General features: G+C 44.2%; 48 protein-coding genes and 2 tRNA genes (2 of these 50 only partly in view). 20 read left to right on the forward strand and 30 right to left on the reverse strand.

The genetic code is table 11. From position 1 onward, the window contains the following. The 8 genes from HMPREF9447_RS09135 to HMPREF9447_RS09170 form a co-directional block, all read right to left on the reverse strand. Window positions 1–74 carry the 5' end (the start) of a glycoside hydrolase family 88/105 protein gene (locus HMPREF9447_RS09135; RefSeq protein WP_009129428.1) on the reverse strand. 1225 nt of this gene lie to the left of the window's left edge, so 74 of the gene's 1299 nt are visible here — the first part of the coding sequence; it begins with the start codon at window positions 72–74; the stop codon falls past the left edge of the window. Between the two features lie 26 nt (window positions 75–100). Next, on the reverse strand, window positions 101–910 hold the full coding sequence (gene rhaD, locus HMPREF9447_RS09140) for a rhamnulose-1-phosphate aldolase (protein WP_009129429.1): 810 nt from the start codon (window positions 908–910) through the stop codon (window positions 101–103). Between the two features lie 26 nt (window positions 911–936). Next, window positions 937–1968, reverse strand: a complete 1032-nt coding sequence (gene rhaT, locus HMPREF9447_RS09145) for an L-rhamnose/proton symporter RhaT (protein WP_009129430.1) — start codon at window positions 1966–1968, stop codon at window positions 937–939. Window positions 1969–2066: 98 nt separating this feature from the next. After that, entirely contained in the window at window positions 2067–3320 is a 1254-nt protein-coding gene (locus HMPREF9447_RS09150) for an L-rhamnose isomerase (protein ID WP_009129431.1), read from the reverse strand. Between the two features lie 72 nt (window positions 3321–3392). After that, window positions 3393–4850: a rhamnulokinase gene (locus HMPREF9447_RS09155; protein ID WP_009129432.1), complete on the reverse strand. Its 1458-nt coding sequence runs from the start codon at window positions 4848–4850 to the stop codon at window positions 3393–3395. 109 nt (window positions 4851–4959) lie between these two features. After that, window positions 4960–6480, reverse strand: coding sequence for a glycoside hydrolase family 28 protein (locus HMPREF9447_RS09160; protein ID WP_009129433.1), 1521 nt, complete (start codon window positions 6478–6480; stop codon window positions 4960–4962). Window positions 6481–6535: 55 nt separating this feature from the next. After that, on the reverse strand, window positions 6536–9313 hold the full coding sequence (locus HMPREF9447_RS09165; protein ID WP_085938316.1) for an alpha-L-rhamnosidase: 2778 nt from the start codon (window positions 9311–9313) through the stop codon (window positions 6536–6538). A 29-nt stretch (window positions 9314–9342) separates the two neighbouring features. Beyond that, on the reverse strand, window positions 9343–11865 hold the full coding sequence (locus tag HMPREF9447_RS09170; RefSeq protein ID WP_009129435.1) for a glycoside hydrolase family 88 protein: 2523 nt from the start codon (window positions 11863–11865) through the stop codon (window positions 9343–9345). 540 nt (window positions 11866–12405) lie between these two features. Between HMPREF9447_RS09170 and argR the strand changes: the two genes are divergently transcribed. Genes argR through HMPREF9447_RS09200 form a run of 6 tightly spaced genes read left to right on the forward strand, consistent with a single transcriptional unit; the run spans window position 12406 to window position 17041 of the window. Further along, complete coding sequence (argR, locus tag HMPREF9447_RS09175; RefSeq protein WP_009129436.1) at window positions 12406–12879, forward strand: arginine repressor; 474 nt, start codon at window positions 12406–12408, stop codon at window positions 12877–12879. Between the two features lie 32 nt (window positions 12880–12911). Next, window positions 12912–13469: a GNAT family N-acetyltransferase gene (locus HMPREF9447_RS09180; RefSeq protein ID WP_009129437.1), complete on the forward strand. Its 558-nt coding sequence runs from the start codon at window positions 12912–12914 to the stop codon at window positions 13467–13469. Between the two features lie 11 nt (window positions 13470–13480). Further along, window positions 13481–14686, forward strand: a complete 1206-nt coding sequence (locus HMPREF9447_RS09185; protein ID WP_009129438.1) for an argininosuccinate synthase — start codon at window positions 13481–13483, stop codon at window positions 14684–14686. A gap of 5 nt (window positions 14687–14691) precedes the next feature. Further along, complete coding sequence (locus HMPREF9447_RS09190) at window positions 14692–14907, forward strand: PspC domain-containing protein (RefSeq protein WP_009129439.1); 216 nt, start codon at window positions 14692–14694, stop codon at window positions 14905–14907. Window positions 14908–14917: 10 nt separating this feature from the next. After that, window positions 14918–15886: an N-acetyl-gamma-glutamyl-phosphate reductase gene (argC, locus tag HMPREF9447_RS09195; protein ID WP_009129440.1), complete on the forward strand. Its 969-nt coding sequence runs from the start codon at window positions 14918–14920 to the stop codon at window positions 15884–15886. Window positions 15887–15919: 33 nt separating this feature from the next. Beyond that, on the forward strand, window positions 15920–17041 hold the full coding sequence (locus HMPREF9447_RS09200; RefSeq protein WP_009129441.1) for an aspartate aminotransferase family protein: 1122 nt from the start codon (window positions 15920–15922) through the stop codon (window positions 17039–17041). Between the two features lie 69 nt (window positions 17042–17110). On the opposite strand, the gene HMPREF9447_RS09205 is transcribed toward HMPREF9447_RS09200, so the two are convergent. Together HMPREF9447_RS09205 and HMPREF9447_RS09210 are read right to left on the reverse strand one after the other, a co-directional pair. Then, the gene (locus HMPREF9447_RS09205; RefSeq protein ID WP_222861263.1) at window positions 17111–17611 is read right to left on the reverse strand and encodes a zeta toxin family protein; all 501 of its coding nucleotides are present in this window, start codon (window positions 17609–17611) and stop codon (window positions 17111–17113) included. Window positions 17612–17634: 23 nt separating this feature from the next. Further along, a complete protein-coding gene (locus HMPREF9447_RS09210) occupies window positions 17635–17874 on the reverse strand; it encodes a hypothetical protein (protein WP_009129443.1) in 240 nt (79 codons plus the stop codon). 164 nt (window positions 17875–18038) lie between these two features. On the opposite strand from HMPREF9447_RS09210, the gene proC reads away from it, so the two are divergent. From proC to HMPREF9447_RS09230, 4 genes are all read left to right on the forward strand, one after another. Next, window positions 18039–18812: a pyrroline-5-carboxylate reductase gene (gene proC, locus HMPREF9447_RS09215; protein ID WP_009129444.1), complete on the forward strand. Its 774-nt coding sequence runs from the start codon at window positions 18039–18041 to the stop codon at window positions 18810–18812. Window positions 18813–18868: 56 nt separating this feature from the next. Next, window positions 18869–19423 carry a helix-turn-helix domain-containing protein gene (locus HMPREF9447_RS09220; protein ID WP_009129445.1) on the forward strand — a complete coding sequence of 185 codons (555 nt, stop codon included), beginning with the start codon at window positions 18869–18871 and terminating at the stop codon, window positions 19421–19423. Between the two features lie 2 nt (window positions 19424–19425). Continuing rightward, a complete protein-coding gene (locus HMPREF9447_RS09225; RefSeq protein ID WP_009129446.1) occupies window positions 19426–21081 on the forward strand; it encodes an AMP-binding protein in 1656 nt (551 codons plus the stop codon). A 138-nt stretch (window positions 21082–21219) separates the two neighbouring features. After that, entirely contained in the window at window positions 21220–21417 is a 198-nt protein-coding gene (locus HMPREF9447_RS09230) for a DUF2007-related protein (protein ID WP_009129447.1), read from the forward strand. Window positions 21418–21485: 68 nt separating this feature from the next. Here HMPREF9447_RS09230 and HMPREF9447_RS09235 read toward each other — a convergent pair whose 3' ends face one another. The 12 genes from HMPREF9447_RS09235 to prmC all read right to left on the reverse strand — a co-directional run bounded on the left by HMPREF9447_RS09235 (window position 21486) and on the right by prmC (window position 32387). Next, window positions 21486–21935 carry a hypothetical protein gene (locus tag HMPREF9447_RS09235; RefSeq protein ID WP_009129448.1) on the reverse strand — a complete coding sequence of 150 codons (450 nt, stop codon included), beginning with the start codon at window positions 21933–21935 and terminating at the stop codon, window positions 21486–21488. Window positions 21936–21940: 5 nt separating this feature from the next. Continuing rightward, entirely contained in the window at window positions 21941–22585 is a 645-nt protein-coding gene (locus HMPREF9447_RS09240; RefSeq protein ID WP_009129449.1) for a hypothetical protein, read from the reverse strand. A 72-nt stretch (window positions 22586–22657) separates the two neighbouring features. Beyond that, window positions 22658–24337: a beta-N-acetylhexosaminidase gene (locus HMPREF9447_RS09245; protein WP_009129450.1), complete on the reverse strand. Its 1680-nt coding sequence runs from the start codon at window positions 24335–24337 to the stop codon at window positions 22658–22660. 478 nt (window positions 24338–24815) lie between these two features. Continuing rightward, window positions 24816–27572, reverse strand: coding sequence for a leucine-rich repeat protein (locus HMPREF9447_RS27445; RefSeq protein ID WP_009129451.1), 2757 nt, complete (start codon window positions 27570–27572; stop codon window positions 24816–24818). Window positions 27573–27700: 128 nt separating this feature from the next. Further along, window positions 27701–27784, reverse strand: a tRNA-Leu gene (locus HMPREF9447_RS09260). 11 nt (window positions 27785–27795) lie between these two features. Next, window positions 27796–27868, reverse strand: a tRNA-Gly gene (locus tag HMPREF9447_RS09265). A gap of 84 nt (window positions 27869–27952) precedes the next feature. Then, window positions 27953–28402, reverse strand: a complete 450-nt coding sequence (locus HMPREF9447_RS09270; protein ID WP_009129452.1) for a Rieske (2Fe-2S) protein — start codon at window positions 28400–28402, stop codon at window positions 27953–27955. A 12-nt stretch (window positions 28403–28414) separates the two neighbouring features. Further along, window positions 28415–29755, reverse strand: a complete 1341-nt coding sequence (gene argH, locus HMPREF9447_RS09275; RefSeq protein ID WP_009129453.1) for an argininosuccinate lyase — start codon at window positions 29753–29755, stop codon at window positions 28415–28417. Between the two features lie 92 nt (window positions 29756–29847). Then, window positions 29848–30258 (reverse strand): SRPBCC family protein, encoded by a 411-nt coding sequence (locus HMPREF9447_RS09280; protein WP_009129454.1) that lies wholly within the window; start codon window positions 30256–30258, stop codon window positions 29848–29850. 96 nt (window positions 30259–30354) lie between these two features. Beyond that, window positions 30355–30993 (reverse strand): orotate phosphoribosyltransferase, encoded by a 639-nt coding sequence (pyrE, locus tag HMPREF9447_RS09285; protein ID WP_009129455.1) that lies wholly within the window; start codon window positions 30991–30993, stop codon window positions 30355–30357. An 81-nt stretch (window positions 30994–31074) separates the two neighbouring features. Then, a complete protein-coding gene (locus tag HMPREF9447_RS09290; protein WP_009129456.1) occupies window positions 31075–31554 on the reverse strand; it encodes a regulatory protein RecX in 480 nt (159 codons plus the stop codon). Then, window positions 31551–32387 (reverse strand): peptide chain release factor N(5)-glutamine methyltransferase, encoded by an 837-nt coding sequence (gene prmC / locus HMPREF9447_RS09295; protein WP_009129457.1) that lies wholly within the window; start codon window positions 32385–32387, stop codon window positions 31551–31553. Before prmC ends, HMPREF9447_RS09290 begins: the two co-directional genes overlap by 4 nt. A 53-nt stretch (window positions 32388–32440) precedes the next feature. On the opposite strand from prmC, the gene ribD reads away from it, so the two are divergent. The 10 genes from ribD to proB all read left to right on the forward strand — a co-directional run bounded on the left by ribD (window position 32441) and on the right by proB (window position 42653). Beyond that, complete coding sequence (ribD, locus tag HMPREF9447_RS09300; RefSeq protein ID WP_044138107.1) at window positions 32441–33478, forward strand: bifunctional diaminohydroxyphosphoribosylaminopyrimidine deaminase/5-amino-6-(5-phosphoribosylamino)uracil reductase RibD; 1038 nt, start codon at window positions 32441–32443, stop codon at window positions 33476–33478. 144 nt (window positions 33479–33622) lie between these two features. Continuing rightward, complete coding sequence (locus tag HMPREF9447_RS09305; RefSeq protein WP_009129459.1) at window positions 33623–34987, forward strand: DUF6242 domain-containing protein; 1365 nt, start codon at window positions 33623–33625, stop codon at window positions 34985–34987. A 56-nt stretch (window positions 34988–35043) separates the two neighbouring features. Continuing rightward, window positions 35044–35739 (forward strand): type IX secretion system protein PorG, encoded by a 696-nt coding sequence (gene porG, locus HMPREF9447_RS09310; protein ID WP_009129460.1) that lies wholly within the window; start codon window positions 35044–35046, stop codon window positions 35737–35739. A 5-nt stretch (window positions 35740–35744) separates the two neighbouring features. After that, the gene (locus tag HMPREF9447_RS09315) at window positions 35745–36479 is read left to right on the forward strand and encodes an isoprenyl transferase (RefSeq protein WP_009129461.1); all 735 of its coding nucleotides are present in this window, start codon (window positions 35745–35747) and stop codon (window positions 36477–36479) included. Window positions 36480–36507: 28 nt separating this feature from the next. Next, entirely contained in the window at window positions 36508–39147 is a 2640-nt protein-coding gene (gene bamA / locus HMPREF9447_RS09320) for an outer membrane protein assembly factor BamA (RefSeq protein WP_009129462.1), read from the forward strand. A gap of 23 nt (window positions 39148–39170) precedes the next feature. Continuing rightward, window positions 39171–39686, forward strand: coding sequence for an OmpH family outer membrane protein (locus HMPREF9447_RS09325; protein WP_009129463.1), 516 nt, complete (start codon window positions 39171–39173; stop codon window positions 39684–39686). Window positions 39687–39773: 87 nt separating this feature from the next. Then, entirely contained in the window at window positions 39774–40277 is a 504-nt protein-coding gene (locus HMPREF9447_RS09330) for an OmpH family outer membrane protein (RefSeq protein ID WP_009129464.1), read from the forward strand. Between the two features lie 89 nt (window positions 40278–40366). Further along, a complete protein-coding gene (gene murI, locus HMPREF9447_RS09335; RefSeq protein ID WP_044138108.1) occupies window positions 40367–41206 on the forward strand; it encodes a glutamate racemase in 840 nt (279 codons plus the stop codon). Between the two features lie 86 nt (window positions 41207–41292). Next, window positions 41293–41529 carry a DUF2007-related protein gene (locus HMPREF9447_RS09340; protein WP_009129466.1) on the forward strand — a complete coding sequence of 79 codons (237 nt, stop codon included), beginning with the start codon at window positions 41293–41295 and terminating at the stop codon, window positions 41527–41529. Between the two features lie 41 nt (window positions 41530–41570). Beyond that, window positions 41571–42653, forward strand: a complete 1083-nt coding sequence (gene proB / locus HMPREF9447_RS09345; RefSeq protein WP_009129467.1) for a glutamate 5-kinase — start codon at window positions 41571–41573, stop codon at window positions 42651–42653. An 85-nt stretch (window positions 42654–42738) separates the two neighbouring features. Here proB and HMPREF9447_RS09350 read toward each other — a convergent pair whose 3' ends face one another. The 8 genes from HMPREF9447_RS09350 to HMPREF9447_RS09390 form a co-directional block, all read right to left on the reverse strand. Continuing rightward, window positions 42739–43218 carry a hypothetical protein gene (locus HMPREF9447_RS09350; protein WP_044137950.1) on the reverse strand — a complete coding sequence of 160 codons (480 nt, stop codon included), beginning with the start codon at window positions 43216–43218 and terminating at the stop codon, window positions 42739–42741. A gap of 379 nt (window positions 43219–43597) precedes the next feature. Continuing rightward, window positions 43598–43975, reverse strand: a complete 378-nt coding sequence (locus HMPREF9447_RS29430) for an RDD family protein (protein ID WP_009129470.1) — start codon at window positions 43973–43975, stop codon at window positions 43598–43600. 296 nt (window positions 43976–44271) lie between these two features. After that, window positions 44272–47535 (reverse strand): DUF6443 domain-containing protein, encoded by a 3264-nt coding sequence (locus HMPREF9447_RS09365; RefSeq protein ID WP_009129471.1) that lies wholly within the window; start codon window positions 47533–47535, stop codon window positions 44272–44274. Between the two features lie 14 nt (window positions 47536–47549). After that, window positions 47550–50408, reverse strand: a complete 2859-nt coding sequence (locus HMPREF9447_RS09370) for an RHS repeat domain-containing protein (RefSeq protein WP_009129472.1) — start codon at window positions 50406–50408, stop codon at window positions 47550–47552. Window positions 50409–51012: 604 nt separating this feature from the next. Next, complete coding sequence (locus HMPREF9447_RS09375; RefSeq protein WP_009129473.1) at window positions 51013–52425, reverse strand: glycoside hydrolase family 30 protein; 1413 nt, start codon at window positions 52423–52425, stop codon at window positions 51013–51015. 8 nt (window positions 52426–52433) lie between these two features. Next, a complete protein-coding gene (locus HMPREF9447_RS09380) occupies window positions 52434–53420 on the reverse strand; it encodes a family 43 glycosylhydrolase (protein ID WP_009129474.1) in 987 nt (328 codons plus the stop codon). 40 nt (window positions 53421–53460) lie between these two features. Continuing rightward, a complete protein-coding gene (locus tag HMPREF9447_RS09385) occupies window positions 53461–55833 on the reverse strand; it encodes a glycosyl hydrolase family 95 catalytic domain-containing protein (RefSeq protein ID WP_009129475.1) in 2373 nt (790 codons plus the stop codon). Between the two features lie 12 nt (window positions 55834–55845). Continuing rightward, window positions 55846–57671, reverse strand: partial view of a glycoside hydrolase family 2 protein gene (locus tag HMPREF9447_RS09390; protein WP_009129476.1) — the 3' portion only. 1015 nt of this gene lie beyond the right edge of the window; only the last 1826 of its 2841 coding nucleotides appear in the window; its start codon lies beyond the right edge, outside the window; it ends in the stop codon at window positions 55846–55848.

Here is a 57671-nt window from a genome sequence, read left to right on the forward strand (position 1 = left end):
GCCGTCATTTGAGTTTGGGCGGTAAGGGTTGCCGCTGCCAACAGCAGGGCGAGGGAAAAGAATGTTCGCTTCATCATCTATTTTCTAAATACTAGTAAAATCATTTAGGCAGGTTGAACGCACGAGTCATCTCCTGCATTTGTTCCAGACTCATGCCATCAGGTTCAAAACCCATATTCTTAGCAGCAATATAAATCAGAGCAGACTTATTCAATACATCCACTTGGTCAAAAGCCGACATGACATCCACATCTACAGCAAAGACTCCATGCTTTTCCCACATAGCTACATCATAGTCTTCAAGTTGCTCAATGGTAGCCTCTGCCAGCTTCACAGAACTTGGCAATTCGTAAGGGATGATACCCAAACCACGCGGACAGAAAGCCTTCGTTTCAGGAATCATACTCCAGAGTAAATTAGTAGCCACGTCTTTCTCAAGGAACTTCTTGCAATGAGTCATAGCAATCAGTTCGATAGGATGAGTATGCAAGGAAGCCTTGTAAGGGGAGCCTTTCTCTATCAAGCGATTGTGCACACTGAGGTGGGCAGGCAACTCGGAGGTAGGCATCACTGGATGATCTGCAATGATGACATAGCTGGCGCAGTCGTCCTGAATACGGATGACAGAACCATGATCCATCGGCCAACGGGCCAAATCGCGCATACGTTTATTAGTACCTTTGCAATAGAAGTAACAACCTTTCAAATAAGGAAGAGTAGCGCCTATTTGTTTTACTTCGCTGATGGCAGGCAATGCCTTTATTTCATCGTCCACAAACTCAGTGATGTTCAGGGTGATGTTACCGCCATTACGTTCAGCCCACCCTTTTTGCCAGAGATATCCGGCTACTTCTGCCACTTGATTGACTGCACAAGTCAATGCCGGGCGATTTTCGAGAATTGATTTCATATATAATATAATTTAATTACAAGCTATTATGCCTGTGCCATAGCTACCACGATGATAGAAGATATCAGTGCTACCAAACCAAGCACAAGCACTGTGATTGTAGTATTGCTAACCCCTTTCCACTCTTTCAGCAAAATGCCCCAAACATTACTGAACGTAACATTCAACGACATCAGAATGCTCCAGGAAAAAGCCAACAGTACAGGACTATCTGTCAGAAAGCTCTTGCCCATCTCAAGACCGAAGAATTGTGAATACCACAATACACCAGCAAGAGCACAAAACAACAGGTTATTTGTCAATACCGAACCTTTCACAGAAAGATATTCTTTACCTGTCTTATTCTTTATATTCTGCCAAATGCAGTAAACAGCATTTGTGAGAAAACCACCGAGAGTCACCAGGAAGATAACGGGCAGTCCAGCATACAGAGCCTCTACTCCACCATCAAGTGCAGCCTGCTTAATCGGTGTTCCAGCATCCAATCCGAGAGCAAAACAAGCACTCATCACACCTGCCAGCAGAGCCACGAGCAAACCTTTGGTCAATGCGAAATCTTTAACAGCTGCACGTTTTTCTTCTTCCGTCATATTCTTGGAGCGAAGACTACCCGCATATCCGATAATAGCAATACCCGCCAACGTGATACACACGCCGATGAGCAACATCAGCCCCTCACCATGCAGTAAGTCTTTTCCGGCAAACAAAGCCGGGAAGAGTGTTCCGAAACCCGCGCATGTGCCGAGAGCGATACTCTGTCCGAGTGCCACACCCAGATAGCGCATACTCAACCCGAAAGTTAGTCCGCCCACGCCCCACAGAACGCCGTAGACCATAGCAGGTAAAGCCCCACCTGCACCCCAAAGTTCCAGTAAGGAACTTCCTGCCGGAATGGCAAGCAGTGCACCCAACAATGGAAATATCAACCAGGCAAAGATACCCTGCACCAACCAAAAACTTTCCCACGACCAGTTTTTCACCTTGTTGATAGGTACATACGAACTACTCTGTCCAAAGCTTCCGATAGCTATAATCAACAATCCTATCAGTGTATTCATGATAATAACGTTTAGTGATTAATGATGAGTGTTTAGCACAAGAAAACGCACAAAGATACCGTTTTCCCGCTAAACACTTACCACTAACCGTTAATCACTTAGTTACGTTTTGAAGTAACGTCCGTTTCGTATTTCTGTATCTCAGCGATAAACTCTTCACCTACAGGTACACCATTTTTCAGGCAGAACATATCCCAAACGGCATTCCAAGGCAGAGATTTACCTTCTTCGAGCAGGGCAAGACGTTCGAACAACTGGTCGTTTGCTTCATATTTGCGCAATGTATCCAGCGGCTCCAGCAGGGCTTGCAGCACACACTTCTGAGTGGCACGGCTGCCAATCACATAAGCACCGATACGGTTAATAGAAGCATCAAAATAGTCCAGACCGATATGTACACGATCAAGAGCATTGCAACGTACGATTTCTTTGCAGAGATCCATTGTTTCATCGTTCATAATCGTTACGTGATCAGAATCCCAACGCACCGGACGGCTCACGTGCAACATGATTTCAGGAATAAACAACAGCAGTGAAGACAACTTGTCGGCAACACTTTCCGTCGGATGGAAGTGACCGGTATCCAACGTAACAATCTTGTTGCGGCTTACACCATAACCGATATAAAAATCATTAGAACCTACTGTATAGCTCTCCAGACCGATACCGAATACTTTAGACTCAACGCAATCTTTCATATTCTTATATTCTACTTCGAAGATACGATCGAGAGAATCCTTCAATAAGTCGCGATACAACATACGGTTCACGGTAATATCCTTGCTACCGTCATGCACCCACAAGTTCATAATACAAGGATCACCCTGACGACGTCCCATCTCTTCGGCAATGGCACGGCAACGCTTGGTGTGTTCTACCCAGAAATCGCGGATACCCTTATCCGGGTTTGAGAGAGAGAGGTTACCACTCTTCGGATGAGAGAAAGAAGTAGAGTTAAAGTCCAGCTTCATATTATTTTCGGTTGCCCACTGCATCCAGCTTTCAAAATGAGCCGGTTCCACCTGGTCGCGGTCAACGAACTTACCACCGAAATCACCATAGATTTCATGCAAGTTCAGGCGATGGGTTCCAGGAATATAGCTGGCTGCTTTCAACACATCTTGTCTCAGTTCTTCCATATTGCGAGCTTTGCCAGGATAGTTTCCCGTAGCCTGGATACCTCCGGTTAACGCACCCTGTGCTTCAAATCCGGCTACATCATCTGCCTGCCAGCAGTGCAGGGAGAGGGAAATCTTTTGCAAAGCGTCCATTGCTTTTTCTACATCTACGCCAATAGCTGCGTAACGTTCTTTTGCCACTTCATAGGCTTTCTGGATTAATTCTTCTTTCATGATGGTACTAAATTTAAATATAAAATATAAATTATTAATTATAAATTATTAATTACGAGGCGAGACAGGGGGCTATGCCAACTGCAAAAATTGCTGATAGGCATTATTCCATACTTTCACGTCTTCCGGCTTGAAGGTTTTCAATGGTATAGAGCGATTGATGAGCTGACGCATGGAAACGACATCGCTTGCCGTGCCTGCCGCCAGGGCTTGTATCATTACATTGCCGATGGCTGTCGCTTCCGACGGTCCGGCAACCACAGGTACGCCCACTGCATTGGCAGTCCATTGATTCAACAGATCATTGCGACTTCCACCACCAATGACGTGCAGCACTTCCACCGGACGAGGAGAAAGAACGCGAAGATTCTCTAACACCTGACGGTAGCGCAGTGCCAGACTTTCAAAGATGCAACGTACCACTTGACCACGAGTTTCCGGTACCGGTTGACTATGGTCAGCACAATAGGTACGGATGGCTTGCTCCATGTTCGCAGGATTATTAAACAAAGCATCATCCGGATTTATCAAACTACGGAATGGTTCGCACATCTGTGCCTCGGCAATCAATTCGGGATAAGAGATTTCCTCCCAGCTGCAACGGCAACGTTCCAGCAGCCACATTCCACAAATATTCTTCAATAAGCGAATCGTTCCGTCTATTCCTCCTTCGTTGGTGAAGTTCAACGCTTCGGTTTCCTCATTGATGACCGGTGCATCTGTCTCTACTCCCATCAGCGACCATGTGCCGCTACTCAGATAAGCAAAGTTACGGTCCAAAGCAGGTACAGCGGCAACGGCCGAAGCGGTATCATGTCCGGCAACAGCAATCACTGGTATAGCACCCAGTCCGGTAATGTTTTGCATTTCTTTGGTCAGTACACCCACTTTCTCACCCGGATACACGAAACGGCCAAAATTATCTTCTGTCAGTCCGAGTGCTGCGAGTAAAGCAGGTTCCAAACGGCGCGTTTCAGCATTCACCAGTTGCGCAGTGCTGGCAATGGTATATTCCGTCACCATCTCACCCGTCAGCAGATAGCTGAGTGCATCCGGCATAAAAAGCAACTTATCAGCAGCAGCCAGTGCACTGTCATTATTACGACGCAATGTATCTAATTGGAAAAGTGAATTAAAATTCATGACCTGAATGCCTGTCCATTCATAAACCTGTTTACGGGGAATACGGGCGAAGAATGCCTCAGGGGCTCCCATTGTATGAGGATCGCGATAGGAATAGGGCTGGCGAAGCAATCCTCCGTCTTTGCCCACACATACGAAATCCACCCCCCAGGTATCAATTCCAATAGAAGTTATCTGTACATCCTCCATGCGGGCAGCCAGTTTCAAGCCTTCCACAATATGACGGTACAACTCATAAATATCCCAGTAGTAATGTCCTCCGACTTCAATCAGATGATTAGGGAAACGGTTCACATCCTGCAATTCCAACCCTTGCGAAGTGAATGTTCCTAAGATAGTACGACCGCTGGTAGCTCCCAAATCGACCGCAAAAAAGCAATGTTTCATGATATTAAATAGATTTTTGACGATACAAAAATAGGGGATTGCTCCCCTATACTCTATATCAGTTTTGACTGAAAAGATATTGTTTCTGACAGATTTCAAAAATATTGAATCATTTCACATTCTCACAATCACGAGTCACAATCTTCTCACCTTCTTCATGACGGATATTCACATTCTCCATTACAATATTTTTGCTATATACAAATTCCGCTCCCAGCTTCGAGGAGATATCCACATTCTTCAATGTAATGCCGTCAATTGGCATTTCCGGAATGCCATTGAAGAATAAAGCACGACGGGCACCGGCACAAACCAGATTCTCAACATGGATATTTCGGAAACAAGGCGTCGTTTCGTCCACCGGCATCGGTTCTACCTTGGCAGGCACCACTTCGCCGCTTTCCAGTACCTCAACTGCCGACTTTCCTCCATAATAAAGATTGAATGTTATCGGCTCTGTCGGAATATCTATCATAGAGATATTGCGTATCCAGATATTCTCTACTACTCCGCCGCGCCCGCGTTTGCTCTTGAAACGCAAACCTACATCTGTACCGAGGAACTGGCAATTGCTGACAGATACATTACGCACACCACCGCTCATTTCACTGCCTACCACAAAACCTCCGTGTCCTTTAAACACCGTGCAGCCATCAACCACCACATTCTCACAAACCCGGCCACGGATACGACCATCCTCATCCTTACCACTCTTCAGGCAAATGCCGTCATCACCCACATCAAAGGTAGAGTTCACTATCAGCGTATTCTTACAAGATTCCAGATCCAGTCCATCACCATTCTGTGCATAACTCGGATTGCGTACCTGTACTTCTTCTATCAATACATTCTCGCACATCAACGGATGCAGATTCCATGCCGGTGAATTCTGAAAGATAACACCTTGCAACCATACATTTTTGCACTCTATCAGGCTCACCATCACCGGACGGAGGAAATGGCGGACGCTTTGCCATTCTTCTTCACTTTTCAGATTCTGAGGTACATTCATATTACTGATGGTATCCCCTTTCAGTGTCTGTGGATAAGGGAACCAGTAAGTAGGACGTTTATAAACCCCACCGCGGGCAATGGTCTGTTTCCAGACACTTTCTGTCACTTTCTCCCGCTTCAGAGGACGCCAATAATGTCCGTTACCGTCGATAGCGCCTTCACCGGTAATTGCCACATTCTCCAAATTACGCCCTGAAACAGGCGACTGGCAACGACGGGTATCCAATCCTTCAAAAACAGTTTCTACCAACGGGTATAAATCCACATTTGGCGAAAAGAGAATGATAGCACCTTTTTCCAGATGTAAGTCTATGTTACTTTTCAACACGATAGGTCCGGTAAACCAGACTCCGGCAGGAACAATCAAATGTCCGCCACCCTTTTCAGCCAGTGCATCAATAGCTTTGGCAAAGGCTTCGGTACAGAGTTCCTCACCATTACCCACCGCACCGAAGTCAGCAAGATTCACTTTACGGTCGGGAAACTTCGGCGCTTCCACTCGTGGCATGTCAAAAGGCAGGTCACGATATATAGCTTCATACTTATATGTTGAAGATTGGCAGGCACTGAGCACCCATAAACAAATGGCCACAGCCATATACAATTGTTTCGTCATTCTTATGTTATTTTTAATCAGTAGCAATAGTTGGCTCATTTCTGTACGAGGATTTTCACTTTAAAGCTTCCATTGGAATAAGACTCACAGGGCCCAGCAAACCACTTGGAACAGGCTCCCACTTTCCATAATTATCTTTTTTATAATGGATATTCACAATATTGGCATCTTTATAGATACGCCAAGGAACATTATTACGATCCATATCAGCAATACGATTAGCAGGCAGATTGGTGACTTCCACTTCAAGGGTATTCGATCCTGCACGAAGATACTCACCTATCAGGCAACGATAAGGCACAGCAAAAAGCGTAACCACCTCCTGACCGTTGATACGGACACGGGCACTTTCACGAACATCGCCGAGATCCAACATCCACTCTTCAGCTTCAGCAGGGTTCTTCACAGTAAACGTAGTGGTGTAGCAAGCGGCACCCATTGTATTCTTCACACCTTCGGCGGCAAGTTCCGTCCAAGAGCCAAGAGATACACTATCCGGAGTGGCACCTACTGCCGGAGTGGATTCAACAAAGCGGAAAGCCCACTGACCTTCAATAGTAACGGAAAGCGGACTCTCCTCTGTTGCAGGTTTCCAATATCCATATTCCGGCGCAACGACATCCTGATTATCGAATGTCTTCAATATCACAGATTCACCGGATGCCAGTTGCAGGAACACTTCTGTCTTATCATTATTCTGACGCAAACGCGCTTTGCCTGATGTACCATTCATTGGATTATAAAGCATCGCAGAACGTGCCTGCACTGCCAATGAAACCCAACCTTCAGTATCTTCCGCTTTCAGAGCGGAAATGAAATAATGATGTCCTTCAGAATGTGAACGACGAATACTGCTTAAGCCGAAAGTTGTTTTCATGTCTTCAGGCACAGCGGCAGTAGCAGCCAGTGTGCGAGCATAGTCTGTCCCGAAAATCACATTTCCTTTTCCTTCACGCTCCTTTATTTGTGCAAGAGCTTTATTAAACTCCGCACGGCGTCCGGACAAAGAAGTAAGTCCCGGCACATCTTCCGGATATTGTTCCAGAAAAACAATCATAGCACCTTCATCCGCCAGACGAAGCAATTTTTCCAACACATCAGCAGGCATCAGGCGGGCACCGGGAACTACCAGAGCTTTATAGGAAACACCACCGGAAGTCAAAATCTTGCCATTCTGGCACATAGCGTTACGAATGAAATTATCAGAGATGTAATCCATATCATAGCCTGCACCATAGATGCGGTGCACCGCTTCGATAAAACGCGGCGCACGTTGTGCCATCTTATGGATGTCAAACAGTAACAAACGCCCATCCTGTTCATCCCACATGTCATACACAGGCAGATATACCAAAAAATCGTTGTCCGGTTGCCCCATTTGCAGAAAACTCTGGCAACGGGTGATATAATCGAAGAACGCAGGTGCATCCCGCCAGATATTGTTCGTAGGGCTCATATCAATGGAAGCATAGAACTTCCATCCCGGCCATGCAGCCTCAACAGGAGAATAAGTAGTACCGTGGAAATAGGTATGGTTTACGCCCGAAATGAACATCAAGTCTATATCAGGCTTGCATTGCGAAAGCGAAGTGCGGAAATGCTCCGTCAACCATGTAAAGGTTTCCGAAGTAGTGAAAGGTTTCCCGGCTATGTGCGCTGCCGAAGAAGCATACTTCAACATGGAAAGATCCGAATCATTGGGACGCGTCAAGGAATCTTTACGCAATCCACGGATACCGAAATCGGATAATCCAAAGCCTTCGCATTCCGGTACGTCAACCGTTGCATAAAGATCTATCAGATTACCAGGAGAGCCATGAGCCTGGTTGCGGGTACGCGAACCATGTTTATGAGCCCAATCCGTCCATTGGCGGGTGAAGTTCTCCTGAAGCAATTCGGCAAGAGTTTCCCGGTAATCGGAAATGAGACGGCGAGTAGTCTCCGTACGTTCTTGTGAAAGGAACTCAGGAAAATATTCTTCTAATTTGTAGCCGCGGCGACGAGCGAATTGCTCTAATAAGTCGTCCGTCCAGTCGGCACCATATACTTCGTAAGAATCATTAAAGAAATTATGGGGATATCCGGTAGGAATTCCGGCAGAACCATCAGCCATCTGTCCGGCAAAAGCGCGTTCAAAACGGCCCAGATAGTTAGAGACAGCGTTTGCTGAGAAATGATTCATCACATACCCTTCTCCACCGGGGGCAGAACGCTTCACTTTCTGAAATGTTTTTCCGACAAAGGCAGCAATCAGTCGCCACTCTCCTTTGGGAGCCTTCCAGTTTAGTTTTCCATCTGTAATCTTTGAAGTCAGATCATAGCAACGCTCCCCATTGAAAGCCATCAGTCGGCACAGTTTCGCATAAGGACGCTGTTTTTCGTCCGTGACTTCTATTTTTGTTTTCAGGCGTTCGCCGCCTTTCAATGTGTATTCTTCAATCAACAACTTGCAAGCAGCATCTTTTATACTCACTTCCGGACCACCAAAAGGCCATCCAGTGCCTGTATTCATATCTATTTTCATGCCCAGACGTGCAGCCTCGCTTTCTGTATGGCGCAACATCTGCATCCACTGCGGGGAGAGAAACTGGATATCATTCGCATCATTTCCCTGCACTCCATAGATAGGAGTAATCTCCATCGTCCCCATTCCGGCTTTCGAATACGCTTCCAGATTATGAGTCAGATTCGCAGCATCCACCGCACTCCCCATCCACCACCAACGGGCGGCCGGTTTAGCCTCAGTAGTTACTTCGGGCCACGAAACACTTTGTGCGGAAAGAGTACCGGCACAAAAAGAAGCAAAAAGCATTACCAATAAATTCTTTTTCATGACAAATATTGTATCATTCTTCATTTAAATTACTTTCCCAGTTCAAGACACCCCATAATAAACGGTCCCGTCGCCTTCGCGTCGTTATCCCTCATCTTCTCACCTATATAATATTCAAAGCTGCCGTCGCGATACGGGTGTCCGCCCAAACCGCCTACCTGGCAACAACGTGTCAGCGTCAACGTACCGTCCTGACGTTCTACCATCAGTTTATTCTTCAACCCGTTGAAAGCTTTCTCGGCTACGGCACGATACTTCTCATCAATATATCCCTTATTCACCGCTTTTGCATATGCATTCATAAATTGCGTAGTCACTGAGGCTTCCGGGAAATTCCCTTTCCGCGTAGGCTGGTCGAGCACCTGATACCACAAACCATTCTTATCCTGATACTTCGGCAACACTTCCGCCAGCCCCTGTATCCAACCTATTATCCGGGCGCGTCCTTCGTGATTTTCCGGGATAAAATCCAGCACATCCACCATCGCCATGAGCCACCAACCGATGCTACGTCCCCAGAAGTTAGGAGAGTGCCCGGTTTCCGGATTTGCCCAACGTTGGCTCTTGCTTTCATCCCAGGCATGATGATAAAGTCCTGTTTTGGCATCATACGTATGCTTCTGGCAAAGTGTGAATTGTTTCACTGCTTCATCAATCCATTCGGGTTTATTGAACTCCGCACCATATTGCGCCATAAAAGGTGAAGCCATATACAGGCCATCCAGCCATATCTGATGCTGATAAATCAGTTTATGCCAATAGGCACCTTCCAATGTGCGAGGATGATTTTTGAGTTGCTTAATAAGAGCATCCATCGCTGTTTTATATTTCTCCTTACCCGTCTCACGATACAAGTCGAACAAGACTTTGCCGGAGTTTATATAATCCAGATTATAAGTCTCCACATGATACAAGTGGATTTCCCCTTTATCGTTAATCAGCGAGTCCGCCCATTGCTCCACATAGTCGAAGTAGCGGCGTTCCCCCGTTTTCTTCCACATTTGCAGCATTGCACAGCAGCCCACTCCCTGCGCATAGCCGAAGAAAAGGCGCTTGCCATGATCCAACTGATAAGCCTTGGGGAATCGCACCATTTCCGAATCGGCAAACCAGCGCGCATAGGAATCCGGCTCCCATGCGTCCGTACGGAAAGGAGTAGCAGGGAAACCAGCCTTATTATAAAGATTCACACGGAAGAAATTGCAATATGCATAGCGTACAGCCACAGGATCGGCAACCTGCGGAGCTGAAACTTCCAATGTATTGCCTTTTATCACAGCCGTAGCCGGATAGAAACGACGGTCGGCACCGGCAATAATAACTCCTTTCACCGGTTCATTATCCGGTGTCATCAACCCGTCCTCAACATAGTCGAAGCTCAGTACAGCTTTATTACCTTCCACCTTCATAGCCTTGAATAACGGACCGGAATAAGCCACATCCCTATCATATTGCTTCGCCAGTGCCCATGCTGCCAGGCGTTCGCCTGTCACGGTTTTATTGCGCGGATGGATATCGAGCGAGTCGCCTGCATCAGTAATTACCGCCATACCTACGTTCTTCAACCCGCTTTGCCACGTCTTGAGTTGCGCTTCACGAATCGTTGCCGGCTGTCCATACTGCGGAGCTATCTGCACAAAGTAGAACGGCATATCCGGTTGCTTCCACTCCTTGCGCCAGCTATTTATCATATTAGTAAAGACCTGCTGGTATTTATCGGCACGAATGGCGTTCGATTCTCCCTGATACCAGATATTGCCTTTTATGGTATAACCCAGAATAGGATGTATCATACCATTCCATAAAGTTGCAGGTATCTTATTCTTTTGCTTTGCATCTTTCGAAGCAAAATCCTTCAGTACATCTGCATAAAGCGGATTCTTCTTCATCACCTCCAGTTTTGTCCACGACTCCGCATGTGTCCCGCCCCAGGTCGATTGAATCAGCCCCACAGGCATCTTCAGTTCCTTATGCAGTTTACGCCCGAAAACAAAGCCCACGGCCGAAAAGTCAGATAGGTTCTTCGGATTGCAAACCAGCCACTGCCCTTCACATTCATCCATTTCACCTTCAGGTGCCAACTGATGCTCTACATGAAACAAACGAATTTCGGGATAATCAGCATCCTTCATTTCCTCTGCTTCATTCAGCATTCCGGTTTTCCACTTCACATCGGGGTTGCGCGACACGGGAAATTCCATATTACTCTGTCCGGTGCAAAGCCATACTTCACCTATTAATACATTATTAATAGTAATCGTATTCTCACCACTCACCGTAATAGACTGGTTAGTCGTTGCCTCCGGCGTTTTCAATTTCACCAACCATTTACCATTGGCAGCCGCCTTTGCCGTAACCACCTTATCCATCCAAGATGCCTTAACCGTTACGCGTTCTCCTGGTGCGGCTTTACCCCACACGTTTACCTGTGTATTTTGCTGTAACACCATGTTATCTGAGAAAATAGCAGGAAGTGTCACCTTTGCTTCTGCCGTGAGAGAAGCAACCAAACCCCAAAGAAGGAAAATAGAAAACCAAAAGAGTTTTTTCATGTGCCTTTAATAGTTTATAGATTCACATAGATTAATTATAGAAACAGAATATGTCACAATCTGTACGGCACAAAAATAGGGGTTTCCTCCGAAATCCCTTCTCTATATTTTGATAGTTTTCTTATTGCTTTTGTCGTTTCAAGAAAGTTACAACCAATGCTTAACTAAGTTTCTCCGTCAGGATGCCATTCCAACTTCTTTCATTGCCTAATAAGACCTTCTTCATTGCCTACTTTTTATTCGTTCCACTATAGTGGAACGCAAGGGTAACTATAGTGTCCCTTGCGGATAACTATAGTGGAACGCAAGGATAACTATAGTGGAACGCAAAAACATTGCCTAACAAAATATATCTTGATAGGCATGCAGCAAAATAAAGAATGCCTATAGGTTATGAATATATTTTAGACAGGATTTCTCGTTTTATGCATAAAATGCAGCATTCATAGTATAAAAAGTATAAAAAGCCTCCCATTTTTGCATATTCTTTCCAAAATAATCCCTACTTTTGCACCGTTCTAAGAATAATTATACAAAAAGATGAAGAAAAAAGCCAATCGGTTAGACGCTATCAAGATGATTATCTCAAGCAAGGACGTCAGTTCACAGGAAGAACTGCTGCAAGCTTTAGGTAAGGAAGGCTTTGAATTGACACAAGCCACTCTCTCCCGCGACTTGAAACAACTGAAAGTTGCCAAAGCGGCGAATATGAACGGGAAATACGTATATGTATTGCCCAACAACATCATGTACAAACGAACCAACGACCAAAGTGCCAGCGAAATGCTGATGAATAGCGGATTCGTTTCCCTGCATTTTTCAGGTAATATCGCCGTTATCCGTACCCGACCAGGCTATGCCAGTAGTATGGCTTACGACATTGACAACCGCGAATGTCCCGCTATTTTGGGCACCATCGCCGGAGATGACACCATTATGCTGGTAGTGCACGAAGCCGCTTCGCACAGTGAAGTACGCGACTTCTTGTCACAAATCATCCCTAATTTACACTAACAACATATATAATCAGAACTGAACATAAAGAAATGGATACCAAAAAAGTGGATGTGATGGTGGCTGACGCCTCTCACGAAATTTATGTGGATAAGATTTTGGATACCATCAGAGAAGCGGCCAAAGTACGTGGAACGGGCATCGCAGAACGCACACACGAATATGTGGCGACAAAAATGAAAGAAGGAAAAGCAATCATCGCCTTGTGCGGAGATGTATTTGCAGGATTCAGCTACATCGAGAGCTGGGGAAACAAGCAATACGTCGCCACTTCCGGTTTGATTGTGCATCCCGACTTTCGCGGCATAGGACTGGCTAAGCGAATCAAAATGGCCTCTTTCCGTCTGGCACGCCTGCGATGGCCTAACGCCAAAGTATTCAGTCTCACCAGTGGAGCTGCTGTCATGAAAATGAATACGGAACTGGGATATGTCCCCGTCACCTTCAATGAACTGACTGACGACGAATCTTTCTGGAAAGGTTGCGAAGGATGTATCAACCATGATATATTAGTAGCCAAGAACCGTAAGTTCTGCATCTGCACTGCAATGCTCTATGACCCGGACTTACATGAAGAAGATAAAATTTAAAATACAAGGATATGGAAAAGAAGAAAAAAGTAGTAGTCGCATTCAGCGGCGGTCTTGATACCTCATTTACGGTAATGTACCTTGCCAAAGAAAAAGGATACGAAGTATATGCAGCTTGTGCCAATACCGGCGGTTTCAGCCCCGAACAACTGAAAACAAACGAAGAAAACGCCTACAAACTGGGTGCAAAAGAATATGTTACCATCGACGTAACACAGGAATATTACGAGAAGAGCCTGAAATACATGGTATTCGGCAACGTACTGCGTAATGGTACCTACCCTGTTTCCGTAAGTTCCGAACGTATCTTCCAGGCGCTTGCCATCGCCCGCTATGCCAACGAAATCGGTGCGGATGCCATCGCTCACGGTTCTACCGGCGCAGGCAACGACCAGATTCGTTTCGACATGACGTTCCTTGTATTGGCTCCCGGCGTAGAAATCATCACGCTGACCCGCGACATGGCTTTGAGCCGCCAGGAAGAAATAGACTACCTGAACAAACACGGTTTCTCAGCCGACTTCACCAAACTGAAATATTCTTATAACGTAGGTCTGTGGGGTACTTCTATCTGTGGCGGTGAAATTCTGGACTCTGCACAAGGTCTACCCGAAACAGCTTATCTGAAACACTGCACCAAAGAAGGTAGCGAACAATTGCGTCTCACTTTTGAGAAAGGCGAACTGAAAGCCGTAAATGATGAGACCTTCGACGACCCCATCAAGGCTATCCAGAAAGTGGAAGAAATCGGTGCTGCTTATGGTATCGGTCGCGATATGCACGTAGGTGATACGATTATCGGCATCAAAGGACGCGTAGGTTTCGAGGCTGCTGCTCCAATGCTGATTATCGGTGCACACAAGTTCTTGGAAAAATATACATTGAGCAAATGGCAGCAATACTGGAAAGACCAGGTTGCCAACTGGTACGGTATGTTCCTGCACGAAAGCCAGTATCTGGAACCGGTGATGCGTGACATCGAAGCCATGCTGGAATCTTCACAACGCAACGTGAACGGTACGGCTATCCTGGAACTCCGCCCGTTAGGTTTCTCAACCGTAGGTGTAGAAAGTAAGGACGATTTGGTAAAGACCAAGTTCGGCGAATACGGAGAAATGCAGAAAGGCTGGACAGCAGAAGATGCAAAAGGCTTTATCAAAGTGACTTCTACCCCGCTGAGAGTGTACTATAACAATCATAAGGATGAAGAGATTTAAATCTTATGGACAATAATAACAATAGGAAACTTACCCGCTCACGCAGCGACAGAATGCTTGCCGGCGTTTGCGGAGGACTGGCAAATTACTTCGGGCTCGACCCGTCTCTCGTACGCATCGGTTATGCACTGCTGACATTTTTCACCGTATTTGCCGGTATCCCTGTATACCTTATTATGTGGTTGATTGTCCCTGAAGAGAAAAACTTATATAACAGATAAAGAACATACAATGATTAAAGTAGGAATCATCGGCGGAGCAGGATATACGGCAGGTGAATTGATACGCTTGCTGATTAACCATCCGGAAGCGGAAATCGTATTCATCAACAGCTCAAGTAACGCCGGAAACAAAATTACCGACGTACATGAAGGATTGTACGGCGAAACGGACCTTGTCTTCACCGACGAGTTACCTTTGAATGAAATTGATGTATTATTCTTCTGTACTGCCCACGGCGATACGAAGAAATTTATGGAAAGCCATAATCTCCCTGAAGAATTGAAAGTTATCGACCTTTCTATGGATTATCGCATTGCCTCTCCAGAGCATGAATTCATCTACGGCCTGCCGGAACTAAATCGCCGCGCCACCTGTAAAGCGAAATATGTGGCCAATCCCGGCTGCTTTGCCACTTGCATCCAACTGGGATTATTGCCTCTCGCCAAGCATCTGATGCTGAACGATGACATCATGGTAAACGCCATTACCGGCAGCACCGGTGCAGGCGTAAAACCGGGTGCAACGAGCCATTTCAGTTGGCGCAACAACAACATGAGCGTTTACAAAGCTTTCGACCATCAACATGTACCCGAAATCAAGCAATCGCTCAAACAGTTGCAGAACAGTTTTGATTCAGAGATAGACTTTATTCCTTACCGTGGAGATTTTCCTCGTGGCATCTTCACTACCATTGTAGTAAAGACCAAGGTTGCGCTGGACGAAATCACCCGTATGTACGAAGAATATTATGCGAAAGATTCCTTTGTACATATCGTAGATAAGAACATTGACCTGAAACAAGTGGTGAACACCAACAAGTGTCTTCTACATCTGGAGAAGCACGGTGATAAGTTGCTCATCATCTCCTGCATCGACAACCTGCTGAAAGGTGCCAGCGGACAGGCGGTACATAACATGAACCTGATGTTCAATTTAGAAGAAACTGTCGGCTTACGATTGAAGCCAAGTGCTTTCTAAGTAATTCGTATTTTGTAATTTAGAATTAAAGACATGAACTTATTCGACGTATATCCTCTTTTTGACATCAACATCGTCAAAGGGAAAGGCTGCCACGTATGGGACGAAAACGGTACGGAGTATCTCGACCTTTATGGCGGTCATGCAGTTATTTCCATCGGACATGCACACCCGCATTATGTGGAGATGATAAGCAAACAAGTTGCTACGTTGGGATTCTATTCCAACTCAGTCATCAACAAGCTACAACAAGAAGTTGCCGAACGTTTGGGAAAAGCATGTGGTTATGATGACTACTCCTTATTCCTTATCAACAGTGGTGCCGAAGCTAACGAAAACGCTTTGAAGTTGGCTTCATTCTATAACGGACGTACGCGAGTGGTTTCTTTCAACAAAGCTTTCCACGGACGTACTTCACTGGCAGTAGAAGTAACCAATAACCCCAAAATCATCGCTCCTATCAACGATTGCGGACACGTAACGTATCTGCCTCTGAATGATATAGAAGCCATGAAAGCCGAACTGGCTAAGGGGGATGTCTGTGCAGTAATCATCGAAGGTATTCAAGGTGTAGGTGGTATCCAATTGCCGACGGATGAATTTATGCATGCCCTGCGTGAAGCCTGTACGGAACATAATACAGTGCTGGTTCTTGATGAAATACAAAGTGGCTACGGACGTAGCGGTAAGTTCTTTGCTCATCAACATAACGGCATCAAAGCTGACATCATCACCGTAGCCAAAGGCATCGGCAACGGTTTCCCGATGGCAGGCGCACTAATCAGTCCGATGTTCACTCCTGTTTACGGACAGCTTGGCACTACTTTCGGTGGCAACCACCTGGCATGTAGCGCAGCACTCGCCGTACTGGATGTGATAGAACAAGAGAACCTGATAGAGAATACCGCCAAGGTAGGTGACTACCTGATGACGGAACTGAAAAAGTTCCCGCAAATCAAGGAAGTTCGCGGACGCGGCCTGATGATTGGCCTTGAATTTGAAGAGCCGATCAAGGAATTACGTTTGAAACTATTGAAAGAACAGCATGTATTTACCGGTGTGAGCGGAACCAATGTCATCCGTCTGTTGCCGCCTCTCTGCCTCAGCATGGAGGAAGCGAAGGAGTTCCTCGAGCGCTTCAAGAAAGTACTTTGATATTTGAGATAATCAGCAATAAAAAAGCAACCACTTTGGAATGAAAAAACAAGTGGTTGCTTTTTTCTTTTATAACGTATCCTCACAAATCAATTGCGCCCACTCAGGAATATCATCCACATACTGCTTTGCTAAGTTCCCTTCGGTCAAACGAAACAAGAGCCTCGCATCAACATCATCTATTGAATTATCATAAATATACGCTCTATCTACCATTTTTGCAACAACATAGCAATTAAGGAGAGATTTCTGATAGCGAGAAATTATTTTAGTGATTGGTACATCATGTCCACCTTCCATAACCCGATTTGCAATGCGGGCAGCATTGATTGTGGGGGACTCTGTGCAAACAAAAAATAGCCGAACAAAGAAACCCATCTCAATCGCTTTGCTAATATAATCAACCTTATCTTGAACAGACAAGACGGTTTCAAATATCAAGCTTTTACGTTCTCTCAAACATTGCTCCCTCAAGTCTTCACAATATTTTATTGCTTGCATAACTGCCTCCTTGGAGTTCCAATCACCAAAACGCTCCTGTGCCACAATATCCGGATTGATGTAAAACAATAAGCACCGGTTTATGACACCAATCATTCATCTCCAATATCCGTTTTACTTTTTCTCAACTGTTCCATTCGTTGTTGCTTGCGGACAGCAACCCTACGTTGTGCCCGGACAGCGGTCCGGATTTCATTAAAGAAGTTTTTATGGGCCTCTTCCGATTTAGACTTCGCTTCTTCAGCCACTTCTTTCATAAGCTGGGATAACATTTCATCAGTGGGCTCCTCCATACTCGTCAAACGATAGGAATTCATTTCTCTTTCAGGCATAGCTCTATTTTTTAGTCGAACAAATATAGGTATTATCTTCTATACTAAACAATTTAGGCTTTCTTTTTGCATAAGAACAAAGAAAAAACGTTCGAACTGTTTCATATATCGACTAAAAAATATCTACCTTTGCCCATCGTCAACCCTTTTAATAACAGAATGATATGAAAACAGCAATCATCGGAGCAGGAAATATGGGTGGCTCTATCGCCCGTGGATTGGCAAAGGGAAGCATTATCCCCGCCTCGGATATTATAGTTTCTAATCCCTCGCAAGGAAAGTTGGATGCACTGAAAGCAGAATTCCCCGCTTTGCAGACTACTCATGACAATCAGGAAGCCGTCACCGGCGCCGAATTTATCATACTCGCCGTGAAGCCCTGGCTCATCAAGCCCGTGCTGCGCGAGCTGAAGTTGAAAAGTAAGCAAATACTTATATCCGTTGCCGCCGGCATCTCTTTCGAAGAATTGGCACAGAACGTTGCCGAAAAGGAAATGACCATGTTCCGCATCATCCCCAACACTGCCATCAGCGAAATGGAGAGCATGACACTCATCGCCAGCCGCAACGCCAGCAAAGAGCAGGAACAACTGATGCTGGACATCTTCAACCAGATGGGCCTTGCCTTGCTCATCCCCGAAGAAAAGTTCTCAGCCGCCACTTCCATGACGTCATGTGGCATCGCTTATGTATTGAAATACATCCAGGCAGCCATGCAAGCCGGCATCGAAATGGGTATCTATCCCCAAGATGGCATGCGCATGGTGGCACAAACCATGAAAGGAGCAGCCGAACTGATACTGAACAACGACACGCACCCCAGCGTAGAAATTGACAAAGTATGCACCCCCGGCGGCATCACCATCAAAGGCATCAACGAGCTGGAACATGGAGGCTACACCTCAACCATCATCAACGCCATAAAGAAAAGCGTGTGATGCAGACCATCACACCAGATTAAGGACTCATAATTAATTCATTAAATAACAACCACATGGACGAACAAATTAAGCAAATAGCAGAACGTCTTCGCGGACTCCGTGATGTACTTGAACTGACAGCCGAGGACATCGCCCGCGAATGCGATATCTCTCCTTACGACTACCGCCTTGCCGAAACGGGAGATTTTGATATCTCCGTAAGCATGCTGCAAAAGATTGCGCGCAGATACGGCGTGTCACTGGACGCACTGATGTTTGGCGAAGAACCCAAAATGAGCAGTTACTTCCTGACCCGTGCCGGAAAAGGAACCAGCATCGAACGTACCAAAGCCTACAAGTACCAGTCGCTCGCCGCAGGTTTCATAAACCGCAGCGTAGATCCGTTCATCGTAACCGTTGAGCCCAAACCGGACGATGAGCCGATACACTATAACAGCCACGCCGGACAAGAATTCAGCCTCGTACTGGAAGGGCGCATGATGGTCAACATCGACGGCAAAGAACTTATACTAAACGAAGGGGACAGCCTTTACTTCAACTCCAAGCTGCCACATGGCATGAAAGCGCTGGATGGAAAGACGGTACGATTCCTGGCAATAATAATGTAATCATGGTAGAAAGATTTTTATCGCAAACCTCTTTCACTTCACAAGAGGACTTTATCAAAAACCTGAAAATAAACGTACCGGAGAACTTCAACTTCGGCTACGACGTAGTAGACGCCTGGGCTGAGGAACAGCCCGACAAACGCGCTTTGTTATGGACCAATGACAAAGGAGAATTCCGACAATACACATTCGCCGATATGAAGTACTATACCGATAAGACGGCTTCTTATTTTCAAAGCCTCGGCATCGGACATGGCGACATGGTGATGTTGGTATTGAAACGCCGTTTTGAGTTCTGGTTCAGCATCATAGCGTTGCACAAACTCGGCGCAGTCGTCATTCCCGCTACACACCTGCTGACAAAGAAAGACATCGTATATCGTTGCAATGCTGCGGACATCAAAATGATTGTCTGTGCAGGCGAATCGGTCATCACCGACCACATCACCGCCGCAATGCCGGATTCTCCCAGCGTGAAGAAGCTCGTCAGCGTAGGTCCCGAAGTGGCCGAAGGTTTCGACGACTTTCATAAAGGCATCGAGAACGCCGCACCTTTCGTAAAACCGGAACACCCGAATACGAATGAAGACATCTCACTGATGTACTTCACCAGCGGAACCACCGGTCAGCCGAAAATGGTTGCCCACGACTTCACCTATCCGCTGGGACACATCGTTACCGGTAGTTTCTGGCACAACCTGACAGAAGACAGTTTACACCTCACCATCGCCGATACAGGCTGGGGGAAAGCTGTATGGGGAAAACTCTACGGACAATGGATTGCCGGAGCCAACATCTTTGTATATGACCATGAGAAGTTCACTCCTGCCGCCATTCTGGAGAAAATACAGGATTATCATGTGACTTCCCTCTGTGCACCTCCCACCATCTTCCGTTTCCTCATCCACGAAGACTTGACGAAGTACAACCTCTCTTCACTGAAATACTGCACCATTGCCGGAGAGGCTCTGAACCCTGCCGTATTTGAAACCTTCAAGAAACTGACAGGCATCAAACTGATGGAAGGCTTCGGACAAACAGAAACCACCCTGACCATCGCCACCATGCCTTGGATGGAGCCGAAACCGGGAAGCATGGGATTGCCCAATCCACAATATGATGTAGACCTGATAGACAACGACGGCCGCTCGGTAGAAGCCGGTGAACAGGGACAAATCGTAATCCGTACGGACAAAGGCAAACCACTGGGATTATTCAAGGAGTATTATCGTGACGCGGAACGTACACGCGAAGCCTGGAACAATGGTATCTATTACACCGGAGACGTCGCCTGGAAAGATGAAGACGGTTACCTTTGGTTCGTAGGTCGCGCCGACGATGTAATCAAAAGCTCCGGTTACCGCATCGGCCCGTTCGAAGTGGAAAGTGCTCTGATGACTCACCCCGCCGTAATAGAATGTGCCATTACCGGTGTGCCCGATGATATACGTGGTCAGGTAGTGAAAGCCACCATCGTGCTGGCTAAGGAATATAAAGGCAAAGAAGGCGAAGAACTCATTAAAGAGTTGCAGAACCACGTGAAGAAAGTGACTGCTCCCTACAAGTATCCGCGCGTTATCGAATTCGTGGACGAACTGCCGAAAACCATCAGCGGAAAAATCCGCCGCGTGGAAATCCGGGAGAACGACACAAAGTAAAGGAGAAATAACGCAGAATAAGCTACTTCTACATCGTTTGCACTTTTTATGTTACTTTTTGACCGATTAGAGCTATTGCTTTTCGAGCAAAGCGCTTACATTTGCGACCGGAAAGTACAACTAATAAGTTTTAAGCACATGATTACAAGTAGAAAGATTTCTCAGATTAACGTTTTCGCAGGTAGTCCCTGGGAAGTGGAAAGTGTGAAGCAGCTGTTAAAGTCAGCTTACATCAACGCTTCAACTGAAGACAAAGGCAACGGCATTCATGTGTCTGTTCCCTGTCAACAGTACACCGCTGCTGTACGGGTTATCAGTAACCGAAAGGTTTCATAAGACTAAAGAGAAGACGAAGTGAAAAAGGACTGCCCGCCGGAAGAGAATTCCGAACGGGCAGTTTTTTATTAATAGATTACTTCTCCTCCTTCGGACTCTTCACTATATCTTATATCAAAGCGTCCCTCTGTTACATTCCCGCCACTGAACGTTCCACTGATAATCGTTCCGTTCATACGGGTGATATAGGCCTCGCCATCTTCCAGTTTTACACCATCAAAACTGGCATTGATATAAGTACAGACAGCTCCCTGCCGTGGATTCACAAGCGTAAAATGCAAAGAACTGAAAACACCGGCGTCCGCACCAATCGTAACATAATGGTTACCTTCCTCATCGTAAGTACTGACATACGGCTTTCCAAATCGCCCGGAAGTATGTACCCAGCCGTCTATCAAACAACCTAACGTGTTTTGCCCCGATGTCGTAGCTTCGGGCATCAGTGTCGGGTCCACCGACTTATCTTCCTCGCAGGCACAACAAAGAACCAGCAGGAACAGAAATAATAACTTTTTCATAGTGTTCAAAAATGATAATTTAAACCGAAGACTAAAGATAACTGACCGAAATAACCGGTACCGGTTTTCGGATTTTCCACATTCCACTTCTCATCGTGATACTTCACCGAGTAAGTTTCCGTGCTGGATGCCAGCCAATTCAGGCGAGCCGAAGCTCCCCAGTGGCTCGTCAGGAAATACTCACCCGAAAGGGCCAGATTACCGGCAAGTTTATCCATCGAAACGTCCCGCGGCTTGCCATACACCTTACTCTTATCCTTATAGAACTGATAGCCTATTCCACCTGCTAACTGAAGCTGATAGTGCTTCTTCACCATCGTCAAGGATACCTGCGGAGCCATGTAGTGCATCAGAATCTTATCTGACCCGGCTTCGTGCGTATTCTTATAGGAACTTCCCTGATACAGAGCTCCCACCCCGAACTTCAACTTCCGACCGGCAACTTGTGCCAGATAGCTGACATCCCAAGCCACTCCTTTTCGTAAATCACTGCGATAGGCATCCGATCTGTCGGTGATTCCCATCAATTGTCCCAAATACCATGACGGTCCGGCATGAACTGAAAAAGAGGACCTTTTATCACCTGCACTTTGGGCGTACAGAGAGGTAGTTAACAATACCCCTACAAGGAAACAAAGCAAGTACTTCATAATGATTTGTATAGCGTTTTTTCTATTAAATGCAAAAAAATGAAAAGTACTGCACACCGACAGCTTTTTCTGTTATCTTTTTCGTTCCACATCCTGCGTACGGAAGAATGCTTCGGAATAGCGCGCGCCCCAAAGTTCATAACGCTCACACTGCGTCTCTACTTTACGAGCAAAGTTTTCCCAGTTCTTCTTCTCCAAAGGCGACCAGACATTTTCTGCCAGTGCCGACATACGTGGGAAAACGGCAAACTCCGCTTTCCAGGTAGTAGGGATGTATTCAGTCCACAAGCATCCCTGTGCTCCCCAGACAAGTTTCTGTTGTTGCGCAGTCAGCGAATCGGGCACAATCTGAAAACCATATACTTTCTCCAGAGGCAACGGACCACGCGGACCGATTTCCGCTTGGGTACGGCTTTCTTTCAGATTGAAGTACGACCAGGCAGAGCAGGTAAATATGGTACGATGGTTCGTCTTCAACGCCTTCTTTCCAAATTCCGGACGGCGCCAGTTCATCACGATGCAATCTTCCGAAATACCTCCTTCAAGGATTTCATCCCAACCGATAAGCGTCTTTCCTTTACCGTTCACCACATCTTGCACATAATGAACGAAGTAACTTTGCAATGCCTTCTCATCTTTCAGTCCATGTTCACGCATGAATTGCTGCGTTTCTTCGGACTCCTGCCACCAGCGTTTGGCACATTCGTCACCGCCCACATGGATGTATTGACCAGGGAATAAGTCACACAATTCGGAAAACACATCTTTTAGGAAGTCGAAAACTTCCGGTTTAGGTGCCAGCACGTTATTGAATTTATTGAAGATACCCCACGTCAGTGCCGCCTTCTTTGGCTCATTCGGCGTAGTACTGAATTGCGGATAGGTAGCAAGCACTGCCATGCAATGACCGGGAATATCTATTTCGGGTATCACCGTGATATAACGTTCGGCAGCATAGCGCACTATCTCGCGCACATCTTCATGGGTATAATATCCGCCATAAGGCAACGGTTGGTATTTTCCCGGATAAAGTCCGAAGATTTCCCCTTCGCGGACGGAACCTTTCTCTGTCAGTTCCGGACGGCATTTCATTTCAACACGCCAGGCTTGGTCGTCCGTCAGATGCCAGTGGAAGTAGTTGAGTTTATGCAGTGCAAGATAATCGATATACTTCTTAATGAATGATACCGGAAAGAAATGGCGCACTACATCGAGATGCATGCCCCGATAGGCAAAGCGGGGATAGTCGTTCACCTTCACAGCCGGAAGGATAGGCAACACCCCGGCACGGGTAGGCAGTAATTGTATCAGTGTCTGCACACCGTAGAAAACGCCTGCTTCGTCATTTCCTTCAATGCGTATGCCCTCCGCCGGAATAATCTCCAACTGATAGCCACCGGAAACCTCTCCGTTCTTCCGATTAATTAGAACGATACAAGCTGGTTCACCAGGTTTCAGAGTGATTGTTTCTACCGCAGGATTCCCTTTCCTCCGGGATTTACCCGTCTTGGGAATTTCCGTTTGCAGCGGTATGCCGAGATAACGGTCCATATAATCCGCCAGATACGTAGCCGAGGATGCCAATGCAGGCTCCGACACACGAATCGTCGTATTACGTTGGATTTGAAACTCTCCCTGTCCGGTCACGGTAGTTTCCACCGGTTCGGGAATGATGTTGAAAGGTTTCTCCTGTGCCTGCCCGGCAAGCGCAGTAAGGGCAAGGGTTGCAGCCATAATTTTCTTTAAATACATAGATGATGATGATTTATACTGCAAATATAAGGCTTTTACAGAAAGCTGCTTAATCATTCGCCCGGAATAAAGGAGAAAATGAAGTAATACCCAAGGCAAAACATGCTTTTGCCTGATGCATTTTCCCATTTTAGTGCCGACAAATCTTCGTCCTCCAATTGCAGGCCCGATAGTTTCCATATGGAGGCCCGGCAGCCCGCAGTTGGAAAACAGACAGCCCGCAATTGGAAAACGAAGTTTTGAATCGGGCATCCGGGCATTTTCCTTTAAGCAAATCAACAAAAAGAATAGGGCAAATGCAAGTTTATCTACGTTCTACACCTCGCATTGCTGCCTATACCACCCGGAGCACCTATCAATAAAGAGTTTAAAAAGTAGCGGTGTGGGATGTAGAGAGTAGAGAAGCAAGAAGATATCTAAAAGAATAAAGCTCCATAAACAGATAGTTCACAGAGCTTTAAGATTAATGCTTTTTTATTTATTCTTCCACTATATTTTTAAAATTCTTCCACCCATCTGCATACCTATAATCATATTCACATCCTCTAGGGACATATAGAACGCATGTTCTTTTATCTACAGAACTGAAAAGATATGGATCCATACCTGATACATATTCATATCCGAGATGAATCTCAGATATATTTGAACATTCCCAGAATACATAACCTCCCCAATACCTCACACTATTAGGAATTGTGACAGAAGTAAGATTTGTACAAGCTTCGAATGCCTGCCTTTCAATACGTGTTACACTATTAGGAATTGTGATAGAAACAAGGCCTGAACAATTCCAAAACGCACATTCCTTAATAGATATCACATTATTAGGAATAGTTAAAGTAGTAAGACTTGTACAACCGTCGAATAAATGACTCTCAATACATGTCACGCTGTTAGGGATAGTGATAGAAACAAGACTTTCACAAGTACTGAATGCATTACCACTAATATTTATCACACTACTAGGAATTACCATAGATGTAAGGTTTCGACACCCTTGAAAAGCACCTTCCCCAATACTTGTCACACTGTTAGGAATAGTAATAGAGGTAAGGTTTATACATCCAAAGAATGCACCACCTCCAATAGCTTCCACAGTGTTAGGAATAGTGATTGATGTTTTACCTCCCGGACATTGCATTAATATCGATGCATCTTTATCATATAATACTCCATCTATTGACAAGTACTTAGAATTGTCTTTATCGACATTAATAGAAGTAAGATTCTGGTTGCCAGACATCGCATTTTCACTGATATTTGTCACACTACCAGGAATAGTAATAGAAACAAGACTTTTACAAGCAGCAAATGCACCTTCGTTAATCCTTGTTACACCATCAGAGATTGTAACAGAAGAAAGTTTCCAACAACTTAAAAATGCAAATCTGCTAATACTTTTCAAATTCGTAGGTATAGTGATAGATTTCAGTTCTACGCACCATTGAAATATATAATCTCCAATACTCGTCACACTGTTAGGAATCGTAATAGAAGTTAGACTTATACAATTAGAGAATGCGCCACTGCCAATATTCGTAACACCGTTAGGAATAATCATAGAAGTCAGATTTGTACACCTCGAGAATGCAGCATCTGCAATGCTTGATACCTGTTCGGGAATAGTAATTGATGCTTTACCTTCAGGACACTGTATTAATGTCGTCCCATTTTTATCATATAGAACTCCATCTATAGATGTGTAGTTAGAATTATTTTTACTTGCGTTAATAGCAATAAGGCCTTTGCAACCATCAAAAGCATAGTTCCCAAGGCTCGTCATACTATCAGGAAGAGTAATAGAAACAAGACTCTTGCAATTCTGAAAGGCGCTTTCCCAAGGGCTTGTCATATTCACCTCGGACAAATCCAAAACCTGTATTTCCTTCATTTTACGCAAGAATTCCATATCAGTAGAGTTTAGATTTCCTGTAATCTTTAGTTTTGTGATTTCATCTTTCACAGAACTGTCAATCAATCCTGATAATGTGCCTGCTGTTTCTACATGTATAACAGGAAGTGCTCCCTGCTGAATGATTTTAATATTCTGGCTAACTCCATTACCAGAAGCAAAAGTAATATGGCTTATTCTGCTATCATCAGAAGTATTCTCTGCAATATTGAACTTAACTTTCTTGGTGGTCAAGGCTCTCGTATTCTCCACACGTGAAATCCAATCCTTCCCATCATCAGCAATAGAGATCGTATAATCAATGTTAGAACTTAACTCTACTTCTATCGTTTGTCCCTTTGCATCAATTGTATATTCATTATTTGCAATAACGATAGCATCTTTTTGTACTTGCATGATGGTTAATGTATCGGCACTTGCAGTATTATTCTTATCGAAATAGATAATTTGCGCAGAACGGCTGTCATAAGTCTCATTAGGATTGATAACATATTTCAGGGTATGGCTGGAAGCACCACGCACGGAAGCCTCATCATAAATCCAATCGACCTGTGGCATTTTTATTCCGTACTCTACATTGCTTTTTATTTCTACGGTAATGGTTTCTCCTTTATCGCTTACTTCATATTTTTCTTTTGTCAATACTATAACTGCGCCACCTGCTTGATAAACCCTTACGGTTTCTATGTGCTCTCCCTTTTTAAAGAAAATCTCACCTTCACGTTTCTCATATTCTTCATTTGCTGCAACAGAGAAAGTGTGGTTATGAGTAGTTAGAGCGCGTGTGGTAGTTTCAGTAATCCAACTTTTTGCCGATTCTGAAATTTCCATTTGATAATCAATATTTGACTTTACTTCTACAGTGATGGAACCACCTTCTTGGACGATTTCAAATTTATCTGCGGTCAGAAGTATCGCCTCTTTGCATTTTTGTGTAATAGTGAAAGTTTGGCTTGCTGTTTCTGCCTTAATGGTTACAGACACACTTCGGTCGTCATAATCCGAATTATCAAGAGTAGTAAACTCAACTGACGCCTCACCTTTTTTACCGCTCGTAACCGATGCCGTACACCATGTTGAACCGCCCGTAGTGGAGGCTATATTCAGTGTCCAATCAGTATTAGTGGTGAAGCTAACAGATTTTATACTTCCCTCTGCTGCAAAAGCCAAGCCATTTGTGATAATACTTGAATCAATAGTAATTGTAGGATTTTTATCAGGACTAAGATCATCCTGTTCATTACCGTCACTGCAAGCTGCAAAATTTATACTAACAAGCATAGTGATTAAAACCAGTCCCAATAACCTAAATGTTCTCATAGTATTCTAACTTTAAATGTATAGTAGCGAGGGGTATCTGATTCGGACTTCTATCTAGTGTAGAAAACAAAGGAGATGCCTAAAAGAAAAAAGCTCCATAAATCAATGACTCATGGAGCTTAATCAAGTACTCGAAGCGGGACTTGAACCCGCACAGCCGCAATGGCCAAAGGATTTTAAGTCCTTCGTGTCTACCATTCCACCATTCGAGCATCCTGTGGAGAGCGGAAAACGAGACTCGAACTCGCGACCCTAACCTTGGCAAGGTTATGCTCTACCAACTGAGCTATTTCCGCAGGTCTTTTTTGAGGAACGGGTGCAAAGATAAGGAGTTTCCCCGTTACAGCCAAATTTTTCACATGAAAAATATTGTTATTTTATCAGTTGCGCACTTGCAAAGTAGTGCCGGACATAGAGACTTTATAATGTTTCAGATACTCTGTACCTTCTCCTGTAGGAAATCCACCACTACTTAAATTATATTCGGTATGACACTTGGGACATTTTGCCGTCCCTAATCCATCTTCCAGCAACTCTACCGAAATACTGCGATTGGCTTCTACCGGACAAGCTGCATCATATGCAACATAAGTATTCCCGTCCGAGAAAACACTTTGCCCGATAATCAATCCCGCATAACCTACGGGTAATCCATTTACATTCTTCTCTATCTTCAGAAACTGACCGGGAGTCGTAATCTTATAATAAGGAGATTGTGAAAGACTGCATGAGAAATTAAAAGTAACGGAAGGAATGCTCGACTCGTAAGAATCACCACAACTGGTGACACACAACCAAAGCATTCCTATCATTATACAGAGTTTCCGCATACAACATTGTATTTATCGTCCGAGCAGGTCCTTTTCAGCCTCTTCCATTCCATGAAAGTTGAAACCATCCACCACTTCTTGCATCAGTGCAGAGATTTCATCATTACAGAGATTACCGATGCTTCCCTCATGCGTATGGTGCACTTGTTTGCTATGAGAGAACTTTCCGGCTTCAATATCCAGTCCGACTTTCTTATAGGCATCGCGGAAAGGCATACCTTCACGTGCCAGCCGGTTCACTTCTTCCACACTGAAAATAAGCAAATACTTATCATCATCGAGGATATGTTCGTTCACCTTGATTTCATTCATGATATAAGTCGTCATCTGCAAGCAGTCCTTCAATTCCTGGAAAGCAGGCAGAAAGACCTCCTTGATAATCTGCAAATCACGGAAATAACCGGATGGCAGGTTATTGGCAATCATCATAATCTGTTGCGGCAATGATTGCAGCTTGTTGCATTTGGCACGCGTCAGCTCGAATACATCAGGATTTTTCTTATGAGGCATGATACTGGAACCTGTTGTGCAATCGTCGGGTAATTTTACGAAATTAAAATTCTGACTGTTGAACATACAGGCATCAAAAGCCAGTTTAGAGATAGTACCGGCAATGCTCGCCAAAGCAAATGCAACGTTACGCTCCATCTTTCCACGTCCCATCTGCGCATAAACCACGTTATAATTTAAAGAGTCGAATCCTAACAGACGGGTTGTCATCGTGCGGTCCAGCGGAAACGAAGAACCATATCCGGCAGCCGAACCTAATGGATTGCGGTTACACATCTTAAATGCCGCTTGCAAGAAAAGCATATCATCTACCAGACTCTCTGCATAAGCTCCAAACCACAAACCGAAAGAAGACGGCATGGCTATCTGCAAATGAGTATAACCCGGCATCAATATATTTTTGAAACGCTCGCTCTGGCATATCAAAACATGGAACAATTGTTCCACTGCCTCAGCAATATCTCTTATCTGCGTACGTGTGAAAAGTTTCAGGTCGAGCAACACCTGATCGTTGCGGGAACGGCCACTGTGTATCTTCTTACCTACATCACCCAGTTTGCGAGTCAGCATCAGTTCTACCTGCGAATGCACATCCTCCACTCCGTCTTCTATCACAAACTCACCTTTTTCGGCAGTTGCATAAATATTCTTCAGTTCATCAAGTAAAAGGTTCAATTCGTCTTTTGTCAGCAGACCGATGCTTTCGAGCATGGTGATATGAGCCATAGAACCTAATACATCGTGCTTTGCCAGATAAAGATCCATCTCGCGATCACGTCCTACTGTGAAACGTTCTATATCTTTATTTACCTGAACGGATTTCTCCCAAAGTTTCTGAGCCATTTATTTAGTGATTAATGATTAGTGATTAGTGATTAGTGTGTAGCGGTAGTGACTTTACTTAATCCCTAATCACTAAACACTAATCACTTATATTAATATGGTATTATCGACAACATATCGGCCATCTTTTCCAATCCCTCCTGCAAAGGTTTCTGAACCATACCTTTCATGAAGGGATTCAGTTCCATGCCAATGGTTAACTTCATTTTACATTCAACCTCCGATACAGGCACTATCTGTATCCAGAGATTGAAAGGCAGGGGTGAAGTAGTTGTAGCAAACTTGATGCATTTGCACGGTTCTTTTTCTACAATACTCAACGCTATCTTACCTACTGGAGCCACTTCTATCATCATACTCTCCGAGTCAAAACTCAAGTTCTTTACTTTATCCTCCGGCAGGCTGTCCTTAAACTTTTCCAGATTATTTAAATCAGATAGTTTCTCATAAACAAGTTCCTGTGAGGCGGGTATTGTCTTTACACTACTTTCAAATTTTGTCATATTCCGATTCTCCTTAAAAGACAAAAAAGAACTATCCGGACAGAATTTATCCGAATGGCCCTTTTGTCATATAATTATTTTATAGTATAACCGCTGTTATTTTCCAGCATCCCAATGTGCAGGGTCCTTACGCCATTCGTTCAGCGTCTCGATATCTTCTTCTTCGATGTAACCCGTGCGAAGTGCAACATCCAGGACTGCCTCATAGTTAGTCAGCGTCACCAAAGGAACTTTGGCATCTTTAAATGCTTTTTCCGCAACAGGAAAACCATAGGTATACGCAGCTACCATACCGATTACCTCGCATCCGTCACGACGGATAGCTTCTACGGCTTTCAAGCTACTTCCACCAGTGGAAATCAAATCTTCAACAACCACGACTTTCATACCCGGACGAAGTTCACCTTCAATCAGATTTTCCAATCCGTGGTCTTTCGGGGTAGAACGTACATACACAAACGGCAAATTCAGCGCATCGGCAACCAAAGCTCCCTGAGGGATAGCGCCTGTTGCTACGCCGGCTATTGCATCCACCTGCCCGAAACGTTCCAATATCAAACGGGTAATTTCAATCTTTACAAAATTACGCAAAGAAGGATAAGAAAGCGTTTTGCGGTTATCACAGTAAAAAGGAGATTTCCATCCGGAAGCCCATGTAAAGGGATTTGCCGGTTGTAGTTTAATCGCTTTTATCTTCAGCAACTTCTCTGCGAATAGTTTTTCTAAAGTTCTCATAACTAAATTAGCTATTTATAGTAAATATGGCACAAAAATACGGAAACAGAACGAGAATAAAAAAAAGAATAAAGAGATTTTTCACTCAAAAGCATCATTTTCGTCAGAAAGTTGTATACAATGACGAATATCTTTCATTTCGAAACCGCGACTCAGGGCAAAACGCATCAATTTCCCATTCAACTCAAATTCATTCTCGGCATGAACACTTTTTCGCTTCGCCACCAATAGTCCGTCTAAAATAGACAGATATTCTTCCTCATCTATTTCATTCAGAAAACGCCGGCATACATTATAAGAGACCTTCTTCAATTGGAGTGCCTGGGCTATCTTTACTTTTCCCCACTTGGCAAAGCGGTACTTGTCATTGACAAAAGCACGGCAAAACCGCTCTTCATCAATATACTTTTCATCTTCCAAACGTTTGAGAATGCGATCAATAGCATCATACGGTAATCCCCAACGTTGTAGTTTCTCGGCAATTTCGGCGCGACAGTGTTCCGCCGTGGAACAATAGGCAGCAACTTTGCTCAACGCCTCCGTTTCAGTAATATTTGTCATTTTTCGGCTATTACAAATCTATCATTATGGGAAATGTCCTTTTGAAGACGGATAGCGTGATATCCCGATTCACGCAACATAGATACGATGTCCTCTCCAAAAGCACGATTAATTTCAAAATAAAGTTTTCCGCCGGGTACAAGCATTTCAAGCCCCAACATGGCAATACGACGATAAAAGCGTAAAGGATCCGTATCGGGCACAAACAATGCCAGTGAAGGTTCCCAATCCAATACATTCTGCTCCATCTCTTGTTTCTCCGCTTCAATAACATAAGGCGGATTGCTCACAATCACATCATAACGTTCTGTTGCATCGGGGGAATAAGTCAACACATCACGCTGTTCGAACCGGACAGCCACCTGCAAGGATTTACTATTAGAGGCAGCTATAGATAAAGCATCTTCGGACACATCCCAGGCTGTGACCTGAGATTCCGGCAATTCCTTTGCCAAAGAGACAGCTATGCAGCCACTCCCCGTTCCGATATCCAAAATGCGGGAAATGGGAGAAAGCTCTTTTAACATCAACTCGACTAATTCTTCCGTTTCCGGACGAGGTATAAGCACACCGGGCGCCACATAAAATGTCCTTCCCAGAAAACGAGCTTCACCTAAAATATATTGTATTGGTTCAAAATGATGCAAACGAGTGAGAATGCTTTCTAATTCCTGTTCCGCTTTTACAGATAAAGTTATATCTTTGCCCAAATAATAATCCACTGCTTTCTGCCCTAATATCTCGCAACAGATAAGTCTGGACAGATTACCGGATTCCTGCGAAGTATAATCTCCTTGCAGTCTCTGGCGAATATAAGAAGCAGTAATATTCATATATGGATATTTTGGAGTGCAAAAGTAAGAATTATCCGAGAAAAGAAGCACAGATGGAAGAAGAAAAATATATGCGTCGCTGTATTCAACTGGCTCAGAACGGGCTTTGCAATGCAGCTCCCAATCCAATGGTAGGAGCGGTCATCGTATGTGACGGAAAAATCATCGGCGAAGGCTACCACATACGCTGTGGAGAAGCACATGCTGAGGTGAATGCCATCCGTTCCGTAAAAGACACCTCTTTATTGAAACGTTCTACAATCTACGTGAGTCTGGAACCGTGTTCACACTATGGGAAAACGCCGCCTTGCGCTGATTTAATTATCGAGAAACAAATTCCCCGTATTGTTATCGGCTGCCAGGACCCCTTCGCTAAAGTTGCAGGACGAGGTATACAGAAGTTGAAAGATGCAGGCCGGGAAGTCATTGTCGGAGTGCTGGAAGATGAATGCCGGCATTTAATCAGGCGCTTCATCACTTTCCACAAATTACATCGCCCATATATCACCCTGAAATGGGCTGAGTCTGCAGACGGTTTTATTGATGTATGCCGGGATAGCGGCAATCCTATTATCCTTTCCACCCCTTTGACCTCTATGCTGGTACATAAAAAACGTGCGGAATATGCTGCCATTTTTGTAGGTACCCGCACTGCTGAATTGGACAATCCCTCTTTGACTGTACGCAATTGGTACGGGCGTCCCCCCGTGCGCCTCGTTTTGGATAGGAAGCAGCGTCTATCACCTACCCTCCACCTATTTGACGGGAGCGCACTGACATTCGTCTTCACAGAACAACCTCATGCCGACCTTCACAACGTAGAATATATTCCGATAGATTTCCAACAGGACATATTGCCTCAAATCATGCAAACTTTGTATGAGCGCGGACAACAATCCCTCCTGGTAGAAGGGGGCAGTATCTTGCTGCAATCTTTCATCGATGTCGACCTTTGGGATGAAATATTCGTTGAAGAAAGCCCTACACTGTTGGTGTCCGGTGTTAAAGCACCTAAAATGAGGGATAAAATTAGTTATGTCCGTGAACAATCTTTCGGTAGAAGTATACGGCATTACACAACGACAAAATAGTCCGAAATGCCTCATTTTGATGCTTTTTTATCGAGAAAAACGGGCTTATTATCTATAATTTTATATAAATCTTCCCTGCAATGCTGATTATAGAAAAAAATGTTCCTATTTTTGCAACTTGTAAATAAACACTATCTTTAGAAAATGAGAATAAAGTTTTTATCCGTAATCCTGAGTTTTCTTCTTATGTCAATAGCCATAAGTTCATGTCTTGACTCAGATGATAATTATGAATTAAGTTCCGATGCTACAATACGCGCCTTTGGTATTGACACTATAGGAAAAGGCATATATTATAAGTTTACGATTGACCAACTGAAAAGAGAAATTTACAACGTTGACTCCCTCCCTGTTTGGGCTGACACCATCATAGACAAGATATTGATTGATACACTAACCGTTACAGGCTGGGTGACTTCCGGGCTTGCCGACACTGTATTCATTATGAGCGATTCTGTTGACTTGAGAGAGCCTATCAAACTGAAGGTACATGCAGCTGATATGATAACAACCCGTGAATACACAATCAAGGTTAATGTTCATAAGCAAGATCCAGATTCACTAATCTGGAGAGAGATGGCAGCACTCCCTGTTTCACCTGCTGCCGGCAAGAAAAAGTCTGCCATTCTAAAGGAGAATTTATTCGTTTACACTTCTTCTACAACCGGCTATCGTAGTTCCATATCCAATCCCGGCACTCTTCAATGGAGTCCGATTACAGTCAGTGGACTTCCTGCTGATGCGAAATTGAATTCAATTGTTAGTTTCAATGACCTATTGTACATAACTACAACTAGCGGAGAAGCGCTCTATTCAGACAACGGTACAAGTTGGCAGAAAATGGATACACAAGGGATGAAGATGGTGACATTCATAGCAGGTATTCCGGCAGATGATGTTACAGGAAGTAAGAAGATACTTACCGGTATCTGTTCTTTTGAAGGTAAGAATATCTTCTGCGCAAAAAACATCGAAGAGGCAAATTGGAAAATGAATGAAGGAAAAGAAGCAATCCCCGCTGATTTCCCTCTGGAAGACATATATTCTACTGTTTTCACTAACGCAAGTGGCATCAAGCAAACAGTAATAGTAGGTAATACAGAAGCAACTGTTGAGGCTACAATGCCTTGGTTTACGATGGATGGACTCACTTGGGCCGATATGAGTACGCCATCAGATTTCTTCTGTCCAGTTATGAAGAATCCATCAATTATGTATTACGGAGGTCTGTTCCACATGATGGGTGGAGACTTCAGTATTATCCGCTCTTCCCGTGTAGGAATAGCTTGGGAGGAAGCTGCAACTAAATTCCGTTATCCATCAGAGAAAGTGGTCACTCCAGGAGAAGACGAGGATGACGAAGAGACAATTGAATACAAAAGCTTGTTCGAAGGCAAGGGAGATTACTCTCTGGCTATTGACGAGAATCATTATATTTGGATTGTATGGAACAGCGACGGTTCTGTTTGGCGTGGTCGTCTGAACAAATTGGGTTTCGCAATACAATAATAAAATAGTCTATTTTCCGTTTCCTTAATATAAATAAGGAGTAACAAGAAAACGGTATGACTATTACAAGAAGTATAAAGATAGTGTTTTGCCTGCTTGTATTCCCTTTCTGCTGTGTTACAGCACAGGAAGAATACACATGGGAATTAGGAGGAGCCATTGGAGGAAGTTTTTATATGGGAGATGCTAATAACAGTACCCCGTTTAAGGACACAGGAATAGCGGGAGGTTTCATAGCCCGGTATTTACTGAATCCGCATATGGCAATAAAAGGCAACCTGACCGCCGGCAGAATTTCCGGTGATACGAGAGATTTCAAGAATGTGTATCCAAATGGAGAATACGCCACTTTCAAGCGGACGATTTTCGATTTAGGAGCACAGTTTGAATATAACTTTTTGGGATATGGTATCGGTAATACGTACCGGGGCGACCGCCGATTCACACCTTATATATTAGGTGGATTAGGATTTACGTTTGCACCAAAACCCGCTAAGACTATTTTCACAATGAACATCCCTATAGGGGTGGGTGTGAAGTACAAAGCAACGCCACGCATCAACATAGGATGCGAATTTACGATGCGGTTCAGCCTTAGCGACCAGTTGGACGTTACTCAACGAGAAGGTTTACAACTGGAAGACCCGTACCAGATAAAAGGAAAAGGTTGGAAAAACAAAGACAGTTATGCATTTACCGTCTTTTTCGTCACCTACGACCTCTTCCCAAGATGCAAGGATTGTAACAACTAAAAAAGATGCAATATAAAGAACAAATTGATTTGAGCCGGATACCCCAGCATGTGGCGATTATCATGGACGGCAACGGACGATGGGCGAAGCAGCGTGGACACGAACGCAGCTACGGACATCAGGTCGGTGCTGAAACCGTGCATATCATTGCAGAAGAAGCCGCCAGGCTGGGAATCAGATATCTGACCCTATATACGTTCTCAACCGAAAACTGGAACCGCCCTTCGGATGAAGTGGCAGCCTTGATGAGCCTTCTTTTCGATTCCATCGAAGAAGATACATTCATGAAGAACAATATCAGTTTCCGGATTATTGGAGATATTAAAAAGTTACCCGCAAATGTACAAGACCGTTTATACAATTGCGTAGAAAATACTTCTAAGAATACAGGCATGTGCCTGGTACTTGCCCTCAGTTACTCTTCACGTTGGGAAATAACAGAAGCCAGCCGACAGATAGCCGCATTGGTGCAGAAAGGAGAATTGGCACTTGAAGAAATCAATTGTGATTTAATGTCAAAACACCTGACGACCAACTTCATGCCTGATCCCGATCTGTTGATACGTACCGGCGGAGAAATTCGTCTGAGCAATTACCTGCTTTGGCAATGTGCGTATTCGGAACTTTATTTTTGTGAAACCTATTGGCCCGACTTCCGGGAAGAGGAACTTTGCAAAGCCATCTGCGATTACCAGAAACGGGAACGCAGATTCGGAAAAATCAGTGAACAAATCAGTTAAACCCAAACATATTTAATCCAAAACATAAATGCACTATCGTATTTTCTCTATACTCACAGCGTTTATCTGCCTCTTTGGTTGTGTATTGACAAGCGCCGCTCAAGATGCCAACGGCACCGATGATGCGGAAAAACCAGTCATTCTCTACTCAGGAACACCCAAGAAGTATGAGATTGCAGAAATTAAAGTAGAAGGAGTTAAGAACTATGAGGACTATGTACTGATCGGATTATCCGGTCTGTCTGTAGGTCAAACGATTACTATCCCGGGTGAAGAAGTCACTCAGGCTTGTAAGCGTTACTGGCGTCATGGCTTGTTCTCTAATGTTCAAATCACGGCTGACAAGATAGAAGGCGACAAAATATGGTTGACCATCCATCTGACCCAGCGTCCACGTGTATCCGATATCCGCTATCATGGCGTGAAGAAGTCCGAACGGGAAGACATAGAGAGCAGAGTCGGTATGATAAAAGGCGGTCAGGTGACCCCGAACGTCATTGATCGTGCCAAGACTCTGATTAAGCGCTACTTTGATGATAAGGGCTTCAAGAATGCAGAGGTTATCATCTCACAGAAAGATGATGTATCCAACGAGAACCAGGTTATCGTGGATATCGACATCGACAAGAAGGAGAAGGTAAAAGTACACGAGATCACCATCGTTGGTAATGAGGCTTTAGCAACTAAAAAGTTAAAGCGCATCATGAAGAAAACCAATGAAAAGAATAAGTTAATCAATCTGTTCCGCACCAAGAAGTTCGTAGAAGAAAACTTTGAAGCGGACAAGCAGTTGATTCTTGACAAGTATAACGAGCTGGGCTATCGTGATGCTATGATTGTAGAAGACAGCATCAAGCCATACGATGACCGCACGGTAGACATTTTCATGAAAATTGAAGAAGGGGACAAATACTATCTGCGTAATGTAACGTGGGTAGGTAACACGCTGTATCCTTCAGAACAATTGAACTTCATGCTTCGTATGAAGAAAGGTGACGTATATAACCAGAAGTTGCTGGAAGAACGTACTATGTCAGACGAAGATGCTATCGGTAACCTCTACTACAACAACGGTTACCTGTTCTACAGCCTCGAACCGGTGGAAGTAAACATTGTAGGAGACTCCATCGACCTGGAAATGCGTATTTTCGAAGGCCGTCAGGCTACTATCAATAAGATCAGCATCAATGGTAACGACCGTTTGTATGAAAACGTAGTACGCCGTGAGCTTCGTACCCGTCCGGGTGACTTGTTCAGTCGTGAAGACCTGATGCGTTCTATGCGTGAAATTCAGCAAATGGGACACTTCGACCCGGAACAAATCAAGCCGGATATCCAGCCGAGACCGGAAGACGGAACGGTGGATATAGGTTACGACCTGGTATCCAAAGCTAATGACCAGGTGGAATTCTCCGCCGGTTGGGGACAGACAGGTATCATCGGTAAACTGAGTTTGAAGTTCACCAACTTCTCACTTGCCAACTTGTTGCATCCGGGTGAAAACTACCGCGGCATCCTGCCGCAGGGTGATGGTCAGACATTGACTGTCAGCGGACAAACCAATGCTAAGTATTACCAGTCATACAGCATTTCATTCTACGATCCGTGGTTCGGTGGTAAGCGCCCGAATGCGTTCTCTCTGTCGGCTTTCTATTCCGTACAGACAGACATCAGTAGCCGTTACTACAACTCGGCGTACATGAATAGCTATTATAACAGCATGTATAGCGGTATGTATGGTTACGGTATGTACAACTACGGTAACTACAACAGCTACGAAAACTATTATGACCCCGATAAGTCTATCAAGATGTTCGGCGTAGCTGCCATGTTCGGTAAGCGTTTGAAATGGCCGGATGACTACTTCCAGTTTACTGCAGAGCTGTCTTACCAACGCTATATCCTGAGCGACTGGCAATACTTCCCCGTCACAAACGGTAAGTGTAACAACCTCAGCATCAACCTGACATTATCTCGTAGTTCTATCGACAACCCGATTTATCCCCGTTCAGGTTCTGAGTTCTCATTATCAGTGCAGTTAACTCCGCCGTATTCATTGTTCGATGGCAAAGACTATAGTAAATACAGCACCAGCAATCAGGACGACATGAACAAGATGCACAAATGGATTGAATACCACAAATGGAAATTCAAATCCAAAGTATACATCCCGTTGATGGACCCTGTAGCTGTAAAACGCACTCCGGTATTGATGGGCCGCGTAGAATTTGGTTTGCTGGGACACTATAACAAGTATAAGAAATCTCCGTTCGAAACATTCGACGTAGGTGGTGACGGTATGACCGGTTACTCCAGTTACGCTACGGAAAGTATTGCTCTCCGTGGTTATGAAAATAGCTCATTGACTCCTTACGGATATGAAGGCTACGCTTATACCCGCCTCGGTCTTGAGTTAAGATATCCGCTGATGCTGGAAACAAGTACCAGTATTTATGCGTTAGGTTTTGTAGAAGCCGGTAATGCCTGGCAAGATGTGAAGAACTTCAACCCGTTTGAGTTGAAACGTTCTGCAGGTGTCGGTGTCCGTATCTTCCTGCCGATGATTGGTATGATGGGTATTGACTGGGCTTATGGTTTCGATAAAGTACGTGGTTCTACACAATATGGTGGCAGTCAATTCCACTTTATCTTAGGACAAGAATTCTAATTGTATCACAAAAACCAAACGTTATGAGAAAGTCTGTTTTATTAATGATCTTGCTGTTTGCCGTAGGCATGACAGCCAGTGCACAAAAGTTCGCCTTGATTGACATGGAATATATCCTGAAGAACATTCCGGCTTACGAGCGTGCTAACGAACAGTTGAACCAAGCTTCTAAGAAATGGCAAAGCGAAGTAGAGAAAGTTGCCGAAGAAGCTAAAACGTTGTACAAGAACTATCAATCCGAAGCCGTCTTCCTTTCCGAAGAACAAAAGGGAAAGAAGGAGGAAGCGATTGTCGCTAAAGAGAGGGAAGCAGCAGAACTGCGCCGCACCTATTTTGGTCCTGAAGGAGAATTGTTCAAGAAGCGTGAGAGTCTGATGCAACCTATTCAAGATGAAATATACAATGCTGTTAAAGAAATATCAGAACAGAAAGGCTATTCTGTAGTTGTTGATCGCGCTTCTGCAACAAGCATCATTTTTGCCTCTCCGCAAATAGATATCAGCAATGAAGTGCTTGCAAAGTTAGGATATTCAAATTAATTTCATAAATTTGCCCAATGAATATAAGCTAAAGTGCTATATTTGCATTGATACAATGAACAATTATTTAAATAAACAATAAACATTATGCTTAAAAAAATCGCACTACTCGTAATTGTGTTTGCTCTTCCGTTAGGAGCAATGGCACAAAAATTTGCTCACATGAACTCTCAGGAAGTCATTTCACTTATGCCGGAATATACAAAGGCACAAGCTGACTTGGAAGCTATGTCTAAACAATACTCAGAAGAGATGCAACGCTCTCAGACTGAGTTCAACAAGAAAGTACAGGAGTTCCAGGCACAAGCTGACTCTTTGCCGAAGAATATCGCAGAAAGACGTCAGAAAGAATTGCAGGACATGGCTCAAAGACAAGAAGAGTTCCAACAAGAAGCTTACCAAAATATGCAGAAAGCACAACAAGAAGCGTTGGTACCTATCTATAAGAAGTTGGACGAAGCTATCCAGGCTGTAGGTAAAGCAGAAGGCGCTATCTATATCTTCGATTTGGCCCGTACTTCCATACCTTACGTAAGCGCTACAAGTGTGGATGTTACAGCTAAAGTGAAAGCTCAGTTGGGTATCAAATAAGAAAGAATTATCTTATCTAAAGATAGAAAAAAGGCGTGGACTGCATACAGTCTACGCCTTTTTTCTATCTTTGCACTCTATACTCTATCATGAAACAAGAATTATCCACTATTCCCGGCCCCATCGGCGTATTCGATTCCGGATACGGCGGATTGACTATCCTAAGCAAGATACGGGAAGCCCTGCCCCAATACGACTACATCTACTTGGGAGACAATGCACGCACTCCTTACGGCACGCGGTCTTTCGAAATAGTATATGAATTCACGCTGCAAGCGGTCACCAAACTATTTGAGATGGGTTGCCACCTCGTTATCCTGGCTTGCAATACCGCTTCTGCCAAAGCACTTCGCAGCATACAAATGAATGATTTACCCGGAATGGATCCGGCTCGCCGGGTGTTGGGTGTCATACGCCCCACTGTGGAGTGTATTGGTAGTATTACGCATAGCCGTCATGTAGGTATCCTCGCTACTGCAGGAACTATCAAATCCGAATCTTACCCTTTAGAAATCCATAAGCTTTTTCCGGATATTCAAGTACAAGGTGAAGCCTGTCCTTTATGGGTGCCACTCGTAGAAAACAATGAGGCGGAAGGAGATGGAACGGACTATTTCATCCGCAAATACATTGACGAACTTCTTTCGAAAGATGAATATATTGACACAGTAATCCTGGGTTGTACACATTATCCTCTGTTGCTTCCCAAGATACAGAAGTATATGCCCGCCGGCATTACTACCGTAGCGCAAGGAGAATTGGTAGCTGACAGTCTGAAAGACTACTTGCGGCGTCATCCGGAAATGGATAATAAATGCACCAAAACAGGAAACTGTGCCTACTACACTACGGAAGCGGAAGAAAAGTTCATTGAATCAGCATCCACTTTTCTGAACAAGGAGGTAACTGTGCAGCGAATAGAACTATAATCGCCAAACATTTACCGATAAAAGAAATCTTTTCTTCGAAATACTTGTTATATTTGTAGTATATAAACCCATTAATATTTACCATTATGAAATCAACAGACAATAGCCGCACAGTGGAGGTGTTCAAAGGATCACCGTGGGAAGCAGAACTTGTTAAAGGTTTACTCGAGAACAATGGTATAGCAACTATTTTAAAAGACGGACTTATGAGTACCATTGCACCTTATATAACATCCGATATAACAATTCTCGTAAGTGAGGAAAGATACGAAGACGCCATGGAGATCATCCGGGAGCGTGGCAAAGGTGAAGATGAAGACTAAGTGCAGTCTCTAAAAACCACATAAGAACAATATAACGACACATGAATCAACAATTTTCGAGAATTGCCGTAAAAGTAGGCAGCAATGTCCTGACGCGCCGCGACGGCACTCTGGACGTTACGCGTATGTCCGCACTGGTCGACCAGATAGCTGAACTGCACAAGGCAGGAGTAGAAATCATCCTCGTTTCATCCGGAGCCGTGGCTTCCGGACGTAGCGAAGTGCACCCGGCCAAGAAGCTGGACAGTGTAGACCAGCGCCAGCTCTTCTCTGCCGTAGGGCAAGCCAAACTAATCAACCGCTATTACGAGTTATTCCGCGAACATGGCATTGCCGTAGGGCAAGTGTTGACTATGAAGGAAAACTTCGCCACCCGCCGGCACTACCTCAACCAGAAGAACTGCATGACGGTAATGCTGGAGAACGGTGTCATCCCTATCGTGAATGAAAACGACACTATTTCCGTAAGCGAACTGATGTTTACGGACAATGATGAATTGTCCGGCCTGATAGCGTCCATGATGGACGCACAAGCGCTGATTATACTCAGCAATATTAACGGGATTTACAATGGCTCCCCAGCCGACCCTACCTCGGAAGTGATACGGGAAATTGGCCAAGGCAAGGACCTGTCATCCTACATCCAGGCTTCCAAGTCCAGCTTTGGACGTGGTGGTATGTTGACTAAAACCAACATTGCCCGCAAGGTCGCTGACGAAGGTATCACGGTTATCATTGCCAACGGTAAGCTCGATAATATTCTCGTTGATTTGATACAGCGCCCAGAGAGTACTCTTTGTACACGTTTTATTCCCTCTGCCGAACCTGTGTCCAGTATAAAGAAATGGATTGCCCATAGTGAAGGTTTCGCCAAAGGCGAACTGCATATCAACCAATGCGCCACAGAGGTCTTGAATTCCGATAAAGCAATCAGTATCCTACCCGTTGGCATTACCGCTATCGAAGGAGAGTTTGAAAAAGATGACATCGTGCGAATTATTGATTTTGAAGGTACCCCCGTAGGCGTAGGAAAAGCGAATTGCGACTCTGCACAGGCAAGGGAAGCGATGGGAAAGCATGGGAAAAAGCCGGTGGTGCACTATGATTATCTGTATATAGAATAAAAAAGGAAACAAATAATCCCTGTCTCTACAGATATCTCAGAGGGACAGGGAAAATTTATATTAGCGGATTGGCAGAACAGGTAATTCAGGGTTCCCACCTCTCTGAATTATGATAATAATCATATCCACGAAACTCTTTCTTATATCTATCTACTAAAAACATTATATCAAAGATACTATCAATAGGATAAAAATAGAAAGTAGAGTCTATTGAAATAGGATCTTCATTTGGCATACCATCAAGTGTTACTAATCTTAACCTAATTTTTAGACTATCTTGGTACTTCATATCTTTTTTACTAAGTAAAGCAACATTCATCCCCCAGAAATCTTTTATTTCATCGAAAGATTTAGGAACATCTGGCAAAGTGTCATTAAATTGTGTAAAATACGTACCACTAAATATCAAACTATCATTTAACCAAAGTTTTATATAATCTTGTCCATTACGCCCATTCCAATTTTCACTTGGACTAGTGACTATAATAGACAGAAGTTCTTCTTGAGATTTCTGCTGGCAGGCTTGCATTAGGAAACCTATTATTATAAATGTATATAGTCTCATTTTGAATTATAGTATTTCTTTCATCAGCAACATAAGTATATTTATGTGTCACTCCATTAATGGTCAACTGTTGAGGCAAATGTAATGAATTATAAGATATGTTAGCAATCTTCTTATTCAAATCTTTCATGAGACTACCATTTTTATCATACATATGATTAGGATTAGTCGTAGAACCTTTTCATGAAGTCATGGAATTCACAAAGTTATAGTAGCATGAAAGTAGAAACAACTACATCAAATAAAGATTCCCTGTCTTAGTGAATAGTTTTTTTATTCGAAGACAGGGAACACTTAGATTTGTGAACTAGAATTTCAACATTCAAAGCTGCAAATATGTTATCCAGCTTAACAGACTCTAAAAGAGATTTGAATAATATCAGTAAGAAATATTTCTTTTTACCACTTTTGTATGTGCTACTTGGTCCCCTATACGCAATCCTGTGGAATTAAAAAGCATAACAAAGAATTCTATAGGCCAAATAATACAAAATAGATTACGAAGCATACATTGAACTGGAGTAGCAACTTTTAGTGTTCTACTGTCAATTGTCTGAATCCCTACTATATATTTTCCAAAGCTCATACCATTAATGCAATCTTTAGAACACATAAACGTATATAGTAATGATATAGGGATACTGGATATTAAATCTACACTTGCATGTATAAAACATAATACAAAAAAAGAAAGATAAAAGAATAAAAAGCCGACTATGATATCAATAATGAATGCTATAAATCTTTTTGTTTTCATGGCACTGCCCAAAATTTTGTGTAAATAGAAAATTAGAGAATATCTTTAATCTTCCAGGACGGAAGATAGCATTTCTAATCAAATAAAGATCTTACCCATTCACTGGGAATACCAATAAAATGGTCATAACCAACCACATGAGTACTTGTCGCCATTAATATTAGAAATGATATAACTATACCTATTACGATAATAGTCCAGATAATCCTATATATGCGAGGTTCTTTTTCTTCTCTTTCTACCTTTTTTTTAGGAATGTAAATCTTTCTCGTAGGTTTCTTCCTTTTTTTCATTTTTCAGTTTCCTTGTCTAAATTCAAATAATTCCGCTTTCCTTTCATCTTCAACTTGGAAGTTTTCGGGATTATTCAAAAGTTTATTTTGAATAATATCTTTAGGTGATAAACCTATCTCATTTTGAATAATAGCATTTCTTTCAGTAGCAATTTCAATGATTTCACTTAATGATTTCCCTTCGAAATTTAGTTCTCCTAAACGGTTATTAATACTGTTTGCTTTTGATTCATACTCCATTTGTTGCAAAGCTATTTTGGGGTCTTTTATTGTAATATCTAGACTTTTGCTAACATGCCCATTTTCATTATAAATAACTGTGGTAGAAAGCTCAATCAATTTATTTCTAAATTCCCTATGATTATCTCCAAGCTCGCCTATAGCCGAAAGACGATTTCCCAATGTATTATTTCGGCTCATCTGTACTTTATTCCCTCCAGGTGTATTCATTACCAGTAAATAACGCTGTTCTTCCAAAGACATCTGCTTGCGTAATCCGACTTCCCGATAAGAAAAGCTTGTAGTTTCCCTATAAGATTGGGGTCTGGTTTCTCCGGGATAAAAAGCATAAGGATTAGCTCTACCAGCATTTCTGTATCCTCTTCTCACTGGAGGACGTATATTACGTACTTGGCATCCATCCGGGTCTATTCTATTTATCGGATTATTCCCACAATACGCATACGGGCTCAGTGCATAATATTTTTCCGCCAACGGGTCCATCGTTGTAAACCTCCCCAGTGCCGCATCATAATGTCTTGCTCCATAATCCATCCAGTTCAGCCCATCCTTTCTTTCAAATTCCTTGCCATTATACTTATAGGGTTGCTCGTTTTGCTTCCCATCTGTAGTCTCTGCCATTGGAAGCCCGAAAGGATAATAATGGTTATACTGGATATGATAGTTGTTCATATCAATCACCGCACGGACATTACCAAGATGATCATTGAAGTAAAAGTAATACGTACCACCCTCAATATAGCCACCTTCAACCAATATCTTTTTCAAAGAACCATTCTCATAGATAAGGTTACCTACATAGTCACGATTGGTACTCCCTTGCACGACCTTAAGTTTTCTTCCATCAGCGGCATAAATATATTTATGTGTCACTCCATCAATGGCCAACTGTTGAGGCAAATGTAATGAATTATAAGATATGTTGGTAATCTTCTTATTCAAATCTTTCGTAAGACTACCATTTTTATCATAGGCATAACCAGGGATAACAGCCGATCCTTTCTTAAAGTCATTGGACTCGGGCAGCGTGACAGTTACTGCCGCATCATCTACGTTTATCAGTTGGTTGCCGTTGTAGGTCATTGTCAGGTTATCCACAAGTCCGTAAACGCCGAGATCACTCTTAGCTGTGTTACCGTAGCGCTGCAAGGCTGTGATATTGCCATGCTTGTCATACGAATAGGCAGTATTATATCGCTCAGCATCTTTTCCACCGGAAAAGGTAGCGCTCCTAAGGCGTGACAGCGGATCATAACTATAAGTATATTTACGAGTCCTTCCGTCAAGCCTCCACTGCATGGAAGAGATATTGCCATTATAATCATAAGTTAAGTCCTCCGCATGCTGGGAGCCAGTGATAGAAGTGATCCACGAACGTACATTGTACTCATACGTATCGGACAATGAAGATTGCCCGTTGCGGCTGTTCTTTTTCAACCGTCCCAGATCATCATACGTGTTGCTCACCAACGTAACAGCACTTTGTGAATTCAACTTATGAGTAATAGTTTTCAAGCGGTCCGCATGATCATAAGTATAGGTATAAACCTGCGTTTGCGTACTCTTTCCTGTTGCAGTATGAACATGTGTCATGGTTTGAGGTTTACCTGTAAATGTATAGGTCGTAGTCGTTTTGTCATATCCTCCCAAATGATTGGAAGAAACGACTTTCTCCAGCCGCCCCTTTTCATCGTAATAGTAAACAGCGTATAGTTTCTTACCACTGCCGTCAAGCAAACAGGTTACCGTACCCGTCAATAGACCGCCTGCCGGATGACTTTCCTGAGGGAAGTATGACTCATTATCGAAACCTGCCAGACTGCGGAAACCATAGTCGTCATAGTAGTTAATGGTATGCACTACAGGAGAATAGAGAGCCATATTATGATTATATCCACTATTTTCCAGACCGGAAGAAATGACTTTACCATCATACGACCGCTTTAGTGAAGTCAACACCGCCGTCGAACTCAAAGAAGCGATAGAACCTCTGAATTCACAAATCCCCTGAATCACCGGACGGTTATCAATGTCATACAGGTGAAAGGTACAAAGTGCGGGACTTTGGGCTGCCTGTTCGGCATCCTGACTGGCAATCAGACGGTCGCCACGGTCGTACTCGTATCTTATCCAACCCGCACCGGGAAGCTTTTTCCAGATACAACGATTACGGTCGTCATACTTATATAAATAAGCATAAAGGGAAAGTGCATCCGTACTTGCTGCATTCTGAGTCCATGAACCCGCTATTGCGAGCGCATCGGCGGCCAGAGGGGGAAGCACGGCGCGCAAGTTGCCATAAGAGTCATATACATAATAGGTATCATGATAGTCTGTTCCATTCTTTTGACGGGTAAGGAGCACTTGACCTTGCTTATTTTTAAATTCCAGACTTACTCCTGTACCATCCTCATCCGTAGCACGGGTAACGTACAGTTCATTAGCCGGATAATTCACTTTCCCGGACTGAATGCTAATCTGTATAGCGTCACGGGTATCCGTCGTCCGATACCACCTGCAAGACAATTCTCCACTGGCTGCGTTGATGAGGTACTCGGTCTTCACACGTTTACTGTTATTATGCCAGTTCTGCCCCGGACCATACTGTTCCAATACACGATTCAAAGGAGAAGCCTCGTAAACAGGTTTTGAGTAAGCCTTGCTATCGCCATACAAAGAAGAGGATCGGGACTGAATGGTACTCAAGGAAAGCGGATTTCCATTGTTGCCCGAAGCCGCATTTACAGGAAGCCAGGAAGCTGAATTACGACCTGCGGCATCATATTCCTGATAAGTCACCAGATCGAGTTGACTAGGATTCATTCCCACTTGGACAGTCTGCCAGGGACGTCCTAGGTCATCGAAGTATTGGCAGGAAGTAATACTGTTGGATACCGAAAAACTGGTTGTAGAAGTGGTGGCAACGGTTGGAATGCTGGTCTTCACGTAGTTGTTGCTTCTGGTCTGCGCTTTCGGATGATGTAAAAAAGTGCAGAGTAGTAATATGAATAATAAATTTCGTTTCATAATCATTGCGGGTTTTATTGTTTGTAATTATATTGATAGGCCTCTATGATCTTTCCGTTATGGTCTTTCACGTACAACAAGCGTCCGAAGGCATCATATTCGTAGTTGGTCGTGGTACCATTAGGCATGATGAGTTTTTCCAGATTCAGGCCGGAATCATAATAGTAAGTCGTTATTCGGCTACCCTCAAGTGAATGGTTGTTTCTAAGAGCCTCTATTGCAGCCATATCTGCCGAAGAAGGAGAAACCGCACTTGTAACCCTGTCTATCAGCGTTTTCCCTAATGCACTGAAAGAACCGCCTTTTATTTCGGCAATGACACGCTGCCCTTTATGTCCCCATATATAAGATGTCTGTTCAAATTCACCGTCTTTAGAAATACCTGTAGGGTTCCCATAGTTATCATAGCCCTGATATTTGATACGAGGTTCATAATACTTTAGTTGCTTCACATTTTCTAGTGCAATATATCCTCCCCAGTCCTTATATCCGTTCACTATTTCATCCACAAGCAAATCATTCTTATACACCCTCTTTGTCAGCATTGGAGCAAACATATACTTCTGGAACATGGCGTATTGTACCGGGGTATCTGTACCATCCTTCCATACATCATAAGGATATTGGTAGCGGGTAGTAAGCGTACCACCATCCGAAACCGTCAGTGTTTCTTCGGTTACCTGTCCGATGGCGTTATACTTGTAACGGGTAGTCCGGGTTGCCCCGTCTTTTAATTCAGCAGATTCTTTCACTGCATATTCGCCGCTAGTGATGTAATAGTTGTAGTAGTCGTGCAAGGAACCACCTATGGCAACTCCCCAGTTGCTATATCCCGGAGCGCTGAAAAGTTTTTCTATGCCTGTCAGCATAGCAGAACCATCTACCAAGTGGGCAAAACGGGAAACTCTCAAGTTCATATGATCCTTCCGGTTCATCTCTTCATACACATTCTCCAATGAATACACCACATTACCATTGCTGTTCTTTATCGTTTTCCGAAGCAGTTTTCCGGATTTCCAGGTGTACGACCATAAGGGAAACTCTGTTGTATATCCTCTCCAGCTCCAATTATTAACATAGTCCGGAAAGTCGGTATATACATATTCAGTCTTTCCATAAACACCGGAGGAAGAGCCCACGTATTCCGTGATATAGGGATAGACGACTGAACTTCCTTGGCTGAAATAACTGCATTTTGGAAAAGGATAGTATGCCTTGGAAAGGGTTCTGTCACCAGCATCGTCTACAGGTTCGCCCGGTCTATTATAACGCCTTTCCACGACGAGGGACGGAACCATGTAATCATTGAAATTCACCAGACGGATGGCACGGCCGTTCCCATCCCCGTTGTAACCGTACTTATACCATTTACTCTCTTGCAAGTTGCCGTCCGAATCATAGCTTTTTATCTCTGCAATACGCAGTCCCCCATACATCTGTCCATTGGCTCGATGAGGCTCATAAGTAAACTCGGAGTAGCCTCGGGTTGGATAAGTTATCTTCTTTAGAATACCCAATTGCATAGTGGATGCATTAGGTGTGCGGTTCATTCCGGGAATCTTCTGTCCATCGTTATATCCATAGCGGGGCACTGTGAAATCGGGAACATAAAGTTGATTGGCGGAAGAAGCAGATGAAGCATTATAGTATCCCCAATAGTCGATACTGACATTACCCTCCGGTTTGGTACCATTGTATTCAAACTGGTAGGAATAGACAGAACTACCTGTAGGAGTGCAGAAATTAACTGCATTCAGATAAGCATCGTTGGTCTTATTAAGAGTAACGGTCTTCAATATGACATCACTGACGTTGGTAATCTCCATCTTCACCAGAGAATGTGACCTCTGGGAAGAATAGTAAAACTTTACTTTTCCGGCGCTGCTACTGATTTCTGAAAGCACAGGTGTTCTGAATTTCTTATAAGAGATGCCGGGCATTCCCCCTCCATAAGCGATTTCCGTAGTAACTGTACTGAGATAATGGCTTATCTCTTTTATGATGTAGGAATAGTTCAGGATGGGACGGCTTACATCGTTTGCTTCACTTACACCAAAATACTTATATGTAAAGTTTACAGTCTCTTTGCCATCGGCAGAAACAATCCGGGTAAGGTAGTATGTACGGTTTCTGTCGTAATCATCTCCATCACCATACTCAAAATAGTACGCATTACCCTGCTCGTCTCTGGCAGTGGGGTAATAACCTCCTTCGAGGGTTAATGTAGAGGGTATACTGAACTTGTCCCCGTTACTCATTTCATAATACTGTCCGCTATGCCCTGGGAAAGAGAAATTAGAAACATCATATTCCGAATCACGAAAGTAATCCACTGTCTGGTTGGAGCCTTTATTCCCGTTCTCTACATACTCCAGTTGCAATTGGTCAGAATCAGACAGGCCCGTCTTGTCATTGACAACAATATCAGATGCTTTCTTTACAAACGGAGATAATTCAGTGCCAATGGGGCGAGATATTCCCGTTCCCCTTGCACTATAACTTACCGTTCCTCCCGCCATCAGTGTCCAGCCATATCCCACTTCCATTGGCAGATCGTCATACTTTAGCCCCGAAGCATGATATTTGAATTCGATAGGAATCTTGATGTCTTTCACTTCGATGGTATGGATGGGAATTGTAATATCCACAAGTCCGGTATACAGGTTCGTCGGATAATATCCGAAGCGGTCTACCATAGTTGCCTTGGGCGACGGAGTGGCCAGTTGAGGCAAAGAGGGCGCATTAGCCGACTGCCCCCATACAGTTGTCGTGCATAATATGCACAGAATAAGTGCTGCTAAAATCTTTTTCGTAAGGGCACAGTTCGCCCGGGTGGTGCCAAAACGCACCACAATTAAATTGTTACTTCTCATGTTATGTGAATTAATAGTTTAGTAAATAAAACAGACTATTCTGTTTTAAAGGTGAGCTTTTAATTTTTCAATTAATAGTTTTGTTTGTGTCCTAAGCTTAACGACCATGCAAAGATAAGGCTCTTTTCATAATTCACCTACCGATTTCGGGGTAAGCGTTAATTTCCCTCCTCCTTTTTATCCTCCTCTCCTTCCGGTCCCCCTGTGGGGGAGTCATGAGGGGGTTATTCTTTGCTATGCTATTCTGTGCTATGCTATGCTATGCTATTCTATGCTATGTGTACTCAGAGTTACATTTTCAGGGATATTTGTAGCATTTTCAGGTTTAAATGTTACAGTTTCGACTGGTGGGCCGGCGGTTTCCGTAAGCTTTATGGATATATTCCCAAAGCTTTACGAACGTATTCCTAAAGCTTTACTATCACGCTCCCAAAGCTTCGGGAATAAACAGGGATTGAGGGGCAAGTATTTCTGTCTGTCAGTGAATTTCCTGACAGAGATCGCTTGTTATGAAAGATGCAAAAAAGAGGGGATGTCTTTTCTCCGACATACCCTCTTAGCATAACTAAAAAAGCAAATTATGTTATCGCTTCAGATGAAGAAACTATTGTTTCCAATTTACAGTATGAAATGAGTGAGGAGGTAAAGCAAGAGTCACCTTTTGCTTCCCAACCGCAATACTTATCGTTTCATCAGCATCAGTTACATTGGCAACAATAGCCGTGATTGTGCCGTCCGGATTGACAAAAGCCAGCATATTCTTATCCAACGGAGTTTCCAGTCTGTAAGCACCTGTTTGTACAAAATGCCCCAGATGTTTCATCAGGTAGAATTCCGGATTATACGTCACGGTACGGGTTTTCTTGTCGATAGAAACCATAGAGTTCTGGTTCCATCCCCAAGGACTGACGCCCGGAGAGGGAAGAATCATATTCCAATAATGATATGAATTGATACCATTACTGAAATAATGTTTCATCAGGTTCCAGGTGTATTCGGCATAATCCCATGAATTCGCCCCGTTGCCACACTCCGTTTCCGTTTGCATTAGTCTCAGCTCAGGGTATTCACGATGAATGGTCGAGATAGCTTTCTTACCGTCCCACTGGAAACCAACACCTTTGATGTACTTCGATGCTTCCTTATCGCGTAAAGCTACGCGTACATACTCCGGATTAGCCGTGTTGATGGTTCCGAAATAGATATCCGTCTTGATATTTTCTCTTTCGAACGTCGGCCCCAGATAATGCCCCAGAAAGAAAGTCAGATCTTCCGTGCGCCATTTGCAACTGGGAAACACTTGATTGGAGCAAGGTTCATTCTGTACATGGATACATTCCAGCGGTAGCCCTTCAGCCTCGTAAGCTTTAACGAAACGTGCAAAGTAATTGGCATAAGTTTTCAAATAACCTTCTTCCATCCGGAAACCGGTGCTGAATTCAGCGATAGCCTCCGCAGGCGCAAGTCCGTTCACATCTTTTTCGCCCGAAGGACGGATGGCCGAAGCATAATGATTGTTCGTCTTCATCCATGCCGGCGGACACCAGGGGGAAGCCCAGATGCGCAAATTGGGATTTATCTGACGGGCAGCCTTGATATAGGGAATCAGGATATAGCGGTCACGGTCGATATTGAAGTTCACCAAGTCGAAATCTCCTGCAACATCGGCCGAAGAATAAAAACTCATGGCGAAATCATTCGCACCCAGCGGAAGGCGGCAGTACTCAAAGCAAGCGCCTTCTTTTCCGAAGATGGCTTGAAGAACGGTTTCACGTTCCGTGGTGGACAAAAGGTTCAGTGCATCCCAACCCATTTCGTTGAAACATCCGCCTATGCCCGTAATCACCTGCAAACGTTTAGCGGCATCAAGAACAATCTCACTTCCCGCATCATTCCGTTCCGGTTTCACTTTCTGTTTTGCCCAAGGAGCTGCCTGGGTAGTGGAGTACCACTCAACTTTCTGTGCGGATATGCTTCCGCACAAAAGTAGTAACAAAATCAGACTAATAAGTCGCATAGGTCATCTTATTTCCGCTGTTTTACCATCTGAATGGTGCCATCCTCATTGTAATAGAGTTTATCTACGCAGATGGAACGCAGCCAGTCATGGTTGGACAAAGCACTGTTGTGGTAGAAAGCAAACCACTCACCTTTATATTCCACGATGGAACCGTGATTGGTGTAACTATCAGTGGGTTCCATATAAATACCCATGGATTTCCAAGGACCGAGCGGACTGTCACTGATGGCATAACGCATGCGGTTATCACCCTTCACGCCGTCGTTCCAGTTTTCATCATGGTTATCGGAATAAGATAAATAGTATTTTCCGTTGTACTTGTGTATCCAGGTAGCTTCGTGGAAGTCTTCCAAACCCTCCATAACCTGCATTTCGCCATCCAGTTCCACCATATTGTCTTTCAGTTTACCACCTTTACAGATCTGTCCGCCGCCATTGTAGATGTAAGCCTGACCGTCATCATCCACAAACACACAAGGGTCAATCAACGGATCCATTCCTTCTATATATCCCTGCACAGTGAAGTTGGCCGCCGGTTCTTTACTGGTGGCTACACCGATTTTCCAACTGTTATTCCATTTCGTATCGCTGGGATGCGGAAAATAAAAATAGTAAGTACCATCCTTGTAGGCGCAATCGGGCGCCCACATAAATCCGCCTTCTTTACGCCCCCAGGGTACTTGCGAGGAGTTCAGGATTTCACCATGATCCGTCCAGTGCACCATGTCATCTGTAGAAAAGACATGATAGCGGTCCATCAAGTCGCAACCGCGCGGCGGGTCGATGTCATGCGAAGCATATACATACAGACGCCCGTCAGCCCATACATGAGCCGAAGGGTCGGCTGTGTACATGTGTGTGATAAACGGGTTCGGAGCCATACTGTCAATCCCGGCAGTCTCTTCTTTTGCCGAATTGCTTTTAGGAGATTGGCAGGAGAGCATAAATCCCGCCAGGAACAAAGTAAAAATCAGATAAAAACTCTTTTTCATAAGTAATGTGTTTTGATATTAGTAATTAATAGCTATTTCTCTATTGATAATTGATTATAACTTTCTTTGCCTTGCCTCCTCGCAATGAGATGATTTCATCATACGACTGCCCGAGTTTCAATTTTATCTTCCGGTCTTTCGCAGAGTAGAGAGTGGCATACACCTTATTATCGGAAAGGTTCCACGAGAGCTGTTCAACCGTCACTCCGCAACGGGCTTTTATTCCGCTAATGCTACCTCGCTCAATGCCAGCCACCAAAGCGGGCAACAGTTCGATGCCTTCTTCGTCAGAACCCACCAGCATCTCAATCAGCACACCGGGCACGGCATGACAGACATCCGTACAGAAAGTTCCGAAGTTCGGATAGTGTGCCGTAGACAAGCTGTTATAGTAAAAGTCTTTTTGAGTCAGCGTCAGCAACTTATTCTTTAAGGAAGAAGTATCATGTAATCCGGCGGCAATCAAAGCGGCATGCAGATATCCATGTCCTGCATTCTCATAGTTGTGGCGGTCGCGCATCTGCAAAGCCCTATGGGCTGCCTTGTAAAGTTCGGGAGTCTTATCTTCCGAGAATTCACGGTAAGGCCACACCATCATCAAATGGCTGGAATGCCGATGGTTATAGCTCTCAGCCAAGCCCGGCCAGCCCCATTCCTTTATTGCTCCGTCTTCATTAATCCGGTAAGGCGGCAATGAATCCAAGAGGTGTTTCCAACGCTGTTTGCCTCCACCGGTGCCTTGCTCCTCACCCAATAAGTCGCACACCTTCACCAAGGTGGACAGTATGAAACGGGCACCGGAAAGATCGAAAGCGGAGTTATTCAACAAAGATACCCGCAAGTTGGAAGGTTGGTTCTCCGGTGAAACGGAACCGGCAATAATATAGTAGCCTTCATCATCCTTATACTTCAGGAAATCCTCATAGAATTCGCCCATGCATTTCAACAAAGGATACAGGCGGTTTTGAAGAAACGCCTTATCCTCCGTAATGAGATAATGCTCCCAGAAAGGATAGAGCAACCAAGCCTCTTCGCCCGTAGCATAATGATACGGATAGAAATCGTTGATAGAAGCCATCAGTCCGGAAGAAAGTCCGGGAGTATTGCCACAAGCCAGCATGCCACGGCAGCCCAACAGTTTAAATGCATTCGTTTCAAAGTCTTTCCGCCAGACTTCATTCAGATGAAAATATCCCTCCATCACTTCGGGCATGGCACCGGTATTTCCACCGCTGACCTGTAAGTTCAGGTTCGCATCCAAATGATAGTAACCTCCCCAGCCGGCATTACAGTCGCCTGTCCAGATTCCCAACAAATCAGGAGGCGTCAGTTCGTTGCCGGAAGACAGGAAGTGATACCTTCCTGCATCAAAAATCCGTTCCCACAATGCCAATACGGGTGAGTCCGTTTGTTTCTGTTTTTCCAGTAATTCTTCGTTGGATAGTAACCGTTCGGCAGGGGATGCACCCAAGTCCATCTTCACACGGTTGAAGATTGCGGCATGTATAGCCTTATGAGCCTTTACGAGAGCTTTATAATCCGGCTTTATCTTATTCAATGCTTCTTTCAGCAGGCCTTTATCCCACTCTGCCGCACAATCCGGGGCATACTTTTCAGTGCGTGCCAGCAAGAGTACTTTCGAAGCATCCTGTATATACAACGTATCATTACGCAAGAAACAGGAACCGCCTGATTGCTTTACCCGGATACCTCCTTCATAACCTTCCGCATCCATTGGCGGAGCATAGTTCACACGGATATTCAGATAATCCTTCGCATGCAGGCAATTCATTTTCATTCCTTTCGGAAAGTTCATCTCCGCAGGCATTTGCAGGCTGACTGCGCAGTTCAGCTTACCGGCAGAAGGTGCTTGCAGTTCGAATACCGAAACATTGGCATCCCGTGAAACAAACGACCGGCGCTCCCATTCTCCGCGGGCATCACTCCACCGGACTGTTATTTCTCCGGTTTCATAATTACTGATGCGGCTGTAGTCTTTTATCTCCCCGCTCGCATCCATATCAATCTTGAGCGCAAAGCCCGGATGCCTGCCGCCTTCGCCTCCATCATGCCAATGAGAAGTGCGTACAGCCAAGTCGTTCGCTTCTTTGAATTTTCCGGTAGCGCAATATTTCTTTATTAAATCAAGTGTGTCACGGGGCACCTCGGCAAACGTGCGCGGCTTCGCACCGGGGAAGTTGAAAGAACGGTCGGTAAAGACCACCGTTTCGTGCAAAGGGTTTCCGAAAACCATGATTCCCATCTTGCCATTGCCGGCCAGCAAGGCTTCCTGCCACTTAGTGTAAGTTGTGGGAAAACGGTTGGAATGAGCCTGACGTATAACCGGTTGGGCATATGCTCCCAACGATGCTATACAAACCAGAGCGGAGTATAGTATCTTCTTATTCCACATATTTTTACTTTCTTATTTCAGGGTTAACAATCTGCTGCGCTTCAAATTGTATCCTTCTACAGAAATCGCAGCCTCTCCTTGCGGTACATATTCTATTGTGATAATTCTCTTTTCTCCCGGCAGCAAATTGAAATAACCGTCCGAGGCATAAGCCGGCAGAATACGTTTGTCAGTATCCGGTTCACGTACATTCAGTTTCAGAGCAATAGCAGGCTCTGCACCCGTGTTCCGTAATTCTATCTGCACCCAGTTATTCTTTTGCCTGATTAGCTTGCAGGCTACCGAAGCTTCTGCCAATGAATTAAACTCCAGAAAGTTTCCTTTACCGTTGTCCTGCCAATAATCATTGACAGAAACCGTCCTTCCACGTTTATCTATCAACATCAGACGTTCCAGATATATCCCGGTAATGCCAAGAGGTTTGTCCTGTACAAAACATTCTGTTGCCCCATTGGCCGATACATTCACTTTCGACACCCGTCTGAACAGGGATTTACCTTCCAGAGAATAAGCTTCATAGATAGCTTTGGCCCCTTTCATCTCTTTTAAAGTAGTATTCACTACTATTACCTTTTGGTCATCCAGATTCTTCTGAATATGAACAGGTTCACATGCCTTGCGGCAACCATAGAAAGAACCAAAAGTTTCGTAATCCCAAGAATATACCTGCCAGACCATGCTGGGCCATGCCGGGTGGCTCATCCACAGCAACAGGCCGCTTGTACTATTCCATATCTTGCTGTTCCATGCTTCCATCATGGCGCGATGGCTGTCATAATTGACAAGCTGCGCTTTCCGGCTGAAATCTTTCAGGTCCGACGGCTTTCCATATTTTCGGTCGATGTCTTCCATAAACTCTCTTTGACCGCCATGCAGGTCATGGTAGTACCAGACATCACTGATAGGCCACGCATCCTTTTCATCCATCATCGCCAGAATAGATTCTTCCGTAGGGATGGAAGTAGAGCCCTGTTCCGTATTAAATCCGTGTGCCCGGTTACGATAGTAGTCCACCGGATTCTTATGATAGTTCCACGGTCCGCTTGGCCTCAGGTTGCAATGCGTCGAGTTCGGACTATAATAACGGGTACCGTCTTTTTCAGCAATCATCTTTGCCAGATTCTCTTCAATGTATGCAGGGGCGAATCCTTCATTTCTCGGGTTCCAGATGGCAATGGAAGGATGATTACGGAAACGTACCACTACGTCTTCCGCATTCCGCAGGAACAAGTCGTCATCGTTTACGGTCATATTATAGCCTTGCGTACTTAGCCAGAAATCATTGAACACCAACATTCCGTATTCATCGCACAATTCGTAGAAACTTTCTTCCGTGCTCTCACCCGTCCAGTTACGAATCATATTGAAGTTTGCTTCTTTATGCAGGCGGAAATACGGTTCAAGATGTTCACGCGATACGCGTTTCATTCCATCATCCATTCCCCAGTTTCCACCTTTACAGAAGATGCGCTTTCCGTTGACTTTGACTACCATATAGTGCTGCATAGCCTCATCGGGTGCCGGAATGAGAACATCAGAAGAAACATTCTTTTTCAACCGGGGCATGCACATGCCTCCTTCGATATATTTGCGATTGATATTGTCGAAGATAGGTTCGCCCTTACCCAGCACCGTAGGCCGGTATTCCATTCTGCGGATAGAGTCATTGGGTAAGCAGACTTCCAGTTCATAAGACAACTCCCGGACTCCGAAGCTTACTGCCTTTTCATCCGAAGCCACTCCCTTTTCAGCTACCGCCACATTCATTGTATACAACTCCTGCGGACCGTAATTATTCGGCCACCAAAGCCGGGGAGCTTTCAGTACCAATGCCTGAT

It is taken from the genome of Bacteroides oleiciplenus YIT 12058 (assembly GCF_000315485.1).
Lineage (GTDB): Bacteria > Bacteroidota > Bacteroidia > Bacteroidales > Bacteroidaceae > Bacteroides > Bacteroides oleiciplenus.

What these genes read in the sequence shown, in the direction of transcription:
- rhaD (WP_009129429.1), bottom strand. Translation starts at nt 910, where the DNA reads ATGAAATCAATTCTCGAAAATCGCCCGGCATTGACTTGTGCAGTCAAT.
- HMPREF9447_RS09210 (WP_009129443.1), bottom strand. Translation starts at nt 17,874, where the DNA reads ATGCCTGAAAGAGAAATGAATTCCTATCGTTTGACGAGTATGGAGGAG.
- HMPREF9447_RS09280 (WP_009129454.1), bottom strand. Translation starts at nt 30,258, where the DNA reads ATGACAAAATTTGAAAGTAGTGTAAAGACAATACCCGCCTCACAGGAA.
- proB (WP_009129467.1), top strand. Translation starts at nt 41,571, where the DNA reads ATGAATCAACAATTTTCGAGAATTGCCGTAAAAGTAGGCAGCAATGTC.
- HMPREF9447_RS09340 (WP_009129466.1), top strand. Translation starts at nt 41,293, where the DNA reads ATGAAATCAACAGACAATAGCCGCACAGTGGAGGTGTTCAAAGGATCA.
- HMPREF9447_RS09245 (WP_009129450.1), bottom strand. Translation starts at nt 24,337, where the DNA reads ATGTATTTAAAGAAAATTATGGCTGCAACCCTTGCCCTTACTGCGCTT.
- HMPREF9447_RS09375 (WP_009129473.1), bottom strand. Translation starts at nt 52,425, where the DNA reads ATGCGACTTATTAGTCTGATTTTGTTACTACTTTTGTGCGGAAGCATA.
- porG (WP_009129460.1), top strand. Translation starts at nt 35,044, where the DNA reads ATGACTATTACAAGAAGTATAAAGATAGTGTTTTGCCTGCTTGTATTC.
- HMPREF9447_RS09330 (WP_009129464.1), top strand. Translation starts at nt 39,774, where the DNA reads ATGCTTAAAAAAATCGCACTACTCGTAATTGTGTTTGCTCTTCCGTTA.
- HMPREF9447_RS09230 (WP_009129447.1), top strand. Translation starts at nt 21,220, where the DNA reads ATGATTACAAGTAGAAAGATTTCTCAGATTAACGTTTTCGCAGGTAGT.
- argC (WP_009129440.1), top strand. Translation starts at nt 14,918, where the DNA reads ATGATTAAAGTAGGAATCATCGGCGGAGCAGGATATACGGCAGGTGAA.
- argH (WP_009129453.1), bottom strand. Translation starts at nt 29,755, where the DNA reads ATGGCTCAGAAACTTTGGGAGAAATCCGTTCAGGTAAATAAAGATATA.
- proC (WP_009129444.1), top strand. Translation starts at nt 18,039, where the DNA reads ATGAAAACAGCAATCATCGGAGCAGGAAATATGGGTGGCTCTATCGCC.
- murI (WP_044138108.1), top strand. Translation starts at nt 40,367, where the DNA reads ATGAAACAAGAATTATCCACTATTCCCGGCCCCATCGGCGTATTCGAT.
- bamA (WP_009129462.1), top strand. Translation starts at nt 36,508, where the DNA reads ATGCACTATCGTATTTTCTCTATACTCACAGCGTTTATCTGCCTCTTT.
- HMPREF9447_RS09200 (WP_009129441.1), top strand. Translation starts at nt 15,920, where the DNA reads ATGAACTTATTCGACGTATATCCTCTTTTTGACATCAACATCGTCAAA.
- HMPREF9447_RS09220 (WP_009129445.1), top strand. Translation starts at nt 18,869, where the DNA reads ATGGACGAACAAATTAAGCAAATAGCAGAACGTCTTCGCGGACTCCGT.
- HMPREF9447_RS09190 (WP_009129439.1), top strand. Translation starts at nt 14,692, where the DNA reads ATGGACAATAATAACAATAGGAAACTTACCCGCTCACGCAGCGACAGA.
- HMPREF9447_RS09315 (WP_009129461.1), top strand. Translation starts at nt 35,745, where the DNA reads ATGCAATATAAAGAACAAATTGATTTGAGCCGGATACCCCAGCATGTG.
- HMPREF9447_RS09150 (WP_009129431.1), bottom strand. Translation starts at nt 3,320, where the DNA reads ATGAAAGAAGAATTAATCCAGAAAGCCTATGAAGTGGCAAAAGAACGT.
- HMPREF9447_RS09385 (WP_009129475.1), bottom strand. Translation starts at nt 55,833, where the DNA reads ATGTGGAATAAGAAGATACTATACTCCGCTCTGGTTTGTATAGCATCG.
- HMPREF9447_RS09180 (WP_009129437.1), top strand. Translation starts at nt 12,912, where the DNA reads ATGGATACCAAAAAAGTGGATGTGATGGTGGCTGACGCCTCTCACGAA.
- HMPREF9447_RS27445 (WP_009129451.1), bottom strand. Translation starts at nt 27,572, where the DNA reads ATGAGAACATTTAGGTTATTGGGACTGGTTTTAATCACTATGCTTGTT.
- HMPREF9447_RS09270 (WP_009129452.1), bottom strand. Translation starts at nt 28,402, where the DNA reads ATGCGGAAACTCTGTATAATGATAGGAATGCTTTGGTTGTGTGTCACC.
- HMPREF9447_RS09290 (WP_009129456.1), bottom strand. Translation starts at nt 31,554, where the DNA reads ATGACAAATATTACTGAAACGGAGGCGTTGAGCAAAGTTGCTGCCTAT.
- HMPREF9447_RS09305 (WP_009129459.1), top strand. Translation starts at nt 33,623, where the DNA reads ATGAGAATAAAGTTTTTATCCGTAATCCTGAGTTTTCTTCTTATGTCA.
- HMPREF9447_RS09235 (WP_009129448.1), bottom strand. Translation starts at nt 21,935, where the DNA reads ATGAAAAAGTTATTATTTCTGTTCCTGCTGGTTCTTTGTTGTGCCTGC.
- HMPREF9447_RS09165 (WP_085938316.1), bottom strand. Translation starts at nt 9,313, where the DNA reads ATGAAAAAGAATTTATTGGTAATGCTTTTTGCTTCTTTTTGTGCCGGT.
- rhaT (WP_009129430.1), bottom strand. Translation starts at nt 1,968, where the DNA reads ATGAATACACTGATAGGATTGTTGATTATAGCTATCGGAAGCTTTGGA.
- HMPREF9447_RS09365 (WP_009129471.1), bottom strand. Translation starts at nt 47,535, where the DNA reads ATGAAACGAAATTTATTATTCATATTACTACTCTGCACTTTTTTACAT.
- HMPREF9447_RS09155 (WP_009129432.1), bottom strand. Translation starts at nt 4,850, where the DNA reads ATGAAACATTGCTTTTTTGCGGTCGATTTGGGAGCTACCAGCGGTCGT.
- HMPREF9447_RS09370 (WP_009129472.1), bottom strand. Translation starts at nt 50,408, where the DNA reads ATGAGAAGTAACAATTTAATTGTGGTGCGTTTTGGCACCACCCGGGCG.
- argR (WP_009129436.1), top strand. Translation starts at nt 12,406, where the DNA reads ATGAAGAAAAAAGCCAATCGGTTAGACGCTATCAAGATGATTATCTCA.
- HMPREF9447_RS09225 (WP_009129446.1), top strand. Translation starts at nt 19,426, where the DNA reads ATGGTAGAAAGATTTTTATCGCAAACCTCTTTCACTTCACAAGAGGAC.
- HMPREF9447_RS09160 (WP_009129433.1), bottom strand. Translation starts at nt 6,480, where the DNA reads ATGACGAAACAATTGTATATGGCTGTGGCCATTTGTTTATGGGTGCTC.
- HMPREF9447_RS09170 (WP_009129435.1), bottom strand. Translation starts at nt 11,865, where the DNA reads ATGAAAAAACTCTTTTGGTTTTCTATTTTCCTTCTTTGGGGTTTGGTT.
- HMPREF9447_RS29430 (WP_009129470.1), bottom strand. Translation starts at nt 43,975, where the DNA reads ATGAAAACAAAAAGATTTATAGCATTCATTATTGATATCATAGTCGGC.
- HMPREF9447_RS09240 (WP_009129449.1), bottom strand. Translation starts at nt 22,585, where the DNA reads ATGAAGTACTTGCTTTGTTTCCTTGTAGGGGTATTGTTAACTACCTCT.
- prmC (WP_009129457.1), bottom strand. Translation starts at nt 32,387, where the DNA reads ATGAATATTACTGCTTCTTATATTCGCCAGAGACTGCAAGGAGATTAT.
- HMPREF9447_RS09325 (WP_009129463.1), top strand. Translation starts at nt 39,171, where the DNA reads ATGAGAAAGTCTGTTTTATTAATGATCTTGCTGTTTGCCGTAGGCATG.
- HMPREF9447_RS09185 (WP_009129438.1), top strand. Translation starts at nt 13,481, where the DNA reads ATGGAAAAGAAGAAAAAAGTAGTAGTCGCATTCAGCGGCGGTCTTGAT.
- pyrE (WP_009129455.1), bottom strand. Translation starts at nt 30,993, where the DNA reads ATGAGAACTTTAGAAAAACTATTCGCAGAGAAGTTGCTGAAGATAAAA.
- HMPREF9447_RS09380 (WP_009129474.1), bottom strand. Translation starts at nt 53,420, where the DNA reads ATGAAAAAGAGTTTTTATCTGATTTTTACTTTGTTCCTGGCGGGATTT.
- ribD (WP_044138107.1), top strand. Translation starts at nt 32,441, where the DNA reads ATGGAAGAAGAAAAATATATGCGTCGCTGTATTCAACTGGCTCAGAAC.
- HMPREF9447_RS09350 (WP_044137950.1), bottom strand. Translation starts at nt 43,218, where the DNA reads ATGAGACTATATACATTTATAATAATAGGTTTCCTAATGCAAGCCTGC.